The following is a 57,671-nucleotide window of genomic DNA, read 5'->3' as shown; positions in this document are numbered from 1 at the left end:
GGCGGGCGATGCGTTCGATCAACTGTTCGGGCGTGTACGGGCGCGCCGCGACGCGGCCCCAGACCGGTGCGGGCCAGGCCGGATCGTCCTCGTTGCGGCCGATCACGTGCACGTGCAGCTGCGGCACCAGATTGCCGAGCGCGGCCACGTTGAGCTTGAACGGGCGGAATACGTCGCGGATCGCGCGCGCGGCGATGTCGATCTCGTCGGTGAGCTGGCGGCGCTGGTCCGCATCGAGATCGATCAGCTCGCGCGCGTCGGCGATGCGCGGCACCAGCACCAGCCAAGGGTAATTGGCGTCGTCCATCAACCGCACCTCGCACAGCGCGAGGCTGGTGAGCGGATGGGTGTCGTCGGCCAGACGGGCGTCCAGCGCGTAACGGGTGGGGGCGGTCATGGCGTCTCCTTCAGCGCAGCGCGGTGGCGAGGAACTTCATCGTCCGGCGCCGCGCCTCGGCCGCGCTGTCGGCGTGATAATGCGCGGGGTCGACATCGCGGTTGAAGCCGTGGCCGGCCGGGTGGACGTGCAGTTCGGCGTCGGGCTGGTGTTTCCTGTGCGCATCGATGTCGGCGGTCGGAATGGCCGCATCCTCGGCGCCGAAATGGAACTGCATCGGGGCCTGCAGGGCCTCGTCGAGGAAGGGCACGGTGCGCGCGCCGTAATAGCTCACGGCCGGCAGCCCGAGCCGGGTGTTGGCCAGGAAGGCCACCGTACCGCCCCAGCAGAAGCCGATCACCGCGATCTGGCGGTGACCCTCCTGCCGGAGCAGCTCGGCAGTGGCCCGGACGATCCCGGTCGCGGCCTCGAAGCCCAGGGTGCCTGCCAGGGATCGGCCCTGCTCGAAGCCGTCGGCGTCATAGCCCAGCTCGACGTTGCGCTGGACGGGATCGAACAGCGCGGGCGCGATCGCGACATAGCCGGCGGCGGCGTAGCCGTCGGCGACGCTGCGGATATGGGCGTTGACGCCGAAGATCTCCTGGATCACGACGATCGCGCCCTTGGCCGCGGCGCGATGCGGCGGGTCGGCGCGCCAGGCGTTGACCGGTCCCGACGGCGTGGGGACGACGATGTCACGACCCATGGCGGCCTCCGGCGTGTTCACGTGATCGGCCCGAGTCTAACCGACTGCCGGCGCCTGTCCGGCTGGCCCGGACCACGGGCGGTATACTGCCCGGTCCCGTCCGCACCCGCCGGCCGGCGCCTCGCGCGCCGCCCCATTGTCGCGTGCCACGGCTCCCTTCTTTCCTGCAGCCACGGTCCCTATGTCCGCAGCCAATCCCAAGGTCGGTTTCGTCAGTCTCGGCTGTCCGAAGGCGCTCGTCGATTCCGAACGCATCCTCACCCAGTTGCGGGTGGAGGGCTACGACATCGTGCCCAGCTACGACGATGCCGACGTCGTCGTCGTCAACACCTGCGGTTTCATCGATTCGGCAGTGACCGAATCGCTGGATGCGATCGGCGAGGCCATCGCCGAGAACGGCCGGGTCATCGTGACCGGGTGCCTGGGCAAGCGCGAAGAGGTCATCCGCGAGGCGCATCCGGGCGTGCTGTCGATCAGCGGGCCGCAGGACTACGGTTCGGTGATGCGCGCGGTGCACACGGCGCTGCCGCCGAAGCACGATCCCTTCATCGATCTGGTGCCGCGCCGCGTGGCCGATGACGACGTCGGCATCAAGCTCACGCCCAAGCACTATGCGTATCTGAAGATCTCCGAGGGCTGCAACCATCGCTGCAGCTTCTGCATCATTCCGTCGATGCGCGGCGATCTGGTGTCGCGCCCGGTCGATGACGTGCTGCGCGAGGCCGAGAAGCTGGTGCGCGGCGGCGTGCGCGAACTGCTGGTGATCTCGCAGGACACCTCGGCGTATGGCGTCGACGTGCGGTACGCCGAGCGCACCTGGCGCGAGCGCCAGGTCGCCACGCGCATGAAAGCGCTCTGCGAAGGCCTGTCGGAGCTGGGCGTTTGGACGCGCCTGCATTACGTGTATCCGTATCCGCACGTCGACGACATCATTCCGCTGATGACCGAGCGCCACACCGACGGCATGCCGAAGCTGCTGCCGTATCTCGACGTGCCGCTGCAGCACGCCAGCCCGCGCATTCTCAAGCTGATGAAGCGCCCGGGCGCGATCGACAAGACGCGCGAGCGCATCGCGCGCTGGCGCGAGATCTGCCCGGAGCTGACGATCCGCAGCACCTTCATCGTCGGCTTCCCCGGCGAGACCGAGGACGATTTCCAGCAGCTGCTGGATTTCCTCGACGAGGCGCAGCTCGACCGCGTCGGCGCGTTCGCCTATTCGCCGGTCGAAGGCGCGACCGCGAACGCGCTGCCCGATGCCGTGCCCGAGGAAGTGAAGCAGGAGCGCCTCGCGCGTTTCATGGAGAAGCAGGCGGAGATCTCGACGGCGCGGCTGGAAGCCAAGGTCGGCACCGTGCAGACCTGCCTGGTCGATGCGGTCGACGGCGAGCTCGCGATCGCGCGCACGATGGGCGATGCGCCGGAGATCGACGGCGTGGTCCAGATCCAGGACGGGCGCGACGCCGGGCTGCAGCCCGGCGATTTCGTCGACGTGGCGATCATGGGCAACGACGAGCACGACCTCTACGGCGAGGTCGACGAGGTGCTGGGATGAGCCGCCGCGCGCGTTGGGCGGTGCTGGTCCTGGGGCTGTGCACGCTGGCGGCGCAGGCCGCCGACGGTTTGAGCGGGACCTATCGCCCGGCCGGTGACGCCGGCAATCTGCCGGCCGACGCGCAACTCACCGTGCGCGCCGAAGGCCGCGGCTGGCTGGCGATGTTCCAGGGCGAGGGTCTGGCCCTGCTGCCGCTGGCCGGTTTCGACCAGGCTGGCCTGTTTCCGGGCGTACCGGCCGAGGCCGGCCTGCAGTGCGCCTCGTCGCCGGCGTTCCTGCTGTGCCGCGTGGCGCCGGGCACCGCGCTGCCGGACAAGGGGTTCACCTCGCAGACCGGCTGGTTCATGGCGTTCTCCGATCGGCAGATCTTCGATATGGAACGGGTCGACTGAGCCTGCGTGTTGCTTCGACGCGGCGAGCGCGCTGCGTCGAGGCTGCTGTCTCCTGTCCAGGTACCTGCGGGCGAGTGGTCGATGCGAACTGCCTGTCATCACCGGTCTGCCCGCGGTCAACGCGGAAGCGCCGCCTGCGTGTCCGCTGCAGCGTCGACCGCATCCAGGTAGCCCCACACCGCGGCCTCGATCGCATCGAGCGCGGCGATAGCCCCCGGCAGCAGCGGGCGTCCGCCGTCGCCGCCGTCGTCGCGCATCCGGCCCGACGCGTTGTAGTCCACCAGGGCCTGCCATGCGGGCAGGCGCGCGTCGACGACGTCCAGCAGCGCGCGCAAGGCGGGATCCGCCGGCGACGGCGCGGGCAGGGCGAGCACGCCGGCCGCACGTGTGTGGAAGTCCTCGCCGAAGCGGTGGGTGTCGCTGCGTGCGCGCCAGAACGCACCGAGGCGGAAACGCTCGTCGTCGTTCGCCGCCGGGCTGCGCGGCGCGGGGCCGCGTTCGATCAGAAAGCCACGCAGCTGATGCGCGAGCGCGGCATGCGCGCGGGCTTTCGTGTCGGCGTCGGTCGTGCCAGCGGAAGCCGCAGCGCGCGCGTGATCGCTGCCCGGCACGGAGGATCCGACCGGCGCACAGGCCAGCAGCAGGAGGGCCAGCGCCACCGTGAGCGCACAGCGCGCAGCGCGCCGCGTTACCCATGCCGTGCCGCGCGTGGTCACGCCGCGCCGTACTCCACTGCCAGCACCGCAAACACGCGGTGACCGCCGGGCAGCTCGACCGGGAACTCGTCGTCCACCCGCTTCTTCAGCAGCGCGCGCGCCAATGGCGAGTCGATGCTGATCCAGCCCAGCCGGGCATCGGTTTCGTCCGGACCGACGATGCGATAGCGGCTGCATTCGCCGCTGTCGACATCCTCCAGCTCCACCTGCGCGCCGAAGAACACCGCGTCGGGATCGGACGGCGCGGTGTCCACCACGCGCAGCGCTTCCAGTCGCTTGCTGAGATGGCGCACGCGGCGGTCGATCTCGCCCAGCTGCTTCTTTCGATACGTGTATTCGGCGTTCTCGGAGCGGTCGCCCTCGGCCGCCGCGGCGGACAGCGCGCGTACCACCTCGGGCCGGCGCACGCGCCACAGATCGTCGAGTTCGGCCTTCAGTCGCGCGTGACCTTCGGGCGTGATCAGCGCGGTGCTCTTTTCGGCGGGGGGGCGCCAGCGGCTCATCGACTTCGTACCGATTCGAGGTTTGTCGCGTGCGCCGCCGGATGGCGGGTGGCGGCGCGCAGGACGTGCAGCGTACGTGGTGTACGTGAGCTTCTCGGACGCGGCATGTGCGCCAGCCCGCACGCGCGGCAGGACATGGAAGCGGTGCTCACTTCAGGCGGATCCCGCCGAGGATGTTGCGCATGATCCGGTTCGTGACCGTCCGCACCGCCTGCTTGCCGGCCGCCTGCACCGCGCCCTGGCGCCGGTTGGTGCCGAACAGGAATTCGTTGAGCTTCTGGCCCAGTCCGCCTTCGGGCGCATCCGCTGCCGTGCCGCGCGGCGCCTTGGAGGGCGGCGCGGCTTCGGCCGTGGCCTCGGTGCGCCTGGCCAGCAGTTCGGCGGCAGATTCGCGGTTGATCGCGGTGTCGTACTTCGCGCCCACCGGGCTGCCGGCGCGCACCTGGGCGCGTTCGGCGTCGCTGATCGCGCCCATGCGGCAGCGCGGCGGGGCGATCAGCGTGTGTTCGACCGGCGTCGGCACGCCTTTGTCCTGCAGCATCGAGACCAACGCCTCGCCGGTGCCCAGCGTGGAGATGGTGGCGGCCACGTCGAGCGCGGGATTGGCGACGAAGGTCTGCGCAGCGGTGCGGACCGCCTTCTGGTCGCGCGGCGTGTAGGCGCGCAACGCGTGCTGCACCCGATTGCCGAGCTGGCCCAGCACGTTGTCGGGCACGTCGTCCGGGAACTGCGAGCAGAAATACACGCCCACGCCCTTGGAGCGCACCAGCCGCACCACCTGTTCGATGCGCTGCTGCAGCGCCGCCGGCGCATCGCCGAACAGGAGGTGGGCCTCGTCGAATACGAACACCAGCTTCGGCCGGTCGAGATCGCCGACCTCGGGCAGGGTCTCGAACAGCTGCGACAGCAGCCACAGCAGGAAGGTGGCGTACAGCCGCGGTTTGAGCACCAGCCGGTCGGCGGCCAGGATGCCGATCACGCCACGGCCGTCGGTGCGGGTGCGCATCAGATCGGCCAGCTCGAGTGCCGGTTCGCCGAAGAACTGGTTACCGCCGTCCTGGTCCAGGCGCAGCAGCGCGCGTTGGATCGCCGCGATCGACGGTGCGCTGACCAGGCCGTACTCGGTCGAGACGGTCTTGCGCTCTTCCGCCACCAGGGCCAGCAAGGCGCGCAGGTCGTCGAGGTCGAGCAACAGCAGGCCGCGGTCGTCGGCCAGCTTGAACACGATGTCCAGCACGCCGGACTGGGTGTCGTTGAGCTCGAGGATGCGCGCCAGCAGGGTGGGGCCCATCTCGCTGACCGTGGTGCGCACCGGATGGCCGGAGACGCCGAACAGGTCCCAGAACACGACGGGGCTGGCCTCGGGCGCGTAGCCGTCGACGCCGATCTCGGCAGCGCGCGCAAGGACGCGGTCCGAACCGTCGCCGGGCATCGCCAGGCCCGCCACGTCGCCTTTGACGTCGGCCATAAACACCGGCACGCCGATCCGGGAGAAGCCTTCGGCCAGGGTCATCAGGGTGACCGTCTTGCCCGTGCCAGTGGCGCCGGCCACCAGGCCGTGGCGGTTGGCTAGCCTGGGTAGCAACTGCACCGGACCGGAGGCCGGGGTGGTGATGGCCTTGCCGACGAGGATCGAATCCATGCGCGTGGTCCTGGGAACGGATGCCGCGATTCTAGCGACTGCATCCGGCGGCGCGCCTTGCCGGGTTTCGACGGCGGGGGCTACCCTGCGGACCCCGTTCGCTGGACACCCGTGCCGATGCCCGCAACCGTTTCCCTGATCGCCCGTCTCGGCGTGACCGCTCTCGTGCTGGCCCTGGGCTGTCACGTCACCGATGCGAACGCGCAATCGCGCCGCGACCGGGACGCCGCCGACGCTCTGACACAGCGCATGGTCGACGCCGAAGCGCGCTACCGGCAGGCGCTGGTGCAGATCGCCAACGATGATCCGGGGGGCCTGGATGCCAGCAACGGCGCGCTGGAGGACATGGAAGACGTGATCCTGGCCTGCGAACGCCAGCGCGGCTGCAGCGTGTCGCAGCTGCTGACGACCTACAAGCGCCTGCTCAAGGCCGACGCCGATGCCCAGGCCGCGCAGGGCGGCGATGGCGACGATCTGGTGCTGGTCGAGGAAGGCGCGCTGCCCACCGCTGATGTGCCCGCCGCGGCCAGCGCCGCCGCGCTGCTGACCGAGGACGAGCGTTTCAAGCGCATGGTCGAGCTCAATCCTGCGGTGCAGGCCTCGATCCGCCGCTGGCTGACCGACATGCGCGTGTCGCTGATCACCAGCCACGAGAACTACCAGTACATGCAGCACCTGATGTCGCCGCCGTTCAAGCGCAGCGGTCTGCCGGAAGCGCTGCTGTTCGGCATTCTGGCCAAGGAATCCAACGGCCGCGTGCATGCGCGTTCGCGCGCCGGCGCCGCCGGGCCGCTGCAGTTCATGCCGGCCACCGGCCGCCGCTTCGGCCTCGGTCCCGACGGCACCGGCTTCGACACCCGCTACGACCCGCGTCTGGCCGCCGACGCGGCTGCGGTGTATCTCAACGAGCGCTTCGCCCAGCACGGCAACGAGATCGAATACTGGCTGGCGGCCTACAACGGCGGCGAAGGCCGTGCGCTGCGCATCTACCGCGAGGCCAGCGGCCGCCGGTTCTGGGATCCGGACATCTACAACCAGTTCCCGGCCGAGACCAAGGACTACGTGCCGATGGTGATCGCGGCGGCGTGGCTGTATCTGCATCCCGAGGAATACGGTTTGAAGTTCCCGCGCGTCGATGCGCGGCCGGCGACGTTCACGCTGGAGCGCCCGGCATCGGTCTACGAGCTGACGATCTGTCTGGGCAACGGCAACACCCGCGACGGCTACATGCGCGCGCTGCGCAACCTCAATCCGAGTTACGAGGCCGAGACCGTCATTCCCACCGGCACCACGCTCAATGGCACGGTGCGCATGGCCAGCCTCTACCGGCAGTGGTGCGCCCGCGGCGCCCGCGCGGATCTCGCCGCGCAGCTGGTCAACAGCGATCCGCGTGCGGCGATCGTGCGTACCGGTGCGATCGAAGTGCTGCCTGCCGCTGCGGACCCGACGACGGACACCGCACCGGCGGCAGTGCCTGCGGCGCCCGCATCGCCGCGTCCGCCGCAGGCCGCCGCGCCTGCGCGCACGCATCGCGTGGCCCGCGGCGAAACCCTGGGCGCGATCGCACAGCGTTACGGCTGCGACGTCGGCACGCTGGCGGGCGCCAACGGCCTGCGCGCGCCTGCGTACGCGGTGCGCCAGGGACAGTCGTTGACGCTCGAGGGATGCACCCGCTAAATCGACAGGCCTGCGCATCCGGATCGGATGCGCGGCTGCGCTTGCGAGATCACTTCAGCCGAGGTTTCCGGCACGCGATGCCGGATGCGTTGCCGTCAGGCTGGCGTGGCGCGACCGGAGACCGGACGCGCCAGAGACGCGTCAGGGCGTCGTGCGCCGGGCCAGTGCCTGGCCGAGACGCACCGGCGACTCCGCATGCAGCGCGGGGTCGAGGGCGGCGACGCCCTTCGGCAGCAGCACCACGACCGTCGAGCCGTAATTGAAGCGCGCCATTTCCTCGAACCGCTGCAGAGTGATGCCTTTGCCGCGCCAGTCCTTGCGCTGGATGCGGTCGCCGTAGGCGGGAATCTCTTCGCCGCTCCACACGGTTTCCACGCCCGAGACCAGCAGCGCGCCGACCATCACCTGGACCATCGGCCCGAAGTCGGTATCGAAGTGGCAGACCAGGCGTTCGTTGCGCGCGAACAGGCGCGGCACCTTCGCTACCGCAGCGGTGCCCACACTGAACAGCCGGCCGGGCACGTGCACGGTTTCGCGCAGCGTGCCGGTCCACGGCATGTGCACGCGGTGGTAGTCGCGCGGCGACAGATACACGGTCGCGTAGCTGCCATCGACGAACGGCGCGGCATCGGCCGCATCGCCCAGCAGCTCGGCAACGGTGAACGACTGGCCCTTGGCCTGGAAGATCCGTCCGGCTTCGATCGGCCCGCACTGGCTGATGTGACCGTCGGCCGGCATCAACAGTGCCTGCGGATCGGGATCGGGCGCGCGCGCGCCCTCTCGCAGGGCGCGGGTGAAGAAGGCATTGAAGCTGGCATAGGACGCCGGGTCCGGGTTCGCCGCTTCCGACAGGTCCACGCCGAAACGACGGACCACGGTGTCGATCAGCCAGCGGCGGGTGCGCGGATCCTGCGAATAGGCCAGCCGGCGCGCCAGCGACGAGAGATAGCGGTGCGGCAGCGCATAGGTCAGCGCGGTCACGAGGCTCACGGGCGCGTCTCCCCGGTCAGGCGGATCAGGTCGGCAGCGATGGCCTCGGGCTGCGGCGTCTCGGCGTTCAGCACGCGGCCCGAGACCACGCCGGCCATGCGGCCCTGCGGGTCGAGCAGCGCCAGCGACGCGCTGTGGTCCACGGTATAGGGGCCATCCGGCGCGGCGGGGTCCAGCGGCACCTTCGCGAACACCATCGACAACGAGCGCGCGAAGGTCTCGAGCGACGGAATGTCGGCCGTCGCCGCCAGCGTGTCGCGGTGGAAGGCGTGCGCGTAATCGCCGAGGCGGTCGGGCGTATCGCGCTCGGGATCGACCGAGACGAACAGCACGCGCGGACGCGTGGCCTCGGGCAGCGCTTCCCACTGGCGCTGGGCCTGGGCGAGGTGGGTCAGGGTCATCGGGCAGATGTCCGGGCAGTGCAGGAAGCCGATGAACACCAGCGTCCAGTGACCGGCCAGTTCGCCCGGCAGCAGCTGCGTGCCGTCGGACTGCTGCAGGGCGAAGTCGGGAATCGCGCGCGGCTGCGGATACAGCTGCACGACTTCGAGCTGCGGGTGGGCGCCGGCCGGCGTGGCGGCGAAATAGCGCTGCGCGGCAAGCAGGCCGAGGCCGCCGGCCAGCGCGATGCAGAGAATGACGAGCGTGGTGCGGTTGAACATCGCCGGTTCCGTGTCGGGTGCCGGGCATGATACCCGGCGCGCCTCCGGCGCCCGAGCGTGGGGCCGGGCTGACGCGGATCGCGGCTGCCGGCGATGTTCATGGCCGCACCGGCGTGGGGGCTCGGGCGGATGCGCGAAGCCGGCAGCCCGCGGTGCTCGGAGCGCACCACCGTGCCGCACAGGCGAACCGGGCGCGCGCCGGGTTCGCCATCTCCGGAAGTCGCCGTGCGCGCAGCCCGACCGGGGGCCTGTCGCCGGGCCGGCCCGCGGCACTGACCTATAATCCGCAGCCAACACGCCGTCCCCCGAGCCTCGCGCGCCATGACCGAAGAACTGCACACGATCGTCGACCTGATCCGCTACGGCGCCAGCCGTTTCAACGCTGCCGGCCTGACCTTCGGCCACAGCTACGACAACGCGATCGACGAGGCGACCCAGCTTGCGCTGCATGCGCTGCACCTGCCGCACGACCTCAGCCCGGTCTACGGCCAGTCGCGGGTCACGCTGGCGGAGAAGGAAGACGTGCTGGGCCTGTTCCTGCGGCGCATCGAAGAGCGCGTGCCGGCGGCCTACCTGACCGGCGAGGCCTGGTTTGCGGGCCTGAGCTTCAAGTCCGATGCGCGCGCGCTGGTGCCGCGTTCGCCGATCGCCGAGCTGATCCTGTCCGGCTTCGAACCCTGGCTGGGCGGCCGCGACGTGCGCCGCGCGCTGGACCTGTGCACCGGCTCGGGCTGCATCGCGATCGCGATGGCGCACCACAACCCGGACTGGCACGTGGACGGCGTCGATCTCAGCGACGACGCGCTCGCGCTGGCGGCGGAGAACGAGGCCCGCCTGCACGTGGACAACGTGCGGTTCCTGAAGTCCGATCTGTTCGCCGGCCTGCAGGGCGAGCACTACGACCTGATCGTCACCAATCCGCCCTACGTCACCAACGACGAGACCGACGCGCTGCCGAAGGAGTACTCCTACGAGCCCGACATGGGCCTGCGCGCCGGTGACGACGGCCTCGACCTGGTGCTGAAGATCCTGCGCGACGCCCCGCTGCACCTGACCGAAGACGGCCTGCTGATCTGCGAAGTCGGCGACTCGGAGCAGCACCTCATCAAGCTGCTGCCGGAACTGCCCATGTTCTGGGTCGAGTTCCAGGTCGGCCAGATGGGCATCTTCGTCGTCGAGCGCCACGACCTGGTCAAGCACAACGCCCGCATCACCCAGCTGGCGGCGGCGCGTGAAGGCAAGACCGTGGCTGCGGTCGCGGCGGCGGGGCGTGCGGGGGCGGGGCTGTTCTGATGTTCGCCGTCATCCCGGGGGCTTTCAACAGACGCATGTCTGGTCAGACCGGGATCCAGCGACTTCAGCTGTCTCCTGGCAATCCGGGTGACATTTCGGTGACCGGAATCAAAATCACTGGATTCCGGCTTTCGCCGGAATGACGGGTCTCCAAGCCGAACGCGATTTCCGAAAAGTTCGCCCCGAAACCATGCGTCCACGCGCGGCCCGGGCGCGTTAAGCTTGCCGGCCCGCGTTTTCGTGCTGCGTCGCCCGACGCCCGTCCCATGTCCAGCAACAGCTTCGGCCAACTGTTCACCGTCACGACCTTCGGCGAAAGCCACGGGCCGGCGATCGGCTGCGTGGTCGACGGCTGCCCGCCGGGCATCGCGTTGACGGTCGAGGATTTCGCCCACGATCTCGCGCGGCGCGCGACCGGCAAGACCCGGCATACCTCGGCGCGGCGCGAGGCCGACGCGGTCGAAATCCTCAGCGGCGTCTACGAGGGCCTGACGACCGGTACGCCGATCGCGTTGCTGATCCGCAACACCGATGCGCGCAGCAAGGACTACGGCAACATTGCGCAGCAGTTCCGGCCCGGGCATGCCGATTACGCCTACTGGCAGAAGTACGGCATCCGCGATCCGCGCGGTGGCGGTCGTTCGTCGGCGCGTGAGACCACGATGCGCGTCGCCGCGGCGGTGATCGCCAAGAAGTGGCTGCATGATCGCTTCGGCGTGCGCGTGCATGGCTATCTGTCGCAGCTCGGCGAGATCGTGCCGGCGCAGTTCGACAGCGCCGCGATCGACTGGGATGTCGTTGAGGCCAATCCGTTCTTCTGGCCCGATGCCGCGCAGGTGTCCGAGCTCGAAACCTACATGGACGCGCTGCGCAAGTCCGGCGATTCCGTCGGTGCGCGCGTGACCGCCGTCGCCGACGGCGTGCCGCCGGGCTGGGGCGAGCCGGTCTACGGCAAGCTCGACGGCGATCTGGCCGCGGCGATGATGTCGATCAACGCGGTCAAGGGCGTCGAGATCGGCGCCGGCTTTGCGTCGATTTCGCAAAAGGGTAGCGAACACCGCGATCTGATGACGCCGCAGGGCTTCGCGTCGAATCATGCTGGCGGCGTGCTCGGTGGCATCAGTACCGGCCAGCAGATCGTGGTGTCGACGGCGTTCAAGCCGACGTCCAGCCTGCGCCTGCCGGCCGATGGCTTGGATACCGAAGGCAACACTGTCGAAGTGATCACCACCGGTCGCCACGACCCGTGCGTGGGCATCCGCGCGACGCCGATCTGCGAGGCGATGCTGGCGCTGGTGCTGATGGACCAGGCGCTGCGCCATCGCGCGCAGTGTGGCGATGTCGGCACGGTTACGCCGCGGATTCCGGGACGGATCGATGGCTGAGCCGCGGCCGAAAGTCTGGGTGTCGCAGCCCTTGTTCGACGACATCGTCGAGCGCCTGCACGCGCATTTCGACGTGGTGCAGGTGCGGGACGTCAGCGAACACGACGCCGCTGCGATTGCCGACGCATTGCGCGATGTCGACGGCGCGCTGGTGACGCTTAACGAGCGCATCGACGGCGGCGCGATCGCCGATGCACCGAAGCTGCGCGCGATCGCCAACGTCGGCGTGGGTTACAACAATCTGGACGTCGATGCGCTGCATGCGCGCGACATCTTCGCGACCAACACGCCCGACGTGCTGACCGAGACCACGGCCGATTTCGGCTTCGCGCTGATGATGGCCGCCGCACGCCGCGTCACCGAGGCCGAGCGCCATCTGCGCGCCGGCAAGTGGCAGGGCTGGAACTTCAAGGGCCTGCTCGGCGCCGATCTGCACGGCAGCACGTTGGGCATCCTCGGCATGGGCCGGATCGGGCAGGGCATCGCGAAGCGCGCGTCCGGCTTCGACATGCGCGTGATCTATCACAACCGCAGCCGCCTGCCGGCCGATGTGGAGCGCGCGTTCAACGCGTCATACGTCGATTTCGACGCGCTGTTCGCGCAGGCCGATCACCTGGTGCTCGTGCTGCCGTATTCGGCCGCCAGTCACCACATCGTTGACGCCGCTGCACTGGCGAAGATGCAGCCGACCGCGACGCTGACGAACATCGCGCGTGGCGGCATCGTCGACGAAGCCGCGCTGGCCGATGCGCTGGCAAACGGACGCCTGGCGTCGGCCGCGCTCGATGTGTTCGAAGGCGAGCCCACGGTGGATCCGCGCCTGCTGGCGCTGGACAACATCGTGCTGACACCGCATATCGCCAGCGGCAGCCTCGCCACGCGCCGCGCGATGGTCACGCTCGCGGTCGACAACCTGATCGCCGCGCTCGGCGCGGGCCCGGATGCGGGTCATCCGCCGAGCCCGATCGCGCCTGCAGCGAAAGACGGCAAAGACGCGAAACGTCCGGGAACCGCCTGAGCATCCGGGGCGGGCGGTTCCCCGAAGCCGAAGCCAGTGCAGCGCCCGCGCGCCACGCGCGACCTACGTCCAGATCTTCTCGAGAAACTTCAATGTCCAGTTCCCAGAACCGCCGCTTCCGCGTCGCCATCGTCGGTGCCACCGGCGCCGTCGGCGAGACCATGCTGTCGATCCTCGCCGAGCGCGAGTTCCCCGTCTCCGAACTCGTGCCGCTCGCCAGCGAACGCTCGGCCGGCACCACGGTCAAGTTCGGCGACGACGACATCGTCGTGCAGGACCTCGCCACCTTTGATCCAGCCGGCATCGACATCGCGCTGTTCTCCGCAGGCGGCGACACCAGCAAGGCCTATGGCCCGAAGTTCGCCGCGGCCGGCGCGGTCGTCATCGACAACAGTTCGGCGTTCCGCTACGACGACGATGTGCCGCTGGTGGTCAGCGAGGTCAATCCCGAAGCCGCCCGCAACCGTCCGCGCGGCATCATCGCCAACCCCAACTGTTCGACGATGCAGATGCTGGTCGCGCTGGCACCGATCCACCGCAAGGTCGGGATCGAGCGGATCCAGGTCACCACCTACCAGTCGGTCTCGGGCGCAGGACGCTCCGCGATGGAAGAGCTCGGCCGCCAGACCGGCGACCTGCTGAATTTCCGCAGCATCGATCCGCAGAAGTTTCCGGTGCAGATCGCGTTCAACCTGATCCCGCAGATCGACGCGTTCATGGACAACGGCTTCACCAAGGAAGAAATGAAGCTGGTCTGGGAGACGCACAAGATCCTCGGCGACGACAGCATCCTGGTGAACCCGACCGCGGTGCGTGTGCCGGTGTTCTATGGCCATTCCGAAGCGGTCGCGATCCAGACGCGCGAACACATCAGCGTCGACGAGGCACGCGCGCTGCTCGCCACGTCGCCGGGCGTGGAAGTGGTCGACGAACGCGTGGCGGGCGGCTATCCGACGCCGGTGACGCACGCCTCGGGTCGCGATCCGGTATTCGTCGGGCGCCTGCGCGAAGACCTCACGCATCCCAACGGCCTGAACCTCTGGATCGTCGCCGACAACATCCGCAAGGGTGCCGCGCTCAACGCCGTGCAGCTCGCCGAACTGGTCGCCCGCGAGGGCTGATCGTTGCGGATCGGGACACCGCGCCGCTACAGTCGCCGGATGACGAGGGGGAACTTCATGTCGCGCATCGTGCCGCGCCTGCTGCTGGCGGGCGTGTTGCTGGCCATCGCCGGTCCCGTGCTGGCGCTGGGCCTCGGACGCATCGAAGTGCGCTCGCAGCAGGGCCAGCCGCTGCTGGCTGAAATCCCTGTCGTGTCCAGCGATCCGGCCGAGCTGCGCCAGTTGCAGGCGCGTCTGGCATCGCCGGAGACTTTCGCGCGGATCGGCCTCGAGCCGCCGCGTGGGCTGGTCTCGGACCTGCAGTTCAGCGTCGCGTTGGATCCGCGCGGTCGCCCGGTGATCCGGGTCACCAGCGCCGCGCCCGTCGAGCAGGAGGCGCTGACGTTCCTGGTCGAGGTCGACTGGGGACAGGGCCGTCTGGTGCGCGAGTATTCCGCGCTGGTCGCGGTGCCGGACACCCTGGCCGCGCCCGCGCAGCCGTCGATCCAGGCGCCGGCCGCGGCCTCGTCGTCGACCATCGTGCGGGCGCCCGACGTCGCCACGCCGGCGCCTGCCGCCCAGCCGCCAGCGGAGACGCGCACTGCCGCTGGCGATGCGATCGCCACACAGGCGCCGTCCGCACCTGCGGCGCGTCCCGCATCCGCGCAGGCGGTGGCGGGCGGCGAACTGGCGCCGGTCCAGGCCGGGCAGACGCTGTCCGCGATTGCCGCGCCGCTGGCCAGCGAGGCCGGGATCAGCGTCAACCAGGCGATGCTGCTGTTGCTGCGCGCCAATCCCGAGGCCTTCATCGGCGGCAACCTCAACCTGGTCCGCCAGGGCGCGGTGCTGCGCATGCCGGCCCGCGACGAATGGACCGAATTCAGCGTGGCCGAGGCCAACGCGGTCGTGCGCGAACAGGTCGCCCAGTGGCGCGAGATGCGGCGCCCGGCGCCGCAGCCCGAGGCGCCGGCTTCCGAAGTCGCGTCGACAGGCGAGGCAACTACGGCGGGCCCAGCGGCCGGATCGCAGGCGCGACTCGAAATCACCCCGCCGTCGGGCGACGGTCAACAGGCGGGGACACAATCCGGCATCGATGCCGGTGGTGGAGGAGACATGCTGCGTCAGGAACTGCAACAGGCCAACGAATCGCTCGCCGCCCGCAGCGCGGAGGTCGACGAGCTCAAGGCGCGTCTGGCCGATCTCGAGCAGCTGCAGCAGCAACAGGCGCAACTGATCGAACTCAAGGATGCCGAGCTTGCCGCGGCCCAGCAGCGGATGGAGGCCAGCAACCAGCAGCAGGCGGCCGCCGCCGGCGGACTGCCCTGGATGTGGCTGGGGCTGGCGCTGCTGATCGTGGCGGCGCTGGCGTTCGTGTTCGCGCGCCGTGCCCGCACGCCGTTGGCCGCGCCCACGCGTCGCTTCGACAGCGCCGCGCTCGCCGCCGGCATGCCGGCAGCAGGCGGGCCGTCTACGCCCGCGGACGCATCCGAGGTGCCGCCTGCGCCAGTAGAGACGTCGACGGCACCCGCACCGTCGGTCCGGCCGACCTGGCACGCAGGGGCAGGCGCCGCCACGCTGACTGCGCCGGTGCCGCCGCCGGCCTTGGTGGATCGTGCGCCGGACGCGTCCGCTCCGGTGACGCCAGCCCGGATCGAGCCGTCGCCCGTCACGCGCGATGCCGCAGCCGAGCCGGTCGTCGAGGCATCCGTCTTCGAGGCGCCAGCGTCCGACGATGACATCGCCGAACCCGACACGTCCGACGCCGCGGTCGAGCTGCCGGCAGGCGTCGAGCGGCTGGAACTCGCGCGTGCCTATCTCGAACTCGGCGATCGCGAGACGGCCCGCAGCCTGCTGCAGGAAGTCGCCAACGGCGACGATCCGGTGGCGGGCGGCGAAGCGGCGCGGCTGCTGCGCACGCTCGACTGATCTGCGTTCGATGCGTCTCGCGCTGGGCGTCGAATACGACGGCAATGGATTCCACGGCTGGCAGCGCCTGAGCAAGCCGGGCGCGGGCGGCCAGGAATCCGTGCAGGCGGCGCTGGAAACCGCGCTGTCGCGGATCGCCAACCATCCGGTCGGCACGATCTGCTCCGGGCGCACCGATGCCGGCGTGCATGCGCGCTGCCAGGTCGTGCATTTCGACACCCACGCCGACCGGGCGCCGCGCGCCTGGGTGCTGGGCGCGACCACGCTGATGCCGCCGCAGGTCAGCGTGCTGTGGTGCCAGCCGGTCGCCGACGATTTCAACGCGCGCTTCGCGGCGCGCGCGCGCCAGTACCGCTATCGCATCCTCAACCGGGCCGTACGACCGGCGCTGCATCGTCAGTACCTGTCGTGGGAGCTGCGTCCGCTGGATGCCGATGCGATGCATCGCGCCGCGCAGGCGCTGGTCGGCGACCATGATTTTTCCGCGTTCCGCACCGTGCATTGCCAGGCGCCGAATCCGCGCCGCGACCTGCAGCGCATTTCGGTGCAGCGCGTGGGCGAAGAAGTGATCGTCGAGGTGCAGGCCAATGCCTTCCTGCACCACATGGTGCGCAACATCGTCGGCTCGCTGCTCGAGATCGGCGCCGGCGAGCAGCCGGAAGACTGGATCGCTACCTTGCTGGCTGGTCGCGACCGCAGCGTCGCGGGCCCCACCGCGCCGGCTGCCGGCCTGGTCTTTCTCGGTCCGCTGTACCCGGCAGAATGGGGCCTGCCGGCCGAGGTCTCGTTCGCGCCATGAGCGGACACGCGGCCACGCGCATCAAGTTCTGCGGCCTGACCCGTCGCGTCGATCTGGACCAGGCCGTCTTGCTGGGCGTGGACCACGTCGGATTCGTCTTCGCGTCGCGCAGTCCCCGCCGTCTGGACATCGACGCTGCGCGTGCGCTGCGCGCTGCGGTGCCTGCACGCCTCACGCTGGTCGCGTTGATGATGGACAACACCGCGGACGAGGTCGCCGCCATCGTCGATGCGGTGGCGCCCGATGTGCTGCAGTTCCACGGTGCCGAGGACGACGCGTTCTGCCGCAGTTTCGGCCTGCCGTACTGGAAGGCCATCGCGATGGGCGGCGATCCCGCCACCGCACTCGCGTCGCTGTCGGCGTTTCCGGGCGCGGCCGCGTTCCTGTTCGACGGACACGCCGCAGGCGAACCGGGCGGCAGCGGCGCGCGTTTCGACTGGGCCGCGCTGCCGGCGTCGCTCGACCGGCCGTTCTGGCTGGCCGGCGGACTCGACGCCGGCAACGTCGCGCAGGCGATCGCCACGGCCCGGCCTGCAGGCGTCGACGTCTCCAGCGGCATCGAGACCGCGCCGGGGCGCAAGGACGCCGCGCGGATGCACGCATTCGTCGATGCGGTGCGCGGCACGCGTTGATCGTCCGCCGTGTGGCGTGCGGTGCGTGGGGGCACGCTCGCGCGTGATCCCGCCGCGGCGTCAGGCCAGCTCCTGCCTGAGCCAGTGGGCCAGTGCATCCAGGCGCGCATCGGCGCGCGCGCGCGGCGTGACCAGCACCCAGTGCGCACCGGTTTCGACGAATCCCCACGGCGCGAGCAGGCGGCCGGCGGCGATGTCGTCGGCGACCAGCTCTTCCGGCGCGATCGCGACACCGAGTCCCGCGGTGGCGGCCTCGAGCAGGAAGTACAGATGCTCGAAGCCGGTACCCAGGCGGGGCGCGCTCGCCTCGACGCCGGCGCGCGCCGCCCAGGTGGGCCAGGCCTGCGGCCGCGAGGCGGTGTGCAGCAGCGGTTCGTCCAGCAGGTCGGCAGGCGTCAGCGCGGCGATGCGTGCGGCCTCGGCCAGGCGCGGGCTCAGCACCGGGCCGATCCGCTCGGCCGCCAGCGTGTGCACCTGCCACGCCTCGGGCCACGGGGCGCTGCCGATCAGCAGGGCCGCGTCGATGCCCGCCAGCGCAGGCGCGAACGTGCCCTCGTGCGGCGACAGGTGCAGCGTCAGCGCGGGCAGGGCATCGGCCAGGCGCGGCAGCCGCGGGATCATCCACCGTGCGAGCAGGCTGCCGGGACAGCCGAGCACCAGGGCACTGCCGCCATCGGGGCGCTGGATGGCCGCGATCGCCCCGCGGAGTGCATCGAAGGCGTCGCCTGCCGCGTCGCGCAGCCGCTCGCCGGCGCCGGTCAGGCGCAGCCCGCGGCCGGCGCGGACGAACAGGGCGGCACCGACCGCGTCTTCGAGCAGGCGCACCTGGCGGCTGATCGCACCGTGGGTCACATGCAGTTCCTCGGCGGCGCGGCTCAGACTGCCCAGCCGCGCCGCGGCCTCGAACGCACGGATCGCATTGAGCGGGGGCAGATTGGCACGCGGCATGTGTGAGATTTCCTGACGGATCGCGCAGATCTTATCGCTTCTGGCGGCGCGGACCCGTGCGCTAGAGTGCAGGTCTCCCCGCACCGCGACGGCCTGCCGTCGACCGCCATGTCCGCAATGCCGATCACCGATTTCCACGCCTGGCCCGACGCCAATGGCCACTTCGGCCGCTACGGCGGGCGCTTCGTCGCCGAGACGCTCATGGGGCCGATCGCCGAACTGGCGGCGGCCTACGACACCGCCAAGGCCGATCCCGCATTCCAGCAGGCCTTCGACAAGGATCTGGCCCACTACGTCGGCCGGCCGAGCCCGATCTATCACGCCGAGCGGCTCAGCGACGCCGTCGGCGGCGCGCGCATCCTGCTCAAGCGCGAGGACCTGAACCACACCGGCGCGCACAAGATCAACAACACCGTCGGCCAGGCGCTGCTCGCCAGCCGCATGGGCAAGACCCGGATCATCGCCGAGACCGGCGCCGGCCAGCACGGCGTGGCGAGTGCGACCGTCGCCGCGCGACTGGGCCTGGAATGCGTGGTCTACATGGGCGCGACCGACATCGAGCGCCAGAAGATCAACGTTTACCGGATGCAGCTGCTCGGCGCGACGGTGGTGCCGGTGACCAGTGGCTCGGCGACCCTCAAGGACGCACTCAACGAAGCCATGCGCGACTGGGTCACGAACGTCCAGGACACCTTCTACATCATCGGCACCGTGGCCGGCCCGGACCCGTATCCGCGCATGGTCCGCGACTTCAACGCCATCGTCGGCCGCGAAGCGCGCGAGCAGATGCTGGCCGAGTACGGCCGCCTGCCCGATGCGATCACCGCCTGCGTCGGTGGCGGCAGCAACGCGATCGGCCTGTTCCATGCCTTCCTCAATGACGCGGACGTGCGCATCGTCGGCGCTGAAGCCGCGGGCGACGGCATCGACACCGGGCGCCATGCGGCTTCCATCGCCGCCGGTCGCCCGGGCGTGCTGCACGGCAACCGCACCTATGTGATCTGCGACGACGACGGCCAGATCACCGAGACGCATTCGGTCTCCGCCGGCCTCGATTACCCGGGCGTCGGGCCCGAGCATTCCTTCCTCGCCGACGCCGGCCGCGCGCAGTACGTCGGCATCACCGACGACGAAGCCCTGGCCGCGTTCCACCAGCTCGCCAAGACCGAAGGCATCCTCGCCGCGCTCGAATCCAGCCACGCCATCGCGCAGGCGATCAAGCTCGCGCGCGAGCTGCCGAATGACGCGATCGTGCTGGCCAACCTGTCCGGCCGCGGCGACAAGGACGTGCACACGATCGCGCAGCGGGAAGGCATCGCGCTGTGAGCGCGGGCATCGATATCCAGGACGGACTGTCGAACCCGACAGCCCGGCGCACCGCATTGCCACGGACCCCCATGAACCGCATCGACACCCGTTTCGCCGCGCTCAGCAAAGCCGGCCGCAAGGCCCTGATCCCGTTCTTCACCGCCGGTGATCCCTCGCTCGAGGCGACGGTGCCCGTCATGCACACGCTGGTCGCGGCCGGCGCCGATGTCATCGAACTCGGCGTGCCGTTTTCCGATCCGATGGCCGACGGCCCGACGATCCAGCGCAGTTCCGAACGCGCACTCGGCCGCGGTGCGGGCATGACCTATGTGCTCGATGCGGTGCGCGAATTCCGCAGGCAGGACGACGCCACGCCGGTCGTGCTGATGGGCTATCTGAACCCGATCGACATCCGCGGCGCGGCGACGTTCTCGGCGCAGGCGCAGGACGCCGGTGTCGACGGTGTCCTGCTGGTCGACCTGCCGCCGGAAGAGGCCGGCGAGTTCCGCGAGGCGTTCGCCGCGCACGGCATCGCACTGGTGCTGCTGGCGTCGCCGACGACCACCGAGGCGCGGACCCGCACGCTGTGCGAGGAGGCGCAGGGCTATCTGTATTACGTCAGCTTCGCCGGGGTGACCGGCGCGGCCGACCGCCTCGATACCGCCCAGGCCGGCACCCGCTTGCGGGCCCTGCGCGAGGCCAGCCGGGTGCCGGTCGTGGCCGGATTCGGCATCCGCGACGCCGCCAGCGCGGCGGCGATGGCCGGGGCGGCCGATGGCGTGGTGGTGGGCAGTGCGCTGGTCGATGCGCTGGATGGCGCCGCCACGCCGGACGACGCGGCAGACCGCGCGCGCCGCTTCCTGGCGCCGTTGCGGGCGGCCCTCGACGCCGGCTGACCGGCCGGAGCCGGGCCTGTCGGGTGGCCCCCGGCGGTCGGTTACACTTCCGCGCTTCACGGCCCCGTACCGGCCGTCGGGAGAAGACAGGCCCATGTCCTGGTTGCAGAAAATCATGCCGGCGCGCATCCGTACCGATGCCGCCGCGGTCAAGAAGCGCAGCGTCCCCGAGGGACTCTGGGAAAAGTGCGATCGCTGCGGCAACGTCCTCTACGGCCCCGAGCTGGAGGAAAACCTGGAGGTGTGCCCCAAGTGCGCCTTCCATCGCCCGATCCGCGCCCGCGCGCGCCTGAAGACCTTTCTCGATGCCGGTTCCGGACGTGAGATCGCGGGCGATCTGGGCCCGACCGACGTCCTGAAGTTCCGCGACCAGAAGCGCTACTCGGACCGCATCAAGGCCGCCCAGCGCGCCACCGGCGAGCGCGATGCGCTGATCGTCATGGAAGGGCTGCTGAAGTCGCAGCCGATCGTGGCCTCGGCCTTCGATTTCGCCTATATGGGCGGTTCGATGGGCTCGGTCGTCGGCGAGCGGTTCACCCGCGGCGCGGAACGCGCGCTGGAAATCGGCAGCCCGTTCGTCAACTTCTCCGCCAGTGGCGGCGCGCGCATGCAGGAAAGCCTGTTCTCGCTGATGCAGATGGCCAAGACCTCGGCCGCGCTCGGCCGCCTGCGCGCGGCGGGCCTGCCGTACATCTCGGTGATGACCCATCCCACGACCGGTGGCGTGTCGGCGTCGTTTGCGATGCTGGGCGACATCAACATGGCCGAGCCCGAAGCGCTGATCGGTTTCGCCGGCCCGCGCGTGATCGAGCAGACCGTGCGCGAGACGCTGCCGGAAGGCTTCCAGCGCAGCGAGTTCCTGGTGGAACACGGCGCGATCGACCAGATCTGCGACCGGCGCGAGCTGCGCGACCGCATCGCGCGCCTGCTGGCGATGATGATGCGCCAGCCGATGGCGGACTCCGCCGCATGAGCCGACGCTACTTCGGCACCGACGGCATTCGCGGGCGTGTCGGTGAAGGCGCGATCTCGGCCGATTTCGTGCTGCGTCTGGGCAACGCTTACGGGCATTCGCTGCGCTCGCGCGGCAGTGACTGGCGCCGCCCGCAGGTGCTGATCGGCAAGGACACGCGCATCTCGAACTACATGTTCGAGGCGGCGCTGGAAGCCGGACTGGTTGCGGCCGGCGTCGATGTGCAGCTGATGGGCCCGATGCCCACGCCTGCCGTCGCGCACCTGACACGCTCGCTCGGCGCCGATGGCGGTATCGTCATTTCCGCCTCGCACAATCCGCACCACGACAACGGCATCAAGTTCTTCAGCGCGCACGGCGAGAAGCTCGACGACGCGACCGAGCTTGCGATCGAAGCCGCGCTGGATCAGCCGTTCCGCACCGTGGCCTCCGAGAAACTGGGCAAGGCCGTGCGCACGCGCGATGCGGTCGGCCGCTACGTGGAAGCCTGCAAGGCCTCGGTGCCGCGCGGGTTCGATCTTGGAGGCATGCGCATCGTCGTCGACTGTGCGAATGGCGCGACCTATCAGGTCGGCCCGATCGTGCTGCGCGAACTGGGCGCGCAGGTCGAGGTGATCGGCGCCGAGCCCAATGGCCTCAACATCAACGACGGCGTCGGTTCCACCCATCCCGAACACCTGAGCGAGCGTGTCAGCCGCAGCGGCGCGAACCTCGGCATCGCCTTCGACGGCGACGGCGACCGCGTGCTGTTCGTCGACGCCAACGGCACGGTGCGCGACGGCGACGACCTGTTGTACGTGCTCGCGCGCGACTGGCAGCAGTCCGGTCGCCTGCAGGGGCCGGTGGTCGGCACGCTGATGAGCAACTTCGGCCTGGAGCGCGCATTCGGCGAGGCCGGCATCGGCTTCGTGCGCGCCAAGGTCGGCGATCGGTACGTGCACCAGGCGCTGCTCGAACAGGGCGGCGTACTGGGCGGCGAAACCTCCGGACACCTGCTGTGCCTGGACCGCGCCACGACGGGCGACGGCATCATCAGCGCGCTGCAGGTGCTGGAAGTGCTGCGTCGCCGCGGCGAGTCGCTGCAGGAAGCGCTGCACGGCCTGGCCAAGGTGCCGCAGAAGACCGTCAACGTGCACTACGCAGGCGCCGCCAAGCCGGCCGACGCGCCTGCCGTGCAGGCCGCACTCGCGCAGGCGCAGGCCGCCGTGCAGGGGCGGGGGCGTGCATTTCTGCGCCCGTCCGGGACCGAGCCCGTGGTGCGCGTCACCGTCGAGGCCGACGATGCCGCGCTGATGCAATCGACCCTCGACCAGCTGGCCGACGCCGTGCGCGCGGCCGCGGCCTGATTCCAAGGACTTCCCCATGACCGCCCGTATTCCAACCCTCGACATCCGCCGCTTCAGCGATCCCGCGGACAGCCGCGACCGCGAGGCCTTCGTGGCCGAGCTCGGTGCGGCCTATCGCGAGTGGGGCTTCGCCGGCATCAACGGCCACGGCATTCCGCAGTCGCAGATCGACGGCGCCTACGACGTGTTCAAGGCGTTCTTCGCCCTGCCCGAAGCGACCAAGCGCCAGTATCACGTGGCCGGCGGCGGCGGCGCGCGTGGCTACACCGCGTTCGGCGTCGAAACCGCGAAGGGCGCCACGCACTCCGATCTCAAAGAGTTCTGGCACATCGGCCGCGAGATTCCGGCGGATTCGAAGTACGGCGACGTGATGCCGCCGAACCTGTGGCCGACCGAGGTGCCCGGTTTCCGCGAACACGGCTACGGCCTGTACCGCACGCTCGACCAGCTGGGCGCGAAGGTGCTGTCCGCACTGGCCCTGCACATCGGCCTGCCGGAGGACTACTTCGTCGACAAGACCGACAGCGGCAATTCCATCCTGCGTCCGATCCACTATCCGCCGATCACCGCCGATAACATTCCGAACGAGCGCGCCGGCGCGCACGAGGACATCAACCTGATCACGCTGCTGGTCGGCGCTTCGGCGGCGGGCCTGGAAGTGAAGTCCAAGCAGGGCGAGTGGGTGCCGTTCACCTCCGACGCCGACACGATCGTCGTCAACATCGGCGACATGCTGCAGCGCCTGACCAACCACGTGTATCCGTCGACTACGCACCGCGTGACCAACCCGCCGGGCGAAGCCGCGCGCCAGCCGCGTTATTCGGTGCCGTTCTTCCTGCACCCGAATCCGGATTTCGTGATCGACGTGCTGCCGTCGACGGTGACGGCGGAGAATCCGAGCCGCTATCCCGAAGCGATCACCGCACAGGGCTATCTGGAAGAGCGCCTGCGCGAGATCAAGCTGAAGTAACGTGATTCGTGATTCGTGATTCGGAACGGCGCCTTCGGGCGCCGTTCCTGTTTCAGTGCATCGAATGCCGCTGTTTCCAATCACCCATCACGAATCACCAATGACCGCTTCTCAGAACCCGTACACCACATTGACCGTCGTCAGCGTGTCCGTACGGCGCCGGTCGTCGGCGCGCTCGGTGTTGTGGCGCACTTCGAAACCGGCCTTCAGGGCAAGGGCGTCGGTCATCTTCACCTGCAGGCCGAGTTCGTTGCGGGCGAAGGTGTTCTCGTCGCCGGCTTCGATCAGCAGCGTGTCGTAGAGCGTGGTGGTGGCGGTCAGCTGGTGGGTGAACTCCATGCCGCCGCGCACGATGCCGCCGTTGTCGTGTTCACGCACGCCCTGGGCCTTGGACCAGCGGTAACCGGGGCCGATCTCGAACGTCAGCTGGGTGGCGTCGCTGTCGATCGCATCGACCCCGTAGCCCATCGACACCGTCGATTGGTACTCGGTCGCGGAGAAGCGGTCGCGCTCGGTACGGGCGGAGCCGAAAACGCGGCTGCGCTCGCCGGTGCGCCGGCCGCTGGAGGCGAAGAGTTCGTAGCGCCGGGCCGTCTCGAGATCGTCGCTTTCGCCGTACAGGAACGCCGCGCGCAGCGCGTGCTTCCACAGCGCGTCTTCCTTGCGCAGCGCCATCTTGCCGACGACGGTCTGGCTGTCCGTATTGCCCTTGGAAATCGCCAGGCCGAGTTCGCCGGTGCCGCTCCAGCCGTCGTCGGCATCGGGCAGGGCAAGGGCGGGGACGGACGCGCACGACAACAGTGCGACGGCGGCAAGACCGGTGAAACGCATGGGAACTCCTGGATCGCGGACACAAAAAAACCGGCTATACGCCGGCTGGGTGCGCATTGTGCCGCCGATGCGCAGCGACGGCCACCGCACCGGCGCAAACCGTCGCGGATATCCCCGGTTATCGCCGCTGCGCACGCGCATCCGGCGCGCAAGGCGATGACGAGCCGTGGCGTTCGACGCGCGGCGGATGCGCGGATCGACGTGCTGGCCGCCGCCGCCGCGGCGCTTTGCATCGGCCCCCGCCAGGCGCCCAGGTGCGCGCGGCGTGCAGGGTCGCGCGGTGCCATCGGCTATCCTCGTGCGCCTTCGTCACTCAGGAGCGCTCGATGCGCCGCAGGATCGTCGCCGGAAACTGGAAGCTGCACGGCAGCCGCGCCTTTGCAACGCCGCTCATCGAAGCGCTGGCTGCCGGCCTGCCGGGCGAGGGCGTCGAGGTGCTGGTGCTGCCGCCGTTTCCGTATCTCCCGTTGCTGGCCGCCCGCCACGCCGGGCAGGGGCTCGGTTTCGGGGCCCAGGACGTCAGCGCGCACGCGACCGGCGCGTATACCGGCGAAGTCGCCGCCGAAATGCTGGCCGACGTGGGCGCCACCCATACGCTGGTCGGCCACAGCGAGCGTCGCCAGTACCACGGCGAGAGCGACGATCTGGTCGCACGCAAGTTCGCCGCTGCCCGCGCGGGTGGCCTGGTGCCGGTGCTGTGCGTGGGCGAAAGCCGCGAACAGCGCGAATCCGGGCAGACCGAGGCCGTCATCGGGGCCCAGCTGGAGGCCGTGATCGCCCATGCCGGGATCGAAGCCTTCGACGGTGCGATCGTCGCCTACGAGCCGGTCTGGGCCATCGGCACCGGCCTGACCGCCACCCCGGAGCAGGCCCAGGCGGTCCATGCCTTCCTCCGTGGCGTGGTCGCCCGGCACGATGCTAGAATCGCCGATTCGTTGCCGCTGCTGTATGGCGGCAGCTGCAAGCCCGACAACGCCGCCGCGATCTTCGCGCAGCTCGACGTCGATGGCGGACTGATCGGCGGCGCCTCGCTGGCGGCCGACGATTTCCTCGCCATCGCCGCCGCAGCCGCACACCGACCGGCGCCGTAACGCCGGATCACCACGTCGACCCGACCCGACCCAGAGCGCCCACGCAATGCTGCTGTCCGTCTTCAACATCCTGTTCGTCATCATCGCCATCGCGATGATCGCGTTGATCCTGATGCAGCGCGGCGCCGGTGCGCAGGCCGGTTCCGGCTTCGGCGGCGGCGCCTCCGCGACCGTCTTCGGCGCGCGCGGCTCCTCGAATTTCCTGTCCAAGGCCACCAAGTGGCTGGCGATCACCTTCTTCGCCATCACCCTGTTCATGGCCTGGTATGCGATGCACCGCGCCAACCCGAACGCGATGGACATGGATCTGGGTGTGATGGGTCGTGCCACGCCGACCGTGCCCGCGGAGCCGGGCGCCCGTCCCGTGCCGCCGACGCCCGCACCTGCCGCGACCGTGCCGCAGGCGCCTGCGGCCGATGCCGCGGTGCCGGCTGCGCCGACGGTCGATCCGGTGCAGGAATCGTCTCAGGAAACTCCCCAGACGAATTGATTCCGACTACAATGCGCGGCCGCTGGAATCGCTGACGCGCAACCAGCAGGATTTTCGAGATTTGCCCAGGTGGCGGAATTGGTAGACGCACTACCTTGAGGTGGTAGCGGCTTAGGTCGTAGGGGTTCGAGTCCCCTCTTGGGCACCATCGAGAAATACGGGTCACGGTCATCCGACCGGCCCCGACGAAGCTCCCCGCGCAAGCGGGGTTTTTCGTTTCTGGCGACAGGCCGGGCGGGGCATCCGGTTGTTGGCGCGCACGGCGTGCGTCGTGACGCCATCGATGACACCGATACGCCGATGGACCCGATTCGGCATGGCAAATCGTTTACTCGCCAGTTCTGAAAACGGTACAATTGCGGCGATCGGGCGTTGTGCCGCAGTGCGGCCAGACGCCCGATGTGCGTGAAGCATCTGATTGCTTCGCTAGTGCGGTGCCCCCGGGGCGCCGAGCCAAGGCCGCTTCGCGCGGCTGTAGCCGAGAGAACATCCGCGTGCTGGCCGAATATCTGCCGACCCTGCTGTTCCTGATCGTTGCCACGGGGATCGGCATTGCCTTGCTGGTCATTGGCAACCTGCTCGGGCCCAAGCGCCCGTCGCTGGAGAAGCTGTCGCCCTACGAATGCGGATTCGAAGCATTCGAGGACGCGCGCATGCAGTTCGACGTGCGCTACTACCTGATCGCGATCCAGTTCATCGTCTTCGATCTGGAAATCATCTTCATCGTGCCCTGGGCCACCGTGTTCCGTGAACTCGGTGTGCTCGGTCTGATCGAGATGGGCATTTTCGCCGGCATGCTGCTGCTCGGCTTCGTCTACGTATGGAAGAAGGGAGCGCTGGAATGGGAGTGAACCAGACCGTCGCGCGCCTGATGAACAACCCGCTGCCGGAAGGCCGGGTGGACGACATCCTGCGCCCCGAAGGCGAGAACCCGCTGCTCGAGCGCGGCTTCGTCACCACCAGTTCCGATGCGCTGCTCAACTGGGCGCGTACCGGTTCGATGTGGCCGATGACCTTCGGTCTGGCCTGCTGCGCGGTGGAGATGATGCACGCCGGTGCGGCGCGCCTCGATCTCGACCGCTACGGCGTGGTGTTCCGCCCGTCGCCGCGCCAGTCCGACGTGATGATCGTCGCCGGCACGCTGGTCAACAAGATGGCGCCGGCGCTGCGCCGGGTCTACGACCAGATGCCGGATCCGAAGTGGGTCATCTCGATGGGCAGCTGCGCCAACGGCGGCGGCTACTACCACTACTCGTATTCGGTGGTGCGCGGCTGCGACCGCATCGTGCCGGTGGACGTCTACGTGCCGGGTTGCCCGCCGACGGCAGAAGCGCTGATCTACGGCATCCTGCAGCTGCAGAAGAAGATCCGCCGCAGCACCAATTTCGGCGAGACCAAGACGGGGCTCCGCGATGCGTGACCACCCTGTGCGTGAGTCGGCGACCCAGTTCGCGACGCGTCTGCGCGCGCGTTTTCCCGAGGCCGATGTCGGTGTCGCGCTGCCGCGCGGCGAGGTGACCGTCACCACCGCCGGCGACTGGCTCGAGACCTGTCGTGCGCTGCGCGACGAATTCGGTTTCGAAATGCTGATCGACGTCTGCGGCGCTGATTACCTGAGCTACGGCAGCGACGAGTGGGACACCGACGTGTCCTCCGAAGGCTTCAGCCGCGGCGTCGAAGGCCGTGGGCCGGGCCGCTTCAAGTTCGGCGAGACCGGCAGCCGCCAGGTCTCGCAGCCGCAGGGCGATGCCGATATTCCGGTGCCGCAGCGCCGTTTCGCCGCGGTCGCGCAGCTGCTGTCGCTCGAGCACAACCGCCGCGTCGCCGTGAAGTGCTTCGCGCCGAGCGACGATCTGCCGGTGGTGTCGTCGCTGACGGTGCTGTGGCCGGTCGCCAACTGGTTCGAGCGCGAGGCGTTCGACCTGTTCGGCGTGATCTTCGAAGGCCACCCGGATCTGCGCCGCATCCTGACCGACTACGGTTTCGTCGGTCATCCGTTCCGCAAGGATTTCCCGTTGATCGGCAATGTCGAAGTGCGTTACGACGCCGAGCGCAAGCGCGTCGTGTACGAGCCCGTGACCTCGGTCGAGCCGCGTGTCGGCGTGCCGCGCGTGATCCGCGACGATGCCCGCTATGCGACCGCGAGTGGTGAGCAGATGGCCCGTCGTGCGGAGGGCAGCAAGTGATGAGCGCCGTGCCGACCACCTCGCTGCACACCGCCAACGCCACGCCCAGTGCGGAAGCGTTGAAGCAGGAAATCCGCAACTACACCTTCAACTTCGGTCCCCAGCATCCGTCCGCACACGGCGTGCTGCGCCTGATCCTTGAAATGGACGGCGAGACCGTGATGCGCGCCGATCCGCACATAGGTCTGCTGCACCGGGGCACCGAAAAGCTGGCCGAGTCGAAGCCGTTCAACCAGTCCATCGGTTACATGGATCGTCTCGACTACGTGTCGATGATGTGCAACGAGCACGCCTACGTGCGCGCCATCGAGACCCTGATGGGCATCGAGGCGCCCGAGCGCGCGCAGTGGATCCGCACGCTGTTCGACGAGATCACGCGCATCCTCAACCACCTGATGTGGGTGGGGTCCAACGCGCTCGATCTCGGCGCGATGGCGGTGATGCTCTACGCGTTCCGCGAGCGCGAAGAACTGATGGACGTCTACGAGGCGGTGTCGGGCGCGCGCATGCACGCGACCTATTACCGTCCCGGCGGCGTCTACCGCGATCTGCCTGCGCAGATGCCGCAGTACGCCGAGTCGCGCTGGCGCAAGGGCGAGAAGCTCAAGCGCTTCAACAAGTGGCGCGGCGGCTCGATGCTCGATTACCTCGACGCGTTCGCGAAGGATTTCCCGAGCCGCGTCGACGAGTACGAGACCCTGCTCACCGACAACCGCATCTGGAAGCAGCGCACGGTCGGCATCGGCGTGATTCCGCCGGAGAAGGCCAAGGCCTGGGGCATGACCGGTCCGATGCTGCGTGGTTCGGGCGTCGAATGGGATCTGCGCAAGACCCAGCCCTACGCCAAGTACGCCGAGGTCGATTTCGACATCGCCGTCGGCGTCAACGGCGACTGCTACGACCGCTATCTGGTGCGCATGTTCGAGATGCGCCAGTCGGCGAAGATCATCCAGCAGTGCGTGGCGTGGCTGCGGGCGAATCCGGGCCCGGTCATGCTCGACAACTACAAGGTGTCGCCGCCGTCGCGTGAGTCGATGAAGGACGACATGGAAGCGCTGATCCACCACTTCAAGCTGTTCACCGAAGGATATTGCGTGCCGGCGGGCGAGACCTACAGCGCGGTGGAGGCCCCGAAGGGCGAGTTCGGCTGCTACATGATCTCCGACGGCGCCAACAAGCCGTTCCGCGTGCATCTGCGCGCGCCCGGCTTCGCGCATCTATCGTCGATGGATGCCATCACCAGCGGGCACATGCTGTCCGACGTGGTGGCGATGATCGGCACCTATGACATCGTGTTCGGAGAGGTCGACCGATGAAGGCGACTGGCAATTTCGAGAACGCCCGCAACGTCGACCCGATGGTCGCGCTCAGCGGCGATACGCGTGCACACATCGACCACTGGCTGACCAAGTTCCCCGAAGACCGCAAGCGGTCCGCGGTGCTGCAGGGTCTGTTCGCGGCGCAGGAACAGAACAACGGCTGGCTGACCGACGAGCTGATCGCCGCCGTCGCCAAGTACCTGGACCTGCCGCCTGTGTGGGCCTACGAGGTCGCGACGTTCTACTCGATGTTCGAAACCGAGCAGGTCGGTCGCAACAACGTCGCGTTCTGCACCAACATCAGCTGCTGGCTCAACGGCGCCGAGGATCTCGTCGCGCACGCCGAGAAGAAGCTGGGCTGCAAGCTCGGTGAATCCACCGCCGACGGTCGCGTCTTCCTCAAGCGCGAGGAAGAGTGCGTCGCCGCGTGCTGCGGCGCGCCGGTCGTGGTCATCAACGGTCATTACCACGAGAAGCTCACACCCGAAACGGTGGACGAGCTGATCGACGGTCTGAAGTAAGGCATCGCGCGGACATGGCACATCACCATCCCAAGTCTTCCGAAGGTTACGGGCCCGTCGGGCCTGCACCGAAGGAACACCAGGCGGTCTACACCACGCTGCATTTCGACAAGCCGTGGTCGTACGAGAACTACCTCAAAACGGGTGGTTACAGTGCGCTGCGCAAGATCCTCGAAGAGAAGATCCCGCCGGCCGACATCATCGAAATGGTCAAGCAGTCAGGCCTGCGCGGCCGCGGCGGCGCGGGCTTCCCGACCGGTCTGAAGTGGAGCTTCATGCCGAAGGGCGAGATGCAGAAGTACATCCTCTGTAATTCGGACGAATCCGAGCCGGGCACCGCGAAAGACCGCGACATCCTGCGCTACAACCCGCATTCGGTCATCGAGGGCATGGCGATCGCGTGCTACGCGACCGGCTCGGCGGTGGGCTACAACTACCTGCGCGGCGAGTTCCACCACGAGCCCTTCGAACATCTGGAAGAAGCCACGGCCGAGGCATACGCCAACGGCTGGCTGGGCAAGAACCTGCTCGGCTCGGGCATCGACATCGATCTGTACAACGCGCTCGGCGCGGGCGCCTACATCTGCGGCGAAGAAACCGCGCTGATGGAATCGCTGGAAGGCAAGAAGGGCCAGCCGCGGTTCAAGCCGCCGTTCCCGGCCAACTTCGGCCTGTACGGCAAGCCGACGACGATCAACAACACCGAGACCTTCGCGTCGGTGCCGGCCATCGTGCGCAATGGCGCCGAGTGGTTCATGGGCCTGGGCAAGCCGAACAACGGCGGCTGCAAGATCTTCTCGGTCTCCGGCCATGTCGCAAAGCCGGGCAATCACGAGATCCGTCTGGGCACCTCGTTCGCCGATCTGCTGGCGCTCTGTGGCGGCATGCGCGAAGGCCGCACGATCAAGGGCGTGATCCCGGGTGGTTCCTCGATGCCGGTGCTGCCGGGCGAGACCATGATGGGTCTGACGATGGATTACGACGCGCTGCAGAAGGCCGGTTCCGGCCTCGGCTCGGGCGCGGTCATCGTCATGGACGACACGACCTGCATGGTGCGCGCCTGCCGGCGCATCGCGCGGTTCTACTACAAGGAAAGCTGCGGCCAGTGCACGCCGTGCCGCGAAGGCACCGGCTGGATGTACCGCATGCTGTGCCGCATCGCCGACCACACCGCGACGGTCGAGGACCTGCAGATGCTGCGGGCCGCGGCCGGCCAGATCGAGGGACACACCATCTGCGCCTTCGGTGAAGCGGCCGCATGGCCGGTGCAGGGTTTCCTGCGTCATTTCTGGGACGAGTTCGAGTACGCGATCGTCAACAAGCGTTTCCTCGTCGACGACCAGCGCAACGGCACCGTCGTGCCCAAGGCAGTAGCCGCATGAGCGCGCAGCCCGTGAATCCGAACCTGCCGCCCGACCACGTCACCGTCTTCATCGACGGCGTCGAACTGGCCGCGCCCAAGGGCTCGATGATCATCCATGCCGCCGACAAGGCCGGCATTCCGATCCCGCGTTTCTGCTACCACGACAAGCTCGCCATCGCGGCCAACTGCCGCATGTGCCTGGTCGAAGTGGAGAAGATGCCCAAGCCCGCGCCGGCCTGCGCCACGCCGGTGATGGATGGCATGCAGGTCGTCACGCGCAGCGAAAAGGCACTGAAGTCGCAGCGCAACGTGATGGAGTTCCTGCTGATCAACCATCCGCTCGACTGCCCGATCTGCGATCAGGGCGGCGAGTGCGAACTGCAGGATCTCTCGCTCGGTTACGGCCGTTCGGTCAGCCGCTTCGCCGAGCGCAAGCGCGTCGTGGCCGACGAGGACCTCGGTCCGCTGGTCGCGACCGAAATGACCCGCTGCATCCAGTGCACGCGCTGCGTGCGCTTCACCGCGGACATTGCCGGCACCTACGAGCTGGGCGGCATGCAGCGCGGCGAGAACCTGCAGATCGGCACCTACGACGGCAAGCCGCTGACCACCGAGCTGTCGGGCAACGTCATCGACGTCTGCCCGGTCGGCGCGCTGACCAACAAGGTGTTCCGTTTCCGCGCCCGTCCGTGGGAGCTGATCGCACGTGAATCGCTCGGCGGCCATGACGCGCTGGGCAGCAATCTGTTCCTGCATCTGCGCCGCGGCGACGTGATGCGCGCGGTCCCGCGCGACAACGAAGCCGTCAACGAGTGCTGGATCTCGGATCGTGACCGCTATTCGCACCAGGGCCTGTCGGCCGACGACCGCGCGGTGCATCCGCTGGTCAAGGACAACGGCGAATGGCGCGAGGCCTCGTGGGACGAGGCGCTGACGCGTGCGGCGGAGATCCTGCGCGACAACCCGGCCGACGAACTCGGTGTGCTGGTACATCCGGCCACCTCGAACGAGGAGGGCGCGCTGCTGGCACGCCTGGCCGAATCGCTGGGTACCGGCAACCTCGATCACCGCATCGCGCAGCGCGACCTGTCCGACGGCGCGATCGCCGAGACGTTCGCCATGCCGGTCGCCGAGCTCGAGAAGGCCGACGCGATCCTGATCGTCGGCTCCAACCTGCGCCACGAAGTGCCGCTGCTGCACCACCGCGTGCGTCAGGCATGGAAGCGCGGCGCCAAGGTCTACGTGGTCAATCCGGTCGATTTCGAATTCACCTTCGACATCGAGGACAAGGCCATCGTGGCGCCGTCGCAGCTCGCGGCGACGCTGCAGGTCGGCGAACTCGCCGATGCGCTGCGCGCCGGCAAGCACGCGGCGATCATCGTCGGTGCGCAGGCCGAGACCGGCGCGCACGCGGCCGAGATCCGTGCGGCCGCGGCTGCGCTGGCGACCTCGACCGGTGCGTCGCTGTGCCGCATTCCGCAGGGTGCCAACGCGCTCGGTCTGTCGCGCCTCGGCGTGCTGCCGACCTCGCGCGACGCCAACGCGATGCTGGCCGAGCGTCGCAGCGCCTACGTGACCTACGGCATCGAGCCGGGTCTGGACTTCGCCGACCAGGCGAAGGCGATGCAGGCCCTGGGCGCGGCGCAGGTCGTGGCCTTCAGCCACTTCGCCTGCCAGTCCACGCGTGCCGTCGCCGACGTGATCCTGCCGATCGGCGCGCTGGCGGAGATCGACGCCACGCTGACCAATCTCGATGGCCGCGAACAGCGGGCGACGGCCGCCGGCAAGCTGCCCGGCGACGCGCGTGCCGGCTGGCGCGTGCTGCGCGCGCTCGGCGGCGAACTCGGCGTGCCGGGTTTCGAATTCACCGATCTCGCCGGCCTGCGTGCCGGTCTGGTGCCGAAGCCGGTCGACGTGGTGCGCTCGAATGCGCCCGCGGTCGATGGCGACGGCCTGGAACTGGCGGTCAGCCAGGCGATCTATCGCGTCGACGGTCTCGTCCGCCGTGCTGCCGCGCTGCAGTCGCATCCGCTGACCCTGGGTCCGCGCATCGTGCTGCATCCCGATGAGGCCGCGAAGCAGGGCGTCGCCGACGGTGCGATGGCGAAGGTCTCCAACAGTGTGGGCACCGCGACGCTGCAGGTCGCCGTCGACGATCGTGTCGCGGCCGGTGCGGCGTGGGTGGAATCGGGCTACGGCGCCACCGCGGCGCTGTCGGCGGGCAAGGTCAAGGTGGTGGCGGCATGAGCGTGACGAATACCGCAACGCTGCTCGGTGACGTCACCGCACCGTTGTACGACTGGCTGATGTCGCTGGGCGCGATCGGGCTGATCATCTGGATCGTGCTCAAGATCCTGCTGATCGCCATGCCGGTGATCATCGCGGTCGCGTTCTACGTCGTCTGGGAGCGCAAGCTGCTGGGCTGGATGCATCAGCGTCACGGTCCGATGTACGTCGGCATGGGCATCTTCCAGGCCTTCGCCGACGTCTTCAAACTGCTGTTCAAGGAAGTGATCCAGCCGACCAATGCGCAGCGCGTGCTGTACATCCTGGCGCCGCTGATCACGCTGGCGCCTGCATTCGCGGCCTGGGCCGTGGTGCCGTTCGATTCGCAGCTGGTGCTGTCGAACGCCAACGCCGGCCTGCTGTACCTGCTGGCGATGACGAGCTTGGGCATCTACGGCATCATCCTCGCCGGCTGGGCGTCGAACTCGAAGTACGCCTTCCTCGGTGCGATGCGCGCCTCGGCGCAGATGATCAGCTACGAGATCGCGATGGGCTTCGCGCTGGTCGGCGTCATGGTCGCCGCGGGCAGCCTCAATCTCAGCGAGATCGTGATGGCGCAGTCGGGTGGAAAGGGCCTGTTCGACTGGTTCTGGCTGCCGTTGCTGCCGCTGTTCGTGATCTATTTCATCTCCGGTGTGGCCGAGACCAACCGCGCACCGTTCGACGTCGTCGAAGGCGAGTCGGAAATCGTCGCCGGTCACATGGTCGAGTATTCGGGGTCGGCGTTCGCGCTGTTCTTCCTCGCCGAATACGCGAACATGATCCTGATCAGCTTCCTGGTCGCGATCTTCTTCCTCGGCGGCTGGCTGTCGCCGTTCCAGGGCTGGGGCATTCCGCTGCTGTCGGTCGACGGCTGGTGGTGGCTGTTCGCGAAGGTGTTCTTCTTCGCCAGCTGCTTCATCTGGTTCCGTGCGTCGTTCCCGCGTTACCGCTACGACCAGATCATGCGGTTGGGCTGGAAGGTCTTCATTCCGATCAGCATCTTCTGGATCGTGGTTACCGCGCTGATGGCGTACTTCGGGATTTTCGAGGCGGGGCAGTAATGGCCAAGTTCGTTGCATGGTTCAAGGGCCTGCTGCTGCTCGAGTTGCTCGGCGGCATGGCGCTGACCTTCCGGTATCTGTTCCGCGACAAGTACACGCTGATGTACCCGATGGAAAAGACCCCGCAGTCGCCGCGCTTCCGTGGCCTGCATGCGCTGCGCCGGTATCCCAACGGCGAAGAGCGCTGCATCGCGTGCAAGCTGTGCGAGGCCGTGTGCCCCGCGCTGGCGATCACCATCGATTCCGAACAGCGCGAGGACGGCACCCGCCGCACCACGCGCTACGACATCGATCTGTTCAAGTGCATCTACTGCGGTTTCTGCGAGGAATCGTGCCCGGTGGACTCGATCGTCGAGACCCATCTGCACGAGTACCACTTCGAGAATCGCGGCGAGAACATCGTCACCAAGCCGCAGCTGCTGGCGATCGGTGACCGGCTCGAAGCCGAAATCGCCGACCGTCGCGCCGCCGACTCCGCGTACAGGTAAGCCATGGATCCCGTCCTGATTGCATTCCTCGTCTTCGCCGCGATCACCGTGATGTCTGCGGTGGCGGTGATCAGTGCCCGCAACCCGGTGCACGCGGCGCTGTTCCTGGTGCTGACGTTCTTCTCCACCGCCTGCACCTGGCTGCTGGTCGGCGCCGAGTTCCTCGGCCTCGCCCTGGTACTGGTCTACGTCGGCGCGGTGATGGTGCTGTTCCTGTTCGTGGTGATGATGCTCGACGTCGATGTCGCGCCGATGCGCGAAGGCTACGTGCGCTATCTGCCGGTGGGTCTGGTCGTCGCGGTGCTGATGCTGGTCGAGATCCTCACCCTGATCGGAATCCGTGGCCGCATGCTGCCGTTCGCACCCGATGCGGTGGATGCCGCCGGGGTGTCGAACACGGTGTGGATCGCACGTCGCCTGTTCACCGACTTCCTGCTGCCGTTCGAAGTCGCGGCGATCATCCTGACCGTCGCCGTCATCGCCGCGGTGATGCTGACGCTGCGTCGCCGTCCGGGCGCCAAGCATCAGAATCCGGGCGAGCAAGCGCGCGTGCGGGCGTCTGATCGCATGCGCGTGGTCAAGATGGACGCGGTGCGTCCGGTCGCCGAACCGCCGGCAGGCGAGGGCGAGGGAGAAGCGAAATGACCGAACTCTTCGGAACCGGCCTCGCGCTGGGGCACTACCTGTCGCTGGGCGCGGTGCTGTTCTGCATCAGCGTCGCGGGCATCTTCCTCAACCGGAAGAACGTGATCATCCTGCTGATGTCGATCGAGCTGATGCTGCTCGCGGTCAACATCAACTTCATCGCGTTCTCGCGCGAGTTCGGCGACGCCGCCGGGCAGATCTTTGTGTTCTTCATTCTCACCGTGGCTGCGGCCGAGGCCGCGATCGGCCTGGCCATCCTGGTCACGCTGTTCCGCAACCGGCGCACGATCAACGTCGCCGAACTCGACACGTTGAAGGGCTGATCCGGGCATGGAGAACGCTGTTTCCGAGATCATGATCTCCCAGACCACGCTGCTCGCGATCGTCCTGGCGCCCCTGCTGGGCTCGATCATCGCGGGCCTGTTCGGCCGCCAGGTCGGCCGCGCGGGTGCGCACACCGTGACCATCGCAGGTGTCGCGATCAGCTGCGCGCTGTCGATCTACACGTTGTGGCAGCTGATGCAGGGCGCGCCGACGTACAACGAGAACGTCTATACGTTCTTCGAGGTCGGCAACTATTCGGCGCACGTCGGCTTCCTGATCGACAACCTCACCGCGATGATGATGGTCGTGGTGACGTTCGTGTCGCTGCTGGTGCACGTCTACACCATCGGCTACATGTCCGAGGACCCGGGCTACCAGCGCTTCTTCAGCTACATCTCGCTGTTCACCTTCTCGATGCTGATGCTGGTGATGGGCAACAACTTCCTGCAGCTGTTCTTCGGCTGGGAAGCGGTGGGCCTCGTGTCGTACCTGCTGATCGGTTTCTGGTTCAAGAAGCCGACCGCGGTGTTCGCCAACATGAAGGCGTTCCTGGTCAACCGCGTCGGCGACTTCGGCTTCCTGCTCGGTATCGCCGGCGTGCTGTACTGGTTCGGCAGCCTCGATTACGCGACCGTGTTCGCCGCGGCCGATTCCACCATCGGTGGCGGCCAGACGATCGAAGTGATCACCGGCTTCGAGTGGTCGGTCGCGACCCTGGTCTGCATCTGCCTCTTCATCGGCGCGATGGGCAAGTCGGCCCAGGTGCCGCTGCACGTGTGGCTGCCCGACTCGATGGAAGGCCCGACCCCGATCTCGGCGCTGATCCATGCCGCGACGATGGTCACCGCCGGCATCTTCATGGTGGCGCGCATGTCGCCGCTGTTCGAGCTGTCGGAAACCGCGCTGCAGTTCATCCTCTTCATCGGTGCAACCACAGCCTTCTTCACCGGCCTGATCGGCATCGTGCAGAACGACATCAAGCGCGTCGTTGCGTACTCGACGCTGTCGCAGCTCGGCTACATGACCGTCGCGCTCGGCGTGTCGGCGTACTCGGCCGCGGTGTTCCACCTGATGACGCATGCCTTCTTCAAGGCGCTGCTGTTCCTGGCCGCGGGCTCGGTGATCATCGGCATGCACCACGAGCAGGACATGCGCAAGATGGGCGGCCTGCGCAAGTACATGCCGATCACGTTCTGGACCAGCGTCATCGGCACGCTGGCCCTGGTGGGTACGCCGTTCTTCAGCGGCTTCTACTCCAAGGACACGATCATCGAGGCGGCCAAGCACGCCAGCGACGGTGGCGGCTGGGTGTTCCAGTACGCGTACTGGTCGGTGCTGCTGGGTGCGTTCGTGACCTCGTTCTACAGCTTCCGTCTGCTGTACATGACGTACTTCGGCAAGGAGCGCTTCCGCGACGCGCATGCGTCCGACGCCCATGGCGCGCATGACGCACACGGACACGAAACCCATCACGAGCCGCTGCACGACGACGGTCACGGCCATGCGGTCGCCGCGACGGCGCACGACGATCACGCGCACGACGACCATGGCCACCACGGTCCGCACGAGCCGCACGAGTCCCCGTGGGTCGTGACGCTGCCGCTGATCCTGCTGGCGATCCCGTCGATCCTGATCGGTTACTTCACTGCGGGTCCGATGCTGTTCGGCACCGACTGGACCGGTCATCACGAGGCGGGCGGGTTCTTCGACGGCGTGATCCACGTGCTGGCGTCCAACGACGTGCTGGCCGCGCTGAAGGAAGAGCTGTGGCACGGCCCGGCCGCGTTCGCGATGCACGGCTTCGTCGCACCGGCATTCTGGCTGGTGGTCGCGGGCTTCGTGCTCGCCACGGTCATGTACTGGTGGAAGCCGGAACTGCCGGCCAAGGCCGCGCGCGTGTTCCGCGTGCCGATCCGGGTGCTCGAGAACAAGTACGGCATGGACGACCTGTGGATCGGCGGCTTCGCCGGCGGCGGCGTCGCCCTCGGCAAGCTGTCGCGCATCTTCGATACCAAGGTCATTGACGGCCTGTTCGTGAACGGTCCGGCGCGCGTCGTCGATCTGGTCTCGGGCGTTGTCCGCCGGCTGCAGTCCGGTGCCCTCTACCACTATGCATTCGCGATGATCGTCGGCCTGATCGTGCTGTTGGCCCTCCTCATCAAGTACTGGCGTTGACGGAACTCCCTACGTGTCGAACTGGCCTCTCCTCAGTCTCCTGATCTGGCTGCCGATCCTCGGCGGTGCGCTCGTCCTCGCCCTGGGCGAACGCCGCGCCGACGCCGCCCGCTGGGTGTCGCTGGCGTTCGCGCTGCTGGTGTTCGTGATCAGCATCCCGCTGTTCACCGGCTTCGATTACGCGAATGCCGGCCTGCAGTTCCTCGAAAGGCGCGAATGGATCCCCGCGTTCAACATCGAGTACCACCTCGGTGCGGACGGCATCTCGGTCGCGCTCATCGTGCTGACCACGCTGACCACCGCGCTGGTGCTGATCGGCGCCTGGACGTCGGTGACCAAGCGCGTGTCGCAGTACCTGGCGGCCATGCTGATCCTCGAAGGCATGATGATCGGCGTGTTCTCGGCCGTGGACGCGATGCTGTTCTACGTGTTTTTCGAAGCCATGCTGATCCCGATGTTCATCATCATCGGTGTCTGGGGTGGCGCGAACCGCGTCTACGCGTCGGTCAAGTTCTTCCTGTACACGTTCCTCGGCTCGGTCTTCATGCTGGTCGCGCTGATCTACCTGTACCTGCAGGCCGGCAGCTGGCAGCTGCCCGACCTGTATGCGCTGCGCCTGTCGTCGACCGAGCAGACCTGGATCTTCTTCGCGTTCCTCGCCGCATTCGCGGTCAAGGTGCCGATGTTCCCGGTGCACACGTGGCTGCCGGACGCGCACGTCGAGGCGCCGACCGGCGGCTCGGTGATCCTGGCCGCGATCATGCTGAAGATCGGTGGCTACGGCTTCCTGCGCTTCAACCTGCCGATCACCCCGGATGCGGGTCACGAATGGGCCTGGCTGGTGATCGCGCTGTCGCTGATCGCCATCGTCTACGTCGGCCTGGTCGCACTGGTCCAGCAGGACATGAAGAAGCTGGTCGCGTACTCGTCCGTGTCGCACATGGGCTTCGTGACGCTGGGTGTGTTCATCGCGTTCGCGCTGATGCGCGACGTGCCGGACGGTTCGGACGCGGCGCGTCTCGGCCTGCAGGGCGCGATGGTGCAGATGGTCTCGCACGGCTTCATCTCCGGCGCGATGTTCTCCTGCATCGGCATCCTGTACGACCGCATGCACACCCGCATGATCAAGGACTACGGCGGGGTCGCGAACGTGATGCCGTGGTTCGCCGCGTTCTACGTGCTGTTCGCGATGGCCAACTCCGGCCTGCCGGGCACCTCGGGCTTCGTCGGCGAGTTCATGGTCATCCTGGCGGCGTTCCAGAGCCACCCGCTGATCGCGTTCTTCGCAGCGACCACGCTGATCATCGGCGCGGCCTACACCCTGTGGCTGGTGAAGCGCGTGCTGTACGGCGAAGTCGCCAATGCACACGTCGCCGCGCTCAAGGACATCAATGCCCGCGAGGCGCTGGTGCTGGGCGTGTTCGCCGCGGGCACGCTGCTGATCGGCCTGTATCCCAAGCCGCTGACCGACCTGATGGAGCCGTCCATCGCGCAACTGGCGAACCTGATCGCCGTAAGCAAGCTTTGAGGGTGAGCGGACGCGTGCTTGGCGGGCGCCTTCAAGGCGGCTGCCGCGTTCGGGAACGCCCGGCCATGGATGGCCGGGCCGGACGTTCCGGAGTCGCCCATGTCACGCCATGGACGGCATCGGTCGATGATAGAAACAGTGCGATCCGCAGGATTGCCGAGGAAAGTGTGCAGTGATCAACAATCCCATGACGCCCCCCGTCCGCACGCTGGCCGAACTCGGCCCGATCGTGCCCGAGCTGTTCGTGGTGCTGGGCGCGTTCGCCCTGCTGATGCTCGACCTGTTCATCGACCCGCGCCGCCGGATCATCACCCACGTGCTGGCGGTGGCGACGCTGCTCGGCGCGGCGGCGATGATCGCGTTCGGCGTGGGCGGGCAGGGCAGCACGCTGGCCGACATGTTCGTGCGCGACGGCGGCGCCGATGTGCTCAAGGTCTCCGGCCTGGTCGTCGCCGCGGTGGCGCTCGGCTATGCCTGGGCCTACCTGCGCGAACGTGATCTGTACCAGGGCGAGATTCCGGTCCTGTTCCTGTTCACCAGCGCCGGCATGATGCTGCTGGTCTCGGCCAACAACCTGACGATGGTCTATGTCGGTCTGGAACTGCTGGCGCTGTGTTCCTATGCGCTGGTGGCCTGCGACCGGGACAACCCGCTGTCCTCGGAAGCGGCGATGAAGTACTTCGTCCTCGGCGCGCTGGCCTCGGGCATGCTGCTGTTCGGCATGTCGCTGGTCTACGGCGCGACCGGCACGCTGTCGCTGCCGGGCATCCACGAGGCGATCGGCGGACTGACGGGCGATGGCCGCGTGCTGCTGCTGACCGGCATGGTGTTCCTGGTCGTGGGCATCGCGTTCAAGTTCGGCGCCGCGCCGTTCCACATGTGGCTACCCGATACCTACCACGGCGCTCCGACCGCGATCACCGCGTTCATCAGCTCGGTGCCCAAGCTCGCCGCGTTCGGCATGACCTGGCGCCTGCTCGAAACCGCGCTCGGCCCGGTGCACGAACAGACGCAGCTGCTGCTGTCCCTGCTGGCGGCGCTGTCGCTGGTGGTCGGCAACCTGTTCGCGATCGCGCAGACCAATCTCAAGCGCATGCTCGCGTACTCGACGATCTCGCACGTCGGCTTCCTGTTCCTCGGCCTGGCCGGCGGTGGTCCGGACGGTCACGCGGCGGCGATGTTCTACGCCATCAGCTATGCGGTGATGTCGGTGGCCGCGTTCGGCGCGATCGTCATGCTGTCGCGCAAGGGCTTCGAGGCCGAACACATCGACGACTACAAGGGCCTGAACCAGCGCAGCCCGTGGATGGCCGGCCTGGTGCTGTGCATCATGGCCTCGCTGGCCGGTGTGCCGCCGTTCCTCGGCTTCTGGGCGAAGCTCGTCGTGCTGCAGGGCGCGCTGCAGGGCGATCTGCTGTGGCTGGCGATCGTCGGCATCGTGTTCGCGGTGATCGGCGCGTACTACTACCTGCGCGTGATCAAGGTCATGTACTTCGATGCGCCGACCTCGGCGCCGATGGTCCAGCGCTCCGGTACCACGCTGCGCGTGGTGTTCGGGATCAATGCGCTGGCGCTGCTCGGCCTCGGTCTGTTCTGGAGTCCGTTGATGGCGCTGTGCCAGCAGGCATTCGCCGTTTGAGTCTGTTAGTATGCGCACCTGGTCGTTGCGCACGCAGCAATCGGGGGAAGTTCGAAGGACGCGGAATCGTTCGAAACTTCTTGCAATATCGAAGAGCAATCTTCATAATTCCGCTTCTGATGCGGGGTGGAGCAGTCTGGCAGCTCGTCGGGCTCATAACCCGAAGGTCGCAGGTTCAAATCCTGCCCCCGCTACCACATTCATCGCGGTAACGCGGACGCACTCCAGGGTGCATCCGACGCGGAGAATCTGGGCTTTGCCGAAGCAACTGCTTCGCTTCGGCGCCGACATCCAGTGGTATCGGACAAGGGGCCCTTCGGGCCCTTTGTCGTTTTCCACGATCGGAAAACCGCAGGCGCCGATGGCGACCCGCGGGCCCTGCGAACCGGGGTGACCCGATCGCGGTACCGGACACGCAACGGACGAGGGACCAGTGGCGGACAAGGCGACACAACTCACCGAATTTCTGGCGCCGACGGTCGAAGCCCTCGGGCTCGAACTGCTGGGCATCGAATACCTGCCCGCGCCGGGCGGTTCGCTGGTGCGTCTGTATATCGATGTCCGAGACACCGGCACGATCGCGGCCGATGCGGCCGCCACCGATGCGGCATCACCCGCCGAGCAGGGCGTGACGATCGAACAGTGCGAGGCGGTCAGCCGCGAGGTGTCGGCCCAGCTCGACGTCGAGGATCCGATCACCGGCAACTACACGCTCGAAGTGTCTTCGCCCGGCATCGACCGTCCGCTGTTCGGGGCTGCGCAGTTCGCGCGCTTCGTCGGTCAGACGGTCAAGGTCGGCATGAAGCTGCCGCAGGACGGGCGTCGTCGCCTGACCGGGCGCATCGTGTCGGTCGAGGGTGACACGGTCACGTTCGATGTCGACGGCACGGCCTTCCAGGTCGGCGCCGACAATATCGACAAGGCCCGCCTGGTGCCCGACTGGGCCGCGCTGGGACTGGCCGCGTCGCACGATAAGAAAGACAACGGACGCGCCAAGGGTGCGTCCCGCAAGGCAAACCACACACCACGTGACAACAAGCGGTCGGCGGATCCGTCGACCGGTGCGGAGTGAATGAAAAGATGAGCAAGGAACTGTTGCTGGTCGTCGATGCGGTCGCCAACGAGAAGGGCGTGCCGGAATCCGTGATCCTGGAGGCCATCGAGGCCGCGCTGGCCACTGCGGCCAAGAAGCGCTACATCGACCAGGACGTGGTGACACGTGTGGCGATCGATTCGAAGGACGGCAGCTACGAGACCTTCCGTCGCTGGGAAGTGGTGGCCGATGACGTCGTCATGGAGTCGCCCGACCGCCAGATCCGCATGATGGACGCGATCGAAGAGGCCGATGGCGTCGAGATCGGCGATTACATCGAAGAACAGATCGAGAACGTCGACTTCGGTCGCATCGCCGCCCAGGCCGCCAAGCAGGTCATCGTGCAGCGCGTGCGCGAAGCCGAGCGCCAGCAGGTCGTCGATGCGTGGAAGGATCGCGTGGGCGAGCTGGTCACGGGCGTGGTCAAGCGCGTCGAGCGCGGCAACGTCTACGTCGATCTCGGCGGCAACGCCGAAGCGCTGATCCAGAAGGACAAGGCGATTCCGCGCGACGTCGTGCGCGCCGGTGACCGCATCCGCGGCTACCTGTACGACGTGCGCAGCGAGCCCCGCGGCCCGCAGCTGTTCATCAGCCGCGCCGCGCCCGAATTCATGATGGAGCTGTTCAAGCTCGAAGTGCCGGAAGTCGGCCAGGGTCTGGTCGAGATCAAGGCCTGCGCACGTGATCCGGGCGATCGCGCCAAGATCGCCGTGCTGGCCTACGACACCCGCACCGATCCCATCGGCGCCTGCATCGGCATGCGCGGTTCGCGCGTGCAGGCGGTGTCGAACGAATTGAACGGCGAGCGCGTCGACATCGTGCTGTGGTCGGACAACCCGGCGCAGTTCGTCATCAACGCGATGGCCCCGGCCGAAGTGCAGTCGATCGTCGTCGACGAAGACAAGCACTCGATGGACCTGGCGGTCGCGGAAGACAAGCTGGCCCAGGCGATCGGCAAGGGTGGCCAGAACGTGCGTCTGGCCAGCCGTCTGGCCGGCTGGCAGCTCAACGTGATGACCCAGGACCAGGTCACCGCGAAGTCCGAATCCGAGCAGACGGCCGCGCGCCAACTGTTCATGGACAAGCTGGAAGTCGACGAGGAGATCGCCGGCATCCTGGTGACCGAAGGTTTCGGCACGGTCGAGGAAATCGCCTACGTGCCGGTCGGCGAGCTGCTCGCGGTCGAGGGCTTCGACGAGGACATCGTCGAGGAACTGCGCTCGCGCGCCCGCGACGCGTTGCTCAACGACGCGCTGGCGGTCGAGGAAGAGGCCGACGGCAACGCACCGGCGCAGGACCTGCTGGAGCTCGAGGGCATGGACGACGAGACCGCATTCGCGCTCGCTTCAAACGGTGTGCGTACCAGTGAGGACCTCTCGGACCTGGGGGCCGACGAGGTGGTCGAGTTCGGCATCGAGGGGCTGGACGAAGCCCGCGCGGCCGCGCTGATCCTGGCCGCCCGCTCCGAGGAAATCGCACGCCTGGAACGCGAGGGCTGAGGCCGCAGGCGCGTCGCGGGTAGAATGCACCACTCATGCGCCGGCTCTGGCCCGCGCTAACGGGATACGAATCACGAATGTCGCAACAAACCACCATCCGCAAGCTGGCCGCACTGGTGAACACGCCGGTCGAGAAACTGCTTGAACAGCTGTCCGAAGCGGGCATGCCGTTCAGCGATCCCGACCAGGTCGTCACCAGCGCGGAAAAGCTGAAACTGCTCGGCTTCCTCAAGCGTGCGCACGGCAAGAGCGACGCTCCTGTCGAGGACGCCGCTGCGCCGAAGAAGATCACGCTCAACCGCAGCCGCAAGCAGGAACTGACGGTCGGCGGCGGCAAGAACCGCCAGACGGTCGACGTGGTCGTGCGCAAGAAGGTGACGCTGAGCCCGAGCGAGGCACGCCTCGATCCGGACGCCGAGCGCGCCGACATCCTGCGCAAGCTGGAAGAGTCCCGCGCCAAGAACCTGTCCGAGCAGCAGCGTCTGGCCGCCGAAGACAAGCAGCGCGCCGAGGCGATCGAGCAGCGCCGCCTGGAAGCCGAGGCCGAAGCCGAGCGTCTGCGTCAGGAAGCTGCGGCCGCGGCTGCAGCCGTGCCGGACGAAGCCGAAGCCGCGCGCCGCACGACGGCCCATGGTCACGGTCACAAGCCGCCGGCCGCGCCGCGCCCGGACGACCGCACGCCTGCCGCCGCCAAGCACAAGGCCAACCGCGGTTCGCACGCGATGGTCAGCGGCGTCGAAGACGACGACAAGACCGCACGCTTCGCCGGCCAGCTGCACCTCAGCGCCTCCGATCGCGCCCGTCGCAGCACCGGCAACACGCGCGGCAAGCCGCAGCGTGGCGGCCCGCAGCGTCGCAGCGGCTCGCAGTCGCGCAGTGGCGGCGGCCCGCACGGCTTCGAGCGCCCGACGGCACCGATGCAGCGCGAAGTCGCGATCGGCGACGCGATCACCGTGGCCGACCTCGCGCAGAAGCTTGCGATGAAGGGCGGCGACGTGGTCAAGGCGCTGTTCAAGATGGGCGTCATGGCGACCATCACCCAGTCGATCGATCACGACACGGCCGCGCTGGCGGTCGAGGAACTCGGCCACATCGCCGTCCGTGCGGACGCCGACGACGCCGAGAGCGAGCTGATCGCACACGTGGGCGAAGCGCAGGGTGACCTGGTCGCACGTCCGCCGGTGGTCACGATCATGGGTCACGTCGACCACGGCAAGACCTCGCTGCTGGATTACATCCGCCGCACCAAGATCGCCTCGGGCGAAGCGGGTGGCATCACCCAGCACATCGGCGCGTACCACGTGGAAACCGAGAAGGGCGTCATCAGCTTCCTCGACACCCCGGGCCACGCGGCATTCACCTCGATGCGCGCACGCGGCGCGAAGCTCACCGACATCGTGATCCTGGTGGTCGCGGCCGACGACGGCGTCATGCCGCAGACGGTCGAGGCGATCAAGCACGCGAAGGCGGCGAAGGTGCCGCTGATCGTGGCGATCAACAAGATCGACAAGTCGGGCGCGGATCCGTCGCGGGTCAAGAACGAACTGCTCGAGCACGAGATCGTGGCCGAGGACTTCGGCGGCGACACGCAGATGGTGGAGCTGTCGGCCAAGACCGGCGACGGCGTCGACGATCTGCTCGATGCGATCTCGCTGCAGTCCGAGGTGCTGGAACTGCGTGCCGTGGCCGAAGGCCGCGCGAGCGGTACGGTCATCGAGTCCTCGCTGGACAAGGGCCGCGGCCCGGTCGCAACGGTGCTCGTGCAGCAGGGCGAACTGGCGCGCGGCGACTATCTCGTCTGCGGCGTGCAGTACGGCCGCGTGCGTGCGCTGTTCGACGAAACCGGCACCCAGGTGCAGACGGCCGGTCCGTCGATCCCGGTGCAGGTGCTGGGTCTGTCGGGCGTGCCGGATGCGGGCGACGATTTCGTCGTCGTCGCCGACGAGCGTCTGGCCAAGGAAGTCGCCCAGCAGCGCGAGGGCAAGCGTCGCGAGACGCGCCTGGTGCAGGCCGCGGGCAACCGCATGGAAGACATCATGGCGCAGATGGGCCAGGCCGAGCAGCAGCTGTCGCTCAACCTGGTCATCAAGGCGGACGTGCAGGGTTCGGTCGAGGCGCTCAAGCAGTCGCTGATCGCGCTGTCGAACGAGCAGATCCGCATCAACGTCATCGTTTCCGGCGTCGGCGGCATCACCGAGTCGGACGCCAACTCGGCGGCCGCGGCGAAGGCCACGATCATCGGCTTCAACGTCCGTGCCGACGCGTCGGCGCGCAAGGTGATCGAGAACAGCGCGCTGGATCTGCGCTACTTCTCGGTGATCTACGACGTGATCGACCAGGTCAAGCAGGTGGCTTCGGGCATCCTGGGCATGGAGATCCGCGAAGAGATCATCGGTACCGCGGAAGTGCGCGACGTGTTCCGCAGCTCGAAGTTCGGTGCGGTCGCGGGCTCGATGGTCATCGAGGGCGTGGTCCGGCGGAACAAGCCGATCCGCGTGTTGCGCGACAACACCGTGGTCTTCGAAGGCGAGCTGGAATCGCTGCGCCGCTTCAAGGAAAACGTCGACGAAGTGCGCAACGGCACCGAGTGCGGCATCGGCGTCAAGGCCTACAACGACGTCAAGCCGGGCGACCAGATCGAGTGCTTCGAGCGCATCGAGGTCCAGCGCACCCTGTAAGGGCGTGCGCCGGGCAGGGCGGTCCCGCATCGCGGTGCCGCCGCCCGCTTCGCCGCGCGATGTCCTCGCGCGGCGTTGCTGTTTTTCAATTCCCCTGATTACGAAGATCCGTCTTGGCCCAGAAATCCTTCCATCGCACCGATCGCGTGTCCGCCCAGCTTCGCCGGGAACTCGGCACGCTGGTCCGTGAGGCCGTCTCCGAACATGGCCTGCCGTCCGTCAGCGTGTCCGACGTCGAAGTCACGCGCGACATGGCCCACGCCAAGGTGTTCGTCACCGCGCTGCAGTCCGAGCGTTCGGCCGAGGCGGTGAAGGGCCTCAAGGCCGTCGCGCACGAGATCCGGTTCCGTCTGGCCCGTGCGGTCAAGATGCGCCACGTGCCCGAGCTGCATTTCCACTACGACGATTCCGTGGACCGCGGCGAGCGGATCGACCACCTGCTGCGCGATCTCGACAACACGCCGCCGGCGGAGTGACGCCGTCGCGGCTGCGACGCGCCCGTCCACCGTATTCCCGATGACACGTTCCCCGAGTCGCCCGCGCACCGTCTTCCGCAAGCTCGACGGCATCCTGCTGCTCGACAAGCCGCGCGGCATGAGCTCCAACCAGGCGCTGCAGCGCGTGCGCCATCTGTTCCGCGCCGACAAGGGCGGGCATACCGGCAGCCTCGATCCGCTGGCCACCGGCCTGCTGCCGGTCTGTTTCGGCGAGGCCACCAAGATCGCCAGCGGCCTGCTCGGTGCGCGCAAGGCCTACACCACGGTCGCCCGGCTGGGCCAGGTCACCGATACCGACGATGCCGACGGCGAGATCCTGCGCGAGCGGCCCGTGCCGCCGCTGACGATCGAGACCCTCGACGCCGCGCTCGCCCAGCTGGTCGGCCGCATCCAGCAACGTCCGCCCATCTATTCCGCGCTCAAGCGCGGCGGCGAGCCGCTGTACGCCAAGGCGCGCCGCGGTGAAACGGTCGAGGTCGACGTGCGTCCGGTCGACGTTCACGCGTTCGAACTCCAGTCGGCCGCGGATCTGCTCGATGGCGTGCTCGAACCCGGCGGTGCGCCGCAGCTGCGTCTGCACGTCGAATGCGGCTCCGGCACCTATGTGCGCAGCCTGGTCCGCGACCTCGGCGAACTGCTCGGCTGCGGCGCGCATGTCGCCGAGCTGCGCCGGCTGTGGGTCGATCCCTTCCGCGATCCGCGCATGTGGACGCTCGAGGACCTGCAGGCGCTGGCCGCCCGCAGCGAACGCGGACTCGAAGCCTGCCTGCTGGAGATCGAGGCCGGCATGCTGGCCTGGCCCGCCGTGCAGGTCGACGCCAGGCAGGCCGCGCGCCTCCAGAACGGGCAGGGCGTGCCGGGTCCCTATGCCCCCGAAGGCGAAGTCGCGATCGTCGGGCCGGGCGGCCGGGCCGAAGGGCTGGGGCGGGTGGACGCCGAAGGTCGCCTCCACGCACAGCGCATGTTCCGCCGCGCAGGCGCGGAGACGACCGCAGACTGAATGGCCGCCTTGTCCGTCACCCGGGCAAGCGGTACACTTTCGCCGCCTTTTTCAAGGCGTCCGCAACACCCATCCACAGGCGGTCCGGGCGGTACGCGACGGTCATCCGACACGTCGCCGTCTTCTGCGGGATCCGCGTCCAGAGAGCATGCAATGACCAGCACCATCGACAACACCAAGATCATCGAAGACCACAAGCGCGGCGAGAACGACACCGGCTCCCCGGAAGTCCAGGTCGCCCTGCTGACCGCACGCATCGTGCACCTGACCGAGCACTTCAAGACGCACAAGAAGGACCACCACAGCCGCCGCGGCCTGTTGATGATGGTCAACCGTCGTCGCAGCCTGCTGGACTATCTGCACCGGAAGGATGCGGATCGCTACAAGGCCCTGATCGAGAAGCTTGGTCTGCGTCGCTAAGACTGACACCCACCGCGGCGCAGAAATGCGCCGCGGTTCTTTTTAGGGCGTGGGCAGCGTCCGCCCGCCGGGGCATGGGTCCCGGACGGTTCATCGCAAGAGACATCAAGGAATTCCAACGTGGCAAAAGTGACAAAGAGCTTCCAGTACGGCAACCAGACGGTGACGCTCGAGACCGGCGAGATTGCGCGCCAGGCCGGCGGCGCCGTGATGGTGTCCTGCGACGGCACCCAGGTGCTGGTCGCCGCGGTCGCCAACAAGACCGCGCGCGAAGGCCAGGATTTCTTTCCGCTGACCGTCGACTACCAGGAAAAGTTCTACGCCGGCGGCCGCATTCCGGGTGGCTTCTTCAAGCGTGAAGGTCGCGCCACCGAGAAGGAGACGCTGATCTCGCGTCTGATCGACCGTCCGATCCGTCCGCTGTTCCCCGATGGCTTCCGCAACGAAGTCCAGATCATCGCCACCGTGATGTCGATGAACCCGGACGTCGACGGCGACATCCTCGCGCTCATCGGCGCCTCGGCCGCGCTGTCGCTTTCGGGCGCGCCGTTCGACGGCCCGATCGGCGCTGCCAAGGTCGGTTACAAGGACGGCCAGTACCTGCTGAACCCGACCGTGTCCGAGCTGAAGGATTCGGATCTCGAGCTCGTCGTCGCCGGTACCGCGAACGCCGTGCTGATGGTCGAGTCGGAAGCCAAGGAACTGTCGGAAGACGTGATGCTCGGCGCCGTGATGTTCGGCCACCAGCAGATGCAGGTCGCCATCGCCACGATCAACGAGCTCGTCGCCGAAGCCGGCAAGCCGAAGTGGGAATGGTCGGCGCCGGCCTCCAATGAAGGCCTGATCTCGACCCTGCGCACCGCGATCGGCGAGCAGCTCGCCAGCGCCTTCCAGGTGCGCGACAAGCTCGAGCGCAAGGATGCGATCTCCAAGGTCAAGAAGGCGATCCTCGAAGCCGTGCAGCCGCACGCCGAGGCCAATGCCTGGTCGAACAGCGAGCTGTCGAAGGAATTCGGCGAGCAGGAATACCAGACGATGCGCGACTCGGTCCTCAAGACCAAGGTCCGTATCGACGGTCGTGCGCTCGATACCGTGCGTCCGATCGCGTCCAAGGTCGGCATCCTGCCGCGCGTGCACGGCTCCTCGCTGTTCACCCGTGGCGAGACGCAGGCGATCGTCGCCGTGACCCTCGGCACCGCGCGCGATGGCCAGATCATCGACGCCGTCGCCGGCGAGTACAAAGAGCACTTCCTGTTCCATTACAACTTCCCCCCGTACTCGGTGGGCGAAGCCGGCCGCATGATGGGTCCGAAGCGTCGCGAGATCGGCCACGGCCGTCTGGCCAAGCGCGGCGTGCTCGCCGTGATGCCGACGATGGAAGAATTCCCGTACACCATCCGCGTCGTGTCGGAGATCACCGAGTCGAACGGTTCCTCGTCGATGGCATCGGTCTGCGGTTCCTCGCTGGCGCTGATGGACGCGGGCGTGCCGATCAAGGCACCGGTCGCCGGCATCGCGATGGGCCTGGTCAAGGAAGGCGACGACTACGTCGTGCTGTCGGACATCCTGGGTGACGAAGACCACCTCGGCGACATGGACTTCAAGGTCGCCGGCACCACGAACGGCATCTCGGCGCTGCAGATGGACATCAAGATCCAGGGCATCACCGAAGAGATCATGAAGGTCGCGCTGGCCCAGGCGAAGCAGGGTCGTCTGCACATCCTCCAGGAGATGAGCAGCGCGCTGACCACGGCCCGTACCGAACTCAGCGAGTTCGCGCCGCGCCTGATCACGATCAAGATCCACCCCGACAAGATCCGCGAAGTCATCGGCAAGGGCGGTTCGGTCATCCAGGGCATCACCAAGGAAACCGGCACCCAGATCGACATCCAGGACGACGGCACGATCACGATCGCTTCGGTCGACGCCGCCGCTGGCCGCGCCGCGAAGGAACGCATCGAGCAGATCACCTCTGACGTCGAGCCGGGCCGCATCTACGAGGGCAAGGTCGTCAAGCTGATGGACTTCGGTGCATTCGTGACGATCTCCCCCGGCAAGGACGGTCTGGTTCACGTGTCGCAGATCTCCAACGAGCGTGTCGAGAAGGTCGGCGACGTGCTCAAGGAAGGCGACGTGGTCAAGGTCAAGGTGCTGGAAGTCGACAAGCAGGGCCGCATCCGCCTGTCGATGAAGGCCGTCGCCGAAGGCGAAGGCACGCCGGCCGAGTAATCGCCAGCGACAGCGTCATGCGTCACCAGAAAGCGGGCTTCGGCCCGCTTTCTGCGTTTCAGGACCGGCGGGTCCGGAGACCCGGCCAGCGGCATGTCGCACCGCGCACACAGGTTCGGGCCGGCGGACGTCGCGCGCCGCCAGGTCGTCCGTGCGCTACTTCGGGTCACACCTGGTGTTGGCCCGCGCGGCGTTGCCGCGGAAGACTGGTTCGGTTTCGGTTTCGGTTTCGGCAGTGGCGTGTGGCGTGTAGCAGCGGCGAGCGGGAGGCGGGAGGCAGGAGGTGGGCGGGACTGCTTGCACCCCACGCTGTGGACGGGGGCGCCATCCCCTCGGAAAAGCTGTCGCCAGCGCCAGCAGGCCATCGCGTCGACGGATATTCCGCTCGCAACCGCGCGAAACCGGATGAACAGGGCAATTCGTCCTGCCTGACTGGGCGATCTAGTCCTATCGGGTGAGTTTGCGCGGCCCCGTCCTCTGGCACGCTTGCCGGATGCAGACCGAAACCTCCCCCCAGACTCCCATTACCTCGCCCACGCCAGGTCCCCCGGCCAAGAAGCCGTTCTGGCACCACCTGTATTTCTGGGTGTTGATCGGCATCGCCGCGGGCATCGTCATCGGCCTGGCCGCGCCGCAGGTCGGCGCGCAGATGAAGTGGCTGGCCGATCTCTTCATCAAGCTGGTCAAGGTGGTGATCGCCCCGACCATCTTCGCCACCGTCGCCGTCGGCATCGCCGGACTCGGCAATCTCGCCAAGGCCGGTGGCCTGGCGCTCAAGACCGTCATCTACTTCAACGTCACCACCGTGTTCGCACTGGGCATCGGTCTGGTGGTGATCAATCTCTTCGGCCCGGGCCGCAACCTCGGTCTCGACATCGCGACCTTCGACGCCTCGGCCGCCGAAGGCACCCTCAGCAGCGCGGGCGCTGCGGCGGGCGAGGGCCTGACCGGCTTCCTACTGCACCTGGTGCCCAGCTCGTTCATGGGCGCCTTCGTCGAGGGCCAGCTGATCCAGGTGCTGGTGATGGCGATCCTCGTCGCCTGCGCGATCTCGATGCTGGGCGAACGCGGCAAGCCCGCGGTCGCCGCGCTCGACACGATCGCCCAGGTGATGTTCGGCGTCATCAAGATCGTCATGTGGTTCGCACCGCTCGGCGCGATGGGCGGCATGGCCTTCACCATCGGCGAGTACGGCGGCGCGATCCTCGGCTCGCTCGGCTACTTCATGGTCAGCTTCTGGGTGACCTGCCTGCTGTTCCTGTTCCTGGTGCTCGGACCGATCTGCTGGTGGTCGGGCTTCAGCATCTTCAAGTACATCCGCATGATCCGCGACGAGCTGCTGATCGTGCTCGGCACCTCGTCGTCGGAGACGGTGCTGCCGCGCATGCTGGCGAAACTCGAAGCGGCGGGCGTGCCGAAGTCGGTCGTCGGCCTGACGATCCCCACCGGCTACTCGTTCAACCTCGACGGCACCGCGATCTACATGTCGATGGGCGCGATCTTCATCGCCCAGGCGTTCGGCATCGAAGTGCCGCTGGGCACGCAGATCGCGCTGCTGGTCTTCATGCTGATCTCGTCGAACGGTGCGGCCGGTGTGTCGGGCGCAGGCCTGGTGACCCTGGCGGCCTCGCTGGCCGCGTTCGAGAGCGTGATTCCGCTCGCGGGCATCGCCTTGATCGTCGGTATCGACCGCTTCATGTCGGAGGGCCGCGCACTGACCAACCTGACCGGCAACGGCATCGGCACGCTGGTCATCGCACGCTGGACCGGGCAGCTCGATCGCGAGCGTCTGAACGAGGTGCTCGACAATCCGGCGCTGGTCGACGCGGACCGCCTGGCGGCCGCCGCGAATGCGACGCCGGTGACGCCCGCGCCGAACGAGGTGCTGGCCGCGAAGTAAGCGGTCTGGCCGGTCGTCGACGCAAGTCGCGTTGACGACCCCATGCAGCCGTTGCGTACGCAACGGTTGCGTGTCTTCCCCATAGCCTTTAGGTTGCAAGCCATGCCCCGCATCGCCGCCAGCAATCTCAACCGCAACGCACTGCGCACGAATAATCGTGCGCGGCCGATGCGGGTGTGGGAGCTGGCGCAGCAGTAAGACGAGACGCGCAGGCACCGGAAACACGAACCCGCATCGGCCGCGATGCGGGTTTTTTTGTGTCCGCATCCGGCTCCCATGACATCGCGATCCACGACATCCAGGAGCTCCACCATGTGTTCAATCTTCGGCATCTTCGGCCTGCAACCCGGCGACGACGCAAGTGTTCTGCGCCGGCAGGCGCTCGAGTGCTCGCAGCGCCAGCGCCACCGCGGCCCCGACTGGAGCGGCGTGCACGTCGACGACCGCGCGATCCTCGTGCATGAGCGCCTCGCCATCGTCGACCCGGCGGGCGGCTCGCAGCCGCTGCTGTCCGAGGACGGCGCGCTGGTGCTCGCGGTCAACGGCGAGATCTACAACCACCAGACGCTGAAGACCGAACTGCGCGTGCCGTACGCGTTCCAGACCGCGTCCGATTGCGAAGTGGTCAGCGCGCTGTACCGGGAGCACGAGGCCGACGGCAGCGGGCCGTCCGCGTTCCTCGAGCGGCTCAACGGCATCTTCGCGTTCGCACTGTGGGACCGCGACAGCGGTCGCGCGATCATCGCCCGCGATCCGATCGGCGTGGTGCCGCTGTACTGGGGTCACGACCGCGAAGGCCGCCTGCGCGTCGCATCCGAGATGAAGGCGCTGGCCGACACCTGCGCCGATGTCGCCCAGTTCCCGCCCGGGCACTGGTACGACAGCGCGACTGGCGTGCTCACCCGGTACTACGAGCGGCCGTGGCGCGACTTCGATGCGGTGGAAGGCGTGGATGTGTCACTCGACGATGTGCGCGAGGCCTTCGAGGCCGCCGTGCATCGCCAGCTGATGACCGACGTGCCTTACGGCGTGCTGCTGTCGGGCGGTCTGGATTCTTCGCTGGTCGCCGCGGTCGCCGCCCGCTATGCGCGGCACCGCGTCGAGGATGGCGACCGCAGCGAGGCCTGGTGGCCGCGCCTGCACTCGTTCGCGATCGGTCTCAAGGGCTCGCCCGATCTCGCGGCGGCGGCGATTGCCGCCGAGTCGCTGGGCACCGTGCATCACGGCTTCGAGTACACCTTCGAGGAAGGCCTCGATGCGATTCCCGATGTGATCCGCCACGTCGAGACCTTCGACGTGACGACGATCCGCGCGTCGACACCGATGTTCCTGCTCGCGCGCCGCATCAAGGCGATGGGCGTGAAGATGGTGCTGTCGGGCGAGGGCAGCGACGAGATCTTCGGCGGCTATCTGTACTTCCACAAGGCACCGGACGCGCGGCAGTTCCACGAAGAGCTGGTGCGCAAGCTCGATGCGCTGCACAACTACGACTGTCTGCGCGCGAACAAGTCGATGATGGCCTGGGGCGTGGAGCCGCGCGTGCCGTTCCTCGATCGCGAGTTCCTCGACGTGGCGATGCGCTTCGACGCCGCGCACAAGATGATCCACCGCGGCAGCGACGGCTATCAGCGCATGGAGAAGGGCGTGCTGCGCGCCGCGTTCGACGGCCATTTGCCCGACGAGATCCTGTGGCGGCAGAAGGAACAGTTCAGCGACGGCGTCGGCTACGGCTGGATCGACGGGCTCAAGGCGCATGCCGAGGCGCAGGTCAGCGATCGCGAACTCGCGGCCGCGGCGAGCCGCTTCCCGCACAACCCGCCGCTGACGAAGGAGGCGTACTTCTATCGCAGCGCCTTCGAGCGCGTGTTCCCGTCACCGGCGGCGGCCGCCACCGTGCCGGGCGGCAAGTCGATCGCCTGTTCGTCGCCTGCGGCGATCGCCTGGGACGCTGCGTTCGCGAATGCCGCCGATCCATCGGGGCGTGCGGTGGCCGGCGTGCACAACGCGGCGGTGGCGGCCTGAGTGCAAGCCCTCCCTCGCGAAGCGAGGAATAACAATTCCCGCGAGCGGATGTCGCGCCCACTTGGGCGACGCTGAAACAATCGTCATTCCCGCCTTCGCGGGAATGACGCGCAAAACCGGACTTGATCAACGGCGCTTCAGAGCTTGCCCGCCATCCGCGCCAGCGTCGTATCGCGCCAGAAGAAGTGATGCAGCGCGACCATCGCGACGTGGCCGGCGACGACGGCGAGCAGGGTCCAGGCGATGACGCCGTGCGACAGGTTCGCCGGCGCCATCAGCCATTCCAGCTTTTCACCGGTGGCGGGAAACAGCGGCACGCCCCACGGTGCGAAGCCGCGGCCGCTGCCGTATTCCCGCATCAGCGCGACGGTCGGCACGTAGGCCATCAGCGCGTACAGCAGCGCATGCCCCGCGAGTGCGAGGCGGCCGACCGGCGTCGCCGGATGCGGCGGGCGATTGCGCCACTGCGACAGGCCCCAGGCGCCGCGCAGCAGGATCGCCAGCATCAGCAGCGTGCCCACCGGCTTGTGCGAGCCGACGAGGAACGCGGTCAGCGGATGCTTGCCCAGCGTCAGCTTCACGCCCATGCCGGTGAACTGCCACGCGAACAGCGCGCCCATGCCCCAGTGCAGCACCCGCGTGACCAGGCCGTAGCGCAGCGGTGAATCGGTCCAGCGAGACGGCATGGGTGCATCCAGGGCGGAAATCCGGTGCACAGTTCAGCCGGGCGCCCGCGTGCTGTCAATCGTCTTTGCAAACGCGGGAACGGCGCCACGACAGCGATTGCCGCAGACAGCTCCCGGCGTGCTGGAGACAGGCGGCGGGCTGCGGAACAAACGATCCAGTTGCCGCCGCACCATCGACCCCCGTACGGGACCCCGGCGACCCCAGCCCGTAAACTGGGCGTCACGTTTCCAGACACACGAGCAGCACAGTGATCATCCATCCCAAGGTCCGCGGCTTCATCTGCACCACCACGCATCCGACCGGCTGCGACCACAACGTGCGCGACCAGATCGCCGCGACGCAGGCGCAGGGCGTGCGCACCGACGGCCCGAAGAAGGTGCTCGTGATCGGCGCCTCCAGCGGCTACGGCCTCGCGGCGCGCATCAGCGCGGCGTTCGGCTTCGGCGCCGACACGCTGGGCGTGTTCTTCGAAAAGCCCGGCACCGACAAGAAGCCCGGCACGGCCGGCTGGTACAACGCCGCCGCGTTCGATCGCTACGCAAAGGACGCCGGCCTCTACAGCCGCTCGATCAACGGCGATGCCTTCTCCGACGCCGCGCGCGCGCAGGCGATCGATCTGATCAGGAACGAGATGGGCGGGCAGGTCGATCTGGTCGTCTATTCGCTGGCGTCGCCGGTGCGCAAGCTGCCCGCCACCGGCGAAGTGAAGCGCTCCGCGCTCAAGCCGATCGGCGAGGCCTACACCTCGACCGCGATCGACACCAACAAGGACCAGATCATCGAAGCGTCGATCGAGCCTGCGACCGAGCAGGAGATCGCCGACACCGTGACCGTGATGGGCGGCGAAGACTGGCAGCTGTGGATCGACGCGCTGCGCGAGGCCGGCGTGCTGGCCGACGGCGCGAAGACGGTCGCCTTCAGCTACATCGGCACCGAGATCACCTGGCCGATCTACTGGCATGGCGCGCTGGGCAAGGCCAAAGCCGACCTCGACGCGACCGCGCGTCGCATCGACGCGCAGCTCGCCGAAACCGGCGGCAGTGCGAACGTCGCCGTGCTCAAGTCGGTGGTCACCCAGGCCAGCGCCGCGATTCCGGTGTTGCCGCTGTATATCGCCATCGCCTTCAAGGTCATGAAGGAGCACGGCGTGCACGAAGGCACGATCGAACAGCTCGACCGCCTGTTCCGCGAGCGCATGTACCGCGCCGACGGCACCCCGGCCGAGGTCGATGGCGAACACCGCCTGCGTCTGGACGACTGGGAGCTGCGCGACGACGTGCAGGCCGAGTGCAAGGCGCTGTGGCCGCAGATCACGACCGACAACCTGTTCGAGCTCACCGACTATGCGGCCTACAAGCACGAGTTCCTGAAACTGTTCGGGTTCGAGCGCGAGGATGTGGACTACGACGCGGAGGTCGAGCCGCTGGTCGAGTTCGATGTGATCGAGTTGCGCGACTGAGGTCTGGCAGCATTTGAAAAAAAGCCCCGCAGTTGCGGGGCTTTTTTTTGGTCCGCCTCGTCGTGCGGAGCGAACGGTAGGGCTCGTTGTCGGTGCGTGCGCTGTCGCCAGAGACGCTTGCGCTGTGAGTGTTTCACGGGTCTGTGTACTGGCCGAGGTTCGTTTCTGCGCTTGCTTGGCTTCGGCTTCGGCTTCGGCTTCGAATTTCGCTTTTGCTTTCGCTTTGGTCTCGGCCTTTGACGTATCGAGCCGTAAAGCGAGCCGAGCATCGCAGGGCGACGGGGCCGAAGAGCAGCCCATGTCTGAGCGCAGCGAGTTTGGGCTGCGTGCCCCGTCGACCGAGAAGCGCAGGGGACCGATGCGGCTTCATAGCATCGGATCGCGTCCGGCGACGGCGTTTTTGCTTACTTTTGGCAAGACAAAAGTAAGCCGCGCGACAGCGCGGAAG

51 protein-coding genes and 2 tRNA genes (1 of these 53 running past the window's edge) are annotated in these 57,671 nt (G+C 67.9%); 43 read left to right on the top strand and 10 right to left on the bottom strand.

The features are described from left to right. Positions 1-397, bottom strand: partial view of an HIT domain-containing protein gene (locus AC3A5K_RS04665; protein WP_487616363.1) — the 5' portion only. Its footprint begins 23 nt before the window's first position; 397 of the gene's 420 nt are visible here — the first part of the coding sequence; it begins with the start codon at positions 395-397; the stop codon falls past the left edge of the window. A 10-nt stretch (positions 398-407) separates the two neighbouring features. After that, entirely contained in the window at positions 408-1,082 is a 675-nt protein-coding gene (locus tag AC3A5K_RS04660) for a dienelactone hydrolase family protein (RefSeq protein WP_487616362.1), read from the bottom strand. Positions 1,083-1,263: 181 nt separating this feature from the next. Between AC3A5K_RS04660 and rimO the strand changes: the two genes are divergently transcribed. Next, positions 1,264-2,634 carry a 30S ribosomal protein S12 methylthiotransferase RimO gene (rimO, locus tag AC3A5K_RS04655; RefSeq protein ID WP_487616361.1) on the top strand — a complete coding sequence of 457 codons (1,371 nt, stop codon included), beginning with the start codon at positions 1,264-1,266 and terminating at the stop codon, positions 2,632-2,634. Beyond that, the gene (locus AC3A5K_RS04650; RefSeq protein WP_487616360.1) at positions 2,631-3,026 is read left to right on the top strand and encodes a hypothetical protein; all 396 of its coding nucleotides are present in this window, start codon (positions 2,631-2,633) and stop codon (positions 3,024-3,026) included. Before rimO ends, AC3A5K_RS04650 begins: the two co-directional genes overlap by 4 nt. A 116-nt stretch (positions 3,027-3,142) precedes the next feature. On the opposite strand, the gene AC3A5K_RS04645 is transcribed toward AC3A5K_RS04650, so the two are convergent. The 3 genes from AC3A5K_RS04645 to AC3A5K_RS04635 form a co-directional block, all read right to left on the bottom strand. Further along, the gene (locus AC3A5K_RS04645; protein WP_487616359.1) at positions 3,143-3,685 is read right to left on the bottom strand and encodes a hypothetical protein; all 543 of its coding nucleotides are present in this window, start codon (positions 3,683-3,685) and stop codon (positions 3,143-3,145) included. Positions 3,686-3,738: 53 nt separating this feature from the next. Next, entirely contained in the window at positions 3,739-4,245 is a 507-nt protein-coding gene (gene greB, locus AC3A5K_RS04640) for a transcription elongation factor GreB (RefSeq protein ID WP_487616358.1), read from the bottom strand. A gap of 148 nt (positions 4,246-4,393) precedes the next feature. Further along, a complete protein-coding gene (locus AC3A5K_RS04635; RefSeq protein WP_487616357.1) occupies positions 4,394-5,887 on the bottom strand; it encodes a helicase HerA-like domain-containing protein in 1,494 nt (497 codons plus the stop codon). Positions 5,888-6,004: 117 nt separating this feature from the next. Between AC3A5K_RS04635 and AC3A5K_RS04630 the strand changes: the two genes are divergently transcribed. Further along, positions 6,005-7,564, top strand: a complete 1,560-nt coding sequence (locus AC3A5K_RS04630) for a transglycosylase SLT domain-containing protein (RefSeq protein ID WP_487616356.1) — start codon at positions 6,005-6,007, stop codon at positions 7,562-7,564. A 141-nt stretch (positions 7,565-7,705) separates the two neighbouring features. Here AC3A5K_RS04630 and asd read toward each other — a convergent pair whose 3' ends face one another. Both asd and AC3A5K_RS04620 read right to left on the bottom strand, forming a co-directional pair. Then, positions 7,706-8,554, bottom strand: a complete 849-nt coding sequence (gene asd / locus AC3A5K_RS04625; protein WP_487616355.1) for an archaetidylserine decarboxylase — start codon at positions 8,552-8,554, stop codon at positions 7,706-7,708. Continuing rightward, entirely contained in the window at positions 8,551-9,216 is a 666-nt protein-coding gene (locus AC3A5K_RS04620) for an SCO family protein (RefSeq protein WP_487616354.1), read from the bottom strand. Before AC3A5K_RS04620 ends, asd begins: the two co-directional genes overlap by 4 nt. Before the next feature lie 321 nt (positions 9,217-9,537). On the opposite strand from AC3A5K_RS04620, the gene prmB reads away from it, so the two are divergent. The 7 genes from prmB to AC3A5K_RS04585 all read left to right on the top strand — a co-directional run bounded on the left by prmB (position 9,538) and on the right by AC3A5K_RS04585 (position 17,369). Then, a complete protein-coding gene (prmB, locus tag AC3A5K_RS04615; protein ID WP_487616353.1) occupies positions 9,538-10,509 on the top strand; it encodes a 50S ribosomal protein L3 N(5)-glutamine methyltransferase in 972 nt (323 codons plus the stop codon). A 266-nt stretch (positions 10,510-10,775) separates the two neighbouring features. Then, positions 10,776-11,894: a chorismate synthase gene (aroC, locus tag AC3A5K_RS04610; protein ID WP_487616352.1), complete on the top strand. Its 1,119-nt coding sequence runs from the start codon at positions 10,776-10,778 to the stop codon at positions 11,892-11,894. Then, positions 11,887-12,912, top strand: coding sequence for a 2-hydroxyacid dehydrogenase (locus tag AC3A5K_RS04605; RefSeq protein WP_487616351.1), 1,026 nt, complete (start codon positions 11,887-11,889; stop codon positions 12,910-12,912). The genes aroC and AC3A5K_RS04605 overlap by 8 nt, the downstream gene beginning before the upstream one ends. A 92-nt stretch (positions 12,913-13,004) precedes the next feature. Continuing rightward, positions 13,005-14,033 carry an aspartate-semialdehyde dehydrogenase gene (locus AC3A5K_RS04600; protein WP_487616350.1) on the top strand — a complete coding sequence of 343 codons (1,029 nt, stop codon included), beginning with the start codon at positions 13,005-13,007 and terminating at the stop codon, positions 14,031-14,033. Positions 14,034-14,072: 39 nt separating this feature from the next. Then, the gene (locus AC3A5K_RS04595) at positions 14,073-15,938 is read left to right on the top strand and encodes a motility hub landmark protein FimV (protein ID WP_487616349.1); all 1,866 of its coding nucleotides are present in this window, start codon (positions 14,073-14,075) and stop codon (positions 15,936-15,938) included. 10 nt (positions 15,939-15,948) lie between these two features. Beyond that, a complete protein-coding gene (truA, locus tag AC3A5K_RS04590; protein WP_487616348.1) occupies positions 15,949-16,737 on the top strand; it encodes a tRNA pseudouridine(38-40) synthase TruA in 789 nt (262 codons plus the stop codon). Continuing rightward, the gene (locus AC3A5K_RS04585) at positions 16,734-17,369 is read left to right on the top strand and encodes a phosphoribosylanthranilate isomerase (protein WP_487616347.1); all 636 of its coding nucleotides are present in this window, start codon (positions 16,734-16,736) and stop codon (positions 17,367-17,369) included. Before truA ends, AC3A5K_RS04585 begins: the two co-directional genes overlap by 4 nt. A gap of 60 nt (positions 17,370-17,429) precedes the next feature. Here the strand turns inward: AC3A5K_RS04585 and AC3A5K_RS04580 are convergent, their stop codons facing one another. Continuing rightward, positions 17,430-18,317, bottom strand: coding sequence for a LysR family transcriptional regulator (locus tag AC3A5K_RS04580; RefSeq protein WP_487616346.1), 888 nt, complete (start codon positions 18,315-18,317; stop codon positions 17,430-17,432). 108 nt (positions 18,318-18,425) lie between these two features. On the opposite strand from AC3A5K_RS04580, the gene trpB reads away from it, so the two are divergent. The 5 genes from trpB to AC3A5K_RS04555 all read left to right on the top strand — a co-directional run bounded on the left by trpB (position 18,426) and on the right by AC3A5K_RS04555 (position 23,810). After that, positions 18,426-19,643 (top strand): tryptophan synthase subunit beta, encoded by a 1,218-nt coding sequence (gene trpB / locus AC3A5K_RS04575; protein ID WP_487616345.1) that lies wholly within the window; start codon positions 18,426-18,428, stop codon positions 19,641-19,643. 71 nt (positions 19,644-19,714) lie between these two features. Next, positions 19,715-20,521 (top strand): tryptophan synthase subunit alpha, encoded by an 807-nt coding sequence (gene trpA / locus AC3A5K_RS04570; RefSeq protein ID WP_487616344.1) that lies wholly within the window; start codon positions 19,715-19,717, stop codon positions 20,519-20,521. Between the two features lie 94 nt (positions 20,522-20,615). After that, positions 20,616-21,494: an acetyl-CoA carboxylase, carboxyltransferase subunit beta gene (accD, locus tag AC3A5K_RS04565; RefSeq protein WP_487616343.1), complete on the top strand. Its 879-nt coding sequence runs from the start codon at positions 20,616-20,618 to the stop codon at positions 21,492-21,494. Beyond that, entirely contained in the window at positions 21,491-22,840 is a 1,350-nt protein-coding gene (gene glmM / locus AC3A5K_RS04560) for a phosphoglucosamine mutase (protein WP_487616342.1), read from the top strand. Before accD ends, glmM begins: the two co-directional genes overlap by 4 nt. 16 nt (positions 22,841-22,856) lie before the next feature. After that, complete coding sequence (locus tag AC3A5K_RS04555; protein WP_487616341.1) at positions 22,857-23,810, top strand: isopenicillin N synthase family dioxygenase; 954 nt, start codon at positions 22,857-22,859, stop codon at positions 23,808-23,810. 111 nt (positions 23,811-23,921) lie between these two features. On the opposite strand, the gene AC3A5K_RS04550 is transcribed toward AC3A5K_RS04555, so the two are convergent. Continuing rightward, a complete protein-coding gene (locus AC3A5K_RS04550; protein WP_487616340.1) occupies positions 23,922-24,641 on the bottom strand; it encodes a DUF481 domain-containing protein in 720 nt (239 codons plus the stop codon). 326 nt (positions 24,642-24,967) lie between these two features. Between AC3A5K_RS04550 and tpiA the strand changes: the two genes are divergently transcribed. The 27 genes from tpiA (at position 24,968) to asnB (ending at position 55,077) form a co-directional block, all read left to right on the top strand. Further along, positions 24,968-25,732, top strand: a complete 765-nt coding sequence (gene tpiA / locus AC3A5K_RS04545; protein ID WP_487616339.1) for a triose-phosphate isomerase — start codon at positions 24,968-24,970, stop codon at positions 25,730-25,732. Positions 25,733-25,778: 46 nt separating this feature from the next. Then, positions 25,779-26,222, top strand: coding sequence for a preprotein translocase subunit SecG (secG, locus tag AC3A5K_RS04540; protein WP_487616338.1), 444 nt, complete (start codon positions 25,779-25,781; stop codon positions 26,220-26,222). Between the two features lie 63 nt (positions 26,223-26,285). Continuing rightward, positions 26,286-26,370: transfer RNA gene (locus tag AC3A5K_RS04535), tRNA-Leu, on the top strand. A gap of 346 nt (positions 26,371-26,716) precedes the next feature. Next, positions 26,717-27,073 (top strand): NADH-quinone oxidoreductase subunit A, encoded by a 357-nt coding sequence (locus tag AC3A5K_RS04530; RefSeq protein ID WP_272761141.1) that lies wholly within the window; start codon positions 26,717-26,719, stop codon positions 27,071-27,073. Continuing rightward, positions 27,064-27,642, top strand: a complete 579-nt coding sequence (locus tag AC3A5K_RS04525) for a NuoB/complex I 20 kDa subunit family protein (RefSeq protein WP_487616337.1) — start codon at positions 27,064-27,066, stop codon at positions 27,640-27,642. The genes AC3A5K_RS04530 and AC3A5K_RS04525 overlap by 10 nt, the downstream gene beginning before the upstream one ends. Before the next feature lie 7 nt (positions 27,643-27,649). Further along, complete coding sequence (locus AC3A5K_RS04520; protein ID WP_487617048.1) at positions 27,650-28,408, top strand: NADH-quinone oxidoreductase subunit C; 759 nt, start codon at positions 27,650-27,652, stop codon at positions 28,406-28,408. Next, entirely contained in the window at positions 28,408-29,724 is a 1,317-nt protein-coding gene (locus AC3A5K_RS04515; protein ID WP_487616336.1) for an NADH-quinone oxidoreductase subunit D, read from the top strand. The genes AC3A5K_RS04520 and AC3A5K_RS04515 overlap by 1 nt, the downstream gene beginning before the upstream one ends. Then, on the top strand, positions 29,721-30,248 hold the full coding sequence (gene nuoE / locus AC3A5K_RS04510) for an NADH-quinone oxidoreductase subunit NuoE (protein WP_487616335.1): 528 nt from the start codon (positions 29,721-29,723) through the stop codon (positions 30,246-30,248). Before AC3A5K_RS04515 ends, nuoE begins: the two co-directional genes overlap by 4 nt. Before the next feature lie 14 nt (positions 30,249-30,262). Next, positions 30,263-31,630 carry an NADH-quinone oxidoreductase subunit NuoF gene (nuoF, locus tag AC3A5K_RS04505; protein WP_487616334.1) on the top strand — a complete coding sequence of 456 codons (1,368 nt, stop codon included), beginning with the start codon at positions 30,263-30,265 and terminating at the stop codon, positions 31,628-31,630. Next, positions 31,627-33,858: an NADH-quinone oxidoreductase subunit NuoG gene (gene nuoG / locus AC3A5K_RS04500; protein WP_487616333.1), complete on the top strand. Its 2,232-nt coding sequence runs from the start codon at positions 31,627-31,629 to the stop codon at positions 33,856-33,858. The genes nuoF and nuoG overlap by 4 nt, the downstream gene beginning before the upstream one ends. Then, positions 33,855-34,940: an NADH-quinone oxidoreductase subunit NuoH gene (gene nuoH / locus AC3A5K_RS04495; protein WP_487616332.1), complete on the top strand. Its 1,086-nt coding sequence runs from the start codon at positions 33,855-33,857 to the stop codon at positions 34,938-34,940. Before nuoG ends, nuoH begins: the two co-directional genes overlap by 4 nt. Beyond that, positions 34,940-35,428, top strand: a complete 489-nt coding sequence (gene nuoI / locus AC3A5K_RS04490) for an NADH-quinone oxidoreductase subunit NuoI (RefSeq protein ID WP_487616331.1) — start codon at positions 34,940-34,942, stop codon at positions 35,426-35,428. The genes nuoH and nuoI overlap by 1 nt, the downstream gene beginning before the upstream one ends. A 3-nt stretch (positions 35,429-35,431) precedes the next feature. Continuing rightward, positions 35,432-36,073 carry an NADH-quinone oxidoreductase subunit J gene (locus AC3A5K_RS04485; RefSeq protein ID WP_487616330.1) on the top strand — a complete coding sequence of 214 codons (642 nt, stop codon included), beginning with the start codon at positions 35,432-35,434 and terminating at the stop codon, positions 36,071-36,073. Further along, positions 36,070-36,396, top strand: a complete 327-nt coding sequence (gene nuoK / locus AC3A5K_RS04480) for an NADH-quinone oxidoreductase subunit NuoK (protein ID WP_055247260.1) — start codon at positions 36,070-36,072, stop codon at positions 36,394-36,396. The genes AC3A5K_RS04485 and nuoK overlap by 4 nt, the downstream gene beginning before the upstream one ends. A gap of 7 nt (positions 36,397-36,403) precedes the next feature. Next, positions 36,404-38,572 (top strand): NADH-quinone oxidoreductase subunit L, encoded by a 2,169-nt coding sequence (gene nuoL / locus AC3A5K_RS04475; protein ID WP_487616329.1) that lies wholly within the window; start codon positions 36,404-36,406, stop codon positions 38,570-38,572. Between the two features lie 13 nt (positions 38,573-38,585). Beyond that, a complete protein-coding gene (locus tag AC3A5K_RS04470; protein ID WP_487616328.1) occupies positions 38,586-40,100 on the top strand; it encodes an NADH-quinone oxidoreductase subunit M in 1,515 nt (504 codons plus the stop codon). Positions 40,101-40,287: 187 nt separating this feature from the next. Then, positions 40,288-41,739, top strand: a complete 1,452-nt coding sequence (nuoN, locus tag AC3A5K_RS04465) for an NADH-quinone oxidoreductase subunit NuoN (protein ID WP_487616327.1) — start codon at positions 40,288-40,290, stop codon at positions 41,737-41,739. Positions 41,740-41,859: 120 nt separating this feature from the next. Then, positions 41,860-41,936 (top strand) — tRNA-Met (locus tag AC3A5K_RS04460). 236 nt (positions 41,937-42,172) lie between these two features. Further along, positions 42,173-42,811 (top strand): ribosome maturation factor RimP, encoded by a 639-nt coding sequence (locus AC3A5K_RS04455; RefSeq protein WP_487616326.1) that lies wholly within the window; start codon positions 42,173-42,175, stop codon positions 42,809-42,811. Positions 42,812-42,819: 8 nt separating this feature from the next. Beyond that, positions 42,820-44,331, top strand: a complete 1,512-nt coding sequence (gene nusA, locus AC3A5K_RS04450; RefSeq protein ID WP_487616325.1) for a transcription termination factor NusA — start codon at positions 42,820-42,822, stop codon at positions 44,329-44,331. Positions 44,332-44,408: 77 nt separating this feature from the next. Next, on the top strand, positions 44,409-47,009 hold the full coding sequence (gene infB / locus AC3A5K_RS04445) for a translation initiation factor IF-2 (protein ID WP_487616324.1): 2,601 nt from the start codon (positions 44,409-44,411) through the stop codon (positions 47,007-47,009). 113 nt (positions 47,010-47,122) lie between these two features. Beyond that, positions 47,123-47,485, top strand: coding sequence for a 30S ribosome-binding factor RbfA (gene rbfA / locus AC3A5K_RS04440; protein WP_487616323.1), 363 nt, complete (start codon positions 47,123-47,125; stop codon positions 47,483-47,485). A 40-nt stretch (positions 47,486-47,525) separates the two neighbouring features. Further along, positions 47,526-48,506, top strand: a complete 981-nt coding sequence (gene truB / locus AC3A5K_RS04435; protein ID WP_487616322.1) for a tRNA pseudouridine(55) synthase TruB — start codon at positions 47,526-47,528, stop codon at positions 48,504-48,506. 153 nt (positions 48,507-48,659) lie between these two features. Beyond that, complete coding sequence (rpsO, locus tag AC3A5K_RS04430) at positions 48,660-48,926, top strand: 30S ribosomal protein S15 (RefSeq protein WP_487616321.1); 267 nt, start codon at positions 48,660-48,662, stop codon at positions 48,924-48,926. Between the two features lie 120 nt (positions 48,927-49,046). Continuing rightward, positions 49,047-51,155, top strand: a complete 2,109-nt coding sequence (gene pnp / locus AC3A5K_RS04425) for a polyribonucleotide nucleotidyltransferase (protein WP_487616320.1) — start codon at positions 49,047-49,049, stop codon at positions 51,153-51,155. Positions 51,156-51,648: 493 nt separating this feature from the next. Beyond that, positions 51,649-53,055, top strand: a complete 1,407-nt coding sequence (dctA, locus tag AC3A5K_RS04420; protein WP_487616319.1) for a C4-dicarboxylate transporter DctA — start codon at positions 51,649-51,651, stop codon at positions 53,053-53,055. Between the two features lie 312 nt (positions 53,056-53,367). Beyond that, positions 53,368-55,077 carry an asparagine synthase B gene (gene asnB, locus AC3A5K_RS04415; RefSeq protein WP_487616318.1) on the top strand — a complete coding sequence of 570 codons (1,710 nt, stop codon included), beginning with the start codon at positions 53,368-53,370 and terminating at the stop codon, positions 55,075-55,077. A 137-nt stretch (positions 55,078-55,214) separates the two neighbouring features. Here asnB and AC3A5K_RS04410 read toward each other — a convergent pair whose 3' ends face one another. Further along, positions 55,215-55,763, bottom strand: a complete 549-nt coding sequence (locus tag AC3A5K_RS04410; RefSeq protein ID WP_487616317.1) for a cytochrome b — start codon at positions 55,761-55,763, stop codon at positions 55,215-55,217. Positions 55,764-56,011: 248 nt separating this feature from the next. On the opposite strand from AC3A5K_RS04410, the gene fabV reads away from it, so the two are divergent. Then, the gene (fabV, locus tag AC3A5K_RS04405) at positions 56,012-57,223 is read left to right on the top strand and encodes an enoyl-ACP reductase FabV (RefSeq protein WP_487616316.1); all 1,212 of its coding nucleotides are present in this window, start codon (positions 56,012-56,014) and stop codon (positions 57,221-57,223) included. Positions 57,224-57,671 lie beyond the last annotated feature (448 nt).

The sequence above is a fragment of the Luteimonas sp. Soil_C_5 genome, from assembly GCF_057656615.1.
The sequence above is the reverse complement of the archived record's forward strand: the minus strand, read 5'-3'. Positions and strand labels throughout refer to the sequence as shown.

Bases quoted from the DNA above. Each gene is read 5' to 3' on its own strand.
- AC3A5K_RS04660 (WP_487616362.1), bottom strand. From the start codon at position 1,082: ATGGGTCGTGACATCGTCGTCCCCACGCCGTCGGGACCGGTCAACGCC.
- rimO (WP_487616361.1), top strand. From the start codon at position 1,264: ATGTCCGCAGCCAATCCCAAGGTCGGTTTCGTCAGTCTCGGCTGTCCG.
- AC3A5K_RS04650 (WP_487616360.1), top strand. From the start codon at position 2,631: ATGAGCCGCCGCGCGCGTTGGGCGGTGCTGGTCCTGGGGCTGTGCACG.
- greB (WP_487616358.1), bottom strand. From the start codon at position 4,245: ATGAGCCGCTGGCGCCCCCCCGCCGAAAAGAGCACCGCGCTGATCACG.
- AC3A5K_RS04635 (WP_487616357.1), bottom strand. From the start codon at position 5,887: ATGGATTCGATCCTCGTCGGCAAGGCCATCACCACCCCGGCCTCCGGT.
- AC3A5K_RS04630 (WP_487616356.1), top strand. From the start codon at position 6,005: ATGCCCGCAACCGTTTCCCTGATCGCCCGTCTCGGCGTGACCGCTCTC.
- AC3A5K_RS04620 (WP_487616354.1), bottom strand. From the start codon at position 9,216: ATGTTCAACCGCACCACGCTCGTCATTCTCTGCATCGCGCTGGCCGGC.
- prmB (WP_487616353.1), top strand. From the start codon at position 9,538: ATGACCGAAGAACTGCACACGATCGTCGACCTGATCCGCTACGGCGCC.
- aroC (WP_487616352.1), top strand. From the start codon at position 10,776: ATGTCCAGCAACAGCTTCGGCCAACTGTTCACCGTCACGACCTTCGGC.
- AC3A5K_RS04605 (WP_487616351.1), top strand. From the start codon at position 11,887: ATGGCTGAGCCGCGGCCGAAAGTCTGGGTGTCGCAGCCCTTGTTCGAC.
- AC3A5K_RS04600 (WP_487616350.1), top strand. From the start codon at position 13,005: ATGTCCAGTTCCCAGAACCGCCGCTTCCGCGTCGCCATCGTCGGTGCC.
- AC3A5K_RS04595 (WP_487616349.1), top strand. From the start codon at position 14,073: ATGACGAGGGGGAACTTCATGTCGCGCATCGTGCCGCGCCTGCTGCTG.
- truA (WP_487616348.1), top strand. From the start codon at position 15,949: ATGCGTCTCGCGCTGGGCGTCGAATACGACGGCAATGGATTCCACGGC.
- AC3A5K_RS04585 (WP_487616347.1), top strand. From the start codon at position 16,734: ATGAGCGGACACGCGGCCACGCGCATCAAGTTCTGCGGCCTGACCCGT.
- AC3A5K_RS04580 (WP_487616346.1), bottom strand. From the start codon at position 18,317: ATGCCGCGTGCCAATCTGCCCCCGCTCAATGCGATCCGTGCGTTCGAG.
- trpB (WP_487616345.1), top strand. From the start codon at position 18,426: ATGTCCGCAATGCCGATCACCGATTTCCACGCCTGGCCCGACGCCAAT.
- trpA (WP_487616344.1), top strand. From the start codon at position 19,715: ATGAACCGCATCGACACCCGTTTCGCCGCGCTCAGCAAAGCCGGCCGC.
- accD (WP_487616343.1), top strand. From the start codon at position 20,616: ATGTCCTGGTTGCAGAAAATCATGCCGGCGCGCATCCGTACCGATGCC.
- glmM (WP_487616342.1), top strand. From the start codon at position 21,491: ATGAGCCGACGCTACTTCGGCACCGACGGCATTCGCGGGCGTGTCGGT.
- AC3A5K_RS04555 (WP_487616341.1), top strand. From the start codon at position 22,857: ATGACCGCCCGTATTCCAACCCTCGACATCCGCCGCTTCAGCGATCCC.
- AC3A5K_RS04550 (WP_487616340.1), bottom strand. From the start codon at position 24,641: ATGCGTTTCACCGGTCTTGCCGCCGTCGCACTGTTGTCGTGCGCGTCC.
- tpiA (WP_487616339.1), top strand. From the start codon at position 24,968: ATGCGCCGCAGGATCGTCGCCGGAAACTGGAAGCTGCACGGCAGCCGC.
- secG (WP_487616338.1), top strand. From the start codon at position 25,779: ATGCTGCTGTCCGTCTTCAACATCCTGTTCGTCATCATCGCCATCGCG.
- AC3A5K_RS04525 (WP_487616337.1), top strand. From the start codon at position 27,064: ATGGGAGTGAACCAGACCGTCGCGCGCCTGATGAACAACCCGCTGCCG.
- AC3A5K_RS04515 (WP_487616336.1), top strand. From the start codon at position 28,408: ATGAGCGCCGTGCCGACCACCTCGCTGCACACCGCCAACGCCACGCCC.
- nuoE (WP_487616335.1), top strand. From the start codon at position 29,721: ATGAAGGCGACTGGCAATTTCGAGAACGCCCGCAACGTCGACCCGATG.
- nuoF (WP_487616334.1), top strand. From the start codon at position 30,263: ATGGCACATCACCATCCCAAGTCTTCCGAAGGTTACGGGCCCGTCGGG.
- nuoG (WP_487616333.1), top strand. From the start codon at position 31,627: ATGAGCGCGCAGCCCGTGAATCCGAACCTGCCGCCCGACCACGTCACC.
- nuoH (WP_487616332.1), top strand. From the start codon at position 33,855: ATGAGCGTGACGAATACCGCAACGCTGCTCGGTGACGTCACCGCACCG.
- nuoI (WP_487616331.1), top strand. From the start codon at position 34,940: ATGGCCAAGTTCGTTGCATGGTTCAAGGGCCTGCTGCTGCTCGAGTTG.
- AC3A5K_RS04485 (WP_487616330.1), top strand. From the start codon at position 35,432: ATGGATCCCGTCCTGATTGCATTCCTCGTCTTCGCCGCGATCACCGTG.
- nuoK (WP_055247260.1), top strand. From the start codon at position 36,070: ATGACCGAACTCTTCGGAACCGGCCTCGCGCTGGGGCACTACCTGTCG.
- nuoL (WP_487616329.1), top strand. From the start codon at position 36,404: ATGGAGAACGCTGTTTCCGAGATCATGATCTCCCAGACCACGCTGCTC.
- nuoN (WP_487616327.1), top strand. From the start codon at position 40,288: ATGACGCCCCCCGTCCGCACGCTGGCCGAACTCGGCCCGATCGTGCCC.
- nusA (WP_487616325.1), top strand. From the start codon at position 42,820: ATGAGCAAGGAACTGTTGCTGGTCGTCGATGCGGTCGCCAACGAGAAG.
- infB (WP_487616324.1), top strand. From the start codon at position 44,409: ATGTCGCAACAAACCACCATCCGCAAGCTGGCCGCACTGGTGAACACG.
- truB (WP_487616322.1), top strand. From the start codon at position 47,526: ATGACACGTTCCCCGAGTCGCCCGCGCACCGTCTTCCGCAAGCTCGAC.
- rpsO (WP_487616321.1), top strand. From the start codon at position 48,660: ATGACCAGCACCATCGACAACACCAAGATCATCGAAGACCACAAGCGC.
- dctA (WP_487616319.1), top strand. From the start codon at position 51,649: ATGCAGACCGAAACCTCCCCCCAGACTCCCATTACCTCGCCCACGCCA.
- asnB (WP_487616318.1), top strand. From the start codon at position 53,368: ATGTGTTCAATCTTCGGCATCTTCGGCCTGCAACCCGGCGACGACGCA.
- AC3A5K_RS04410 (WP_487616317.1), bottom strand. From the start codon at position 55,763: ATGCCGTCTCGCTGGACCGATTCACCGCTGCGCTACGGCCTGGTCACG.